Here is a 57,671-nt window from a genome sequence, read left to right on the forward strand (position 1 = left end):
ACATTTACAAAAAATTTTATTTATTCTATAATTTACTATTAATATATTTATATGTATAATAAGATTCTCCTGGCCAGGGGAATCTTATTTTTTTATGGGAGGATCATTTCATGAGGAAAAATGAGTCCAGCTTAACGTCTTTGATTTCAGCTTTTGCCCGTGCGTATCACAGCCGATATGACACGCCTCTCATTTTTGATGATTTTATTGCAAAAGAGCTTATTAACGAAAAAGAGTTTTCCGACATCAGCGAGAATATGATTCAAGGAATCACGTTTTTCAACAAAGAGATTGCTGAACGCCTGCAAAATGATCCCGAAGAAATATTAAAATGGGTTACGCAAGTCCAGCTGTCGCCCACGCCCTTAGCACGTGCTTCGTATTGCGAAAAAGTCTTACACAACGAATTGATGCTTGGAGCAAAACAGTATGTCATTCTTGGGGCCGGGCTCGATACTTTCTGTTTTCGGCATCCTGAATTGGAAAACAGCTTACAAGTTTTCGAGGTTGATCATCCGGCTACACAGCAATTCAAAAAAAATAAGCTAAAAGATGCAAATCTGACATTGCCTGAACATCTTCACTTTGTTCCTATGGATTTTACCAAAACGTTTTCGTATCAGCCTCTTATAGATAAAGGATTTGAAAACACAAAAACATTCTTTAGCCTTCTGGGAGTGTCTTATTATTTAACACGAGAAGAAAATGCAGGCTTGATCAGCAATTTATTTTCTCATGTCCCACCAGGGAGCTCTATCGTTTTTGATTATGCGGACGAAACACTCTTTACAGCAAAAGGAACATCAAATAGAGTTGAACATATGGTGAAGATGGCTGCTGCAAGCGGAGAACCGATGAAATCTTGTTTTACTTATGATGAAATTGAAAAAATGTTAGATTCATCAGGTTTGCTGATCTATGAACATCTATCACCAGCCGACATTAATGGCCTTTTCTTTGGCAATCGAACAGACTATTTGTCAGCGTTTGAAGCGATTCATTATATTCATGCCGTGAAAAAATAATTTTTTAACAGATGCCTCTCAATTTTTGGGAGGCTTTTTATGGTACTGGCATAAAAAAAGTAAGCTGCCGTCATCATACGGCAGCTTCCGCTAAAGGCTTTACCAGGATCAAAAATGATTTGCCTTTCTCATCATTTTCCGTTTTCAGCTGTTCGAAGCCGCATTGGCTCAAAAACAGTATCCATTCACTACGGTCAATGGGAACTGCCGCAAACATCGCTTTATGTTTGTCTCTAAGCGATTTGCTGATCCGTTCAATGATTATCCTCGCATGTCCCTTTTTTTCTTCAGCCGGGTCTACCAGCACTGTTCCAAGCCACGGCTTTCCGTTGGAAGGCGCCCACTCGAGATGATAGCTAACGGCAACAGGCTGACCGTCTTCTTCCCATACAAGCCATGACCCGTTGTACATGGAATAGGAGATTATATAGCTTTCTGCATCTTTCTCCCCAAACTCCTCCTCTTTCCATACAGGATGAGCCTCCGCGAGCTTCTCTAACAAGTTGAGGTCATCCTGTTCAAAAGGCCTACTTTCCAGCATGAAGATACTCTTCAAATATCGTTTTATGTATAGATGGGTTTCCGGCCAGCACACTGTGATTTTCTAAAAAGGTAAACGGCTCTCCCTCAATGGTCGTATAAATGCCTCCTACTTCATTTAACAGCACACAGCCGGCTGCATAATCCCATGGCGCAAGCCGCATCGTGATGTAAGCATCTATTCTTCCTGCCGCGACATTTGCCAGCTCTAAAGCGGCAGAACCGTAGGAGCGTGTGCCTCTGACTCTTTTCACAAGGGGCGCTAGCACACTTGAATCAATTCTTCTGTTTTCCGTTACCCATGTCGCATTAATGGCAAGAATCGCTTCTTCAATGACGGTTTCTTTTAAGGGAGCCAGCTTCGTTTCATTCATATAAGCTCCTCTGCCGCTAAATGCGTGATACAGCTCATCATGCACCACATCATAAATTAACCCGATTTTCCCTTCTCCGTTTTCAAAAATTCCGATTGAAATTGCGAAATTTCTCTGCTGGTGCACAAAATTCATCGTCCCGTCAATCGGGTCGATAATCCAGACGACTCCCTCAAGTGAGTGGAGTTTGTCCCCTTGCCCTTCTTCGCCGAGTATGCGGTGTCCCGGAAACGTTTCTTGAATGCGGTCAATGAAAAACTTTTCCGTTTCTTTGTCAATATTGGTGACTAAATCATTCGGATTTGATTTCGTTTCAATTGTCAGGCTTTCATGCATGGATTGTTTAATTCTCGCGCCTGCTTCTCTTACCCATTTCTTTGCAATTTCATCAATTTCCGTCCAATTTGTCATTCGTGCGTACCTCTCTTCTATGTAGACCTTTATTTTATAGGATACTGATAACGGCGGTGAAAAAGCAAGGAAAATGAAAAATATCCCTTCTCATGTAAAAACGAACCATTCACGCGGTTCGTTTTCACTATCGCTTTTTTACCCGTTAAGACGAATCCATTCTTTTCTGAGTCGCTCAAGTTTGTTTTTGCTTTGCTCAATCTGTTCTTCATTTTCTTTTTGCATTGCTTCATATAGGGTTGCCAATTCATAATCAACCTCTAGTCTCCAGACAGCTACACGATTGTTTTTCTCTTCCTTAAATCCCTCTTTCACAACTTGCCTCATTGTCTTTCGCCCCTTCCAGAGATCATTTGTTTGTAAAAAAGCATCCCATTTTGCCATTCAACAATGATTACTTCTTATATCGTATGATTGTTCTATTTACGCGTAACATGATTCTGAAAATTGTGTGTTTACCTACTCATTTATTACCACATTTCCCCTTTCTTCAAACGCGCTCAATCTTTTTGCCGCTCGTCCTAACTGTGATAAAATATGTATACTTAGCATGAAGGAGGAAAATCATGACACAAATGCGTTTTACGGAGGAAGACTTTAACACATTTACAATAGAAGGCTTAGACGCGCGCATGGAAGTATTAAAAGAGACGGTCCGTCCGAAGCTTACAGCTCTAGGCGAACATTTTGCCCCAACTTTATCAGCTCTAACCGGAGATGAAATGTTTCCGCATGTGGCAAAGCACGCAAGAAGATCCGTCAATCCCCCTGCTGACAGCTGGGTGGCGTTCGCAAACAGCAAAAGAGGCTATAAAAAACTGCCGCATTTTCAGATTGGTTTATGGGAAAGCCACGTATTTGTGTGGTTCGCGATTATTTATGAATCCCCTATCAAAGAAGAATACGGCAAATTGCTTGAAGCGAATCAGGAAACGATTACCAAGAATATTCCAGACAGCTTCGTTTGGTCCGCAGATCACACAAAACCGGGAGTACATAAGCAGTCTGAAATGGACAAGGAACAGCTAAAGACGTTGTTTGAGCGTTTGCAGACTATAAAGAAAGCCGAGCTGTTATGCGGCATCCAGCTTCAAAAAGAAGAAGTGCTGAATATGAATAACCAGGAATTCCTTCAGCGTATCGACGATGCCTTCCAGCAGCTTGCTTTTCTGTACCGTTTTACCCAAAAAGTATCACAAGCATAAAAAAGAGCCGGGATATCACCCGGCTCTTTTTCTTACATCTTAATCTTCGCCTGATCAGACTCTCTTGCTTGTTTGACCGTACGATAAGGAGAGTATGTACTTTGTTTTTCAAACTCGCTGCATAGCTTTTTCTCCTCGGCCTTCCCCGGGACAATCTCCTTGAAACGGCGGTAAGCTTTAAGCAGCTCTTCACGATCTGCGCCTTTTTCATATGCATGCTCAACCTGCTGGAAAAACGCAATCACATCTACTGCTTCTTCGGTTGTCCAATCTTCATTCATCGGATATTGGTATTCCATTTTCTTCACTCCTTATAGATTTGCTTCCCTTAAGAGAAAGCATCTTCATTTGATCATAAATTGTTCTTTACATTCTTTCAAGTTCATAATATAATTCATTTGTTTTACGTCTAAAAAACGGTTGAGAAACTGATTTTAATACACACTATTATGCATAGGTATGATTACAAAGGTGGGAAAACAATTGTCGCAACATGAAACACCCTTATACACAGGACTGAAAAAGCATGCAAGCAGACAGCCTGTTCAATTCCACATTCCCGGCCATAAAAAAGGGGCAGGAATGGACCCAGAATTCAGACAATTTATCGGTGAAAACGCGTTAAGCATAGATTTAATCAATATTGAACCATTAGATGACCTGCACGCGCCAAAAGGCATCATTAAACAAGCACAGGATCTGGCGGCTGAAGCATTTGGCGCGGACCACACATTTTTTTCTGTTCAAGGAACAAGCGGCGCCATTATGACAATGGTGATGGCTGTTTGCGGACCTGGAGATAAAATTATTATTCCAAGAAATGTGCACAAATCAATTATGACAGCTATTGTATTTTCCGGAGCGATCCCAATCTTTATTCATCCTGAAATTGACAATGAATTGGGCATCTCCCACGGCATTACACTCGAATCTGCTAAACGGGCACTTACCGAGCACCCAGATGCAAAAGGGCTTCTCGTCATCAACCCGACATATTTCGGTGTTGCAGCCGACTTAAAAAGCATCGTAGAACTCGCTCATTCGTTCGATGTGCCGGTGCTTGTTGATGAAGCACACGGCGTTCATATTCATTTTCACGATGAATTGCCGCTTTCAGCTATGCAGGCAGGAGCAGACATAGCAGCGACAAGTGTCCACAAACTGGGCGGATCACTGACACAAAGCTCTATTTTAAACATGAGAGAAGGCCTTGTATCTAAAGACAGAGTGCAATCCATCCTGAGCATGCTGACAACAACGTCAACATCTTACTTGCTTCTCGCCTCTCTGGATGTTGCCAGAAAACGCCTTGCAACAGAAGGCCATCAGCTTGCTGAGGAGACACTGAAGCTTGCCAACCAGACGAGAGATCGCCTCAATCAGATTGAAGGCATTTATTGTGTCGGTTCTGAGATGCTTGGTTCGAAAGCAGCTTACAGCTATGACCCGACAAAATTGATTATCTCTGTCAAAAATCTTGGGCTTACAGGTCATGACGTTGAAAAATGGCTTCGTGAATCCTTTAATATTGAAGTTGAGCTTTCTGATCTGTACAATATTTTGTGTATTTTCACCCCTGGTGACAGCCAAAATGATGCAGACCGGCTTGTAGAGGCTTTAACGGAGATCGCACATCAAATGTCAGAACAAGATGTAACACATCAGCAAACTGAGGTTTTGCTTCCGGAAATTCCTTTATTGGCAATGACACCGCGTGATGCTTTCTATGCAAATACGGAAGTCATCCCATTAAAAGAAGCATCCGGACGGATTATCGCTGAATTTGTCATGGTATATCCGCCTGGTATTCCAATCTTCATTCCAGGTGAGATTATTACAGAAGAAAACATCAGCTACATTTTCAAGAACCTCGACGCAGGTCTCCCTGTTCAAGGGCCTGAGGACTCGACGCTAAACATGATCCGGGTCATTAAAGAGCAAAAAGCGATTCAATAAATAAAAAGCATGCGGCTTGAGCCGCATGCTTTTTTTACTCTTCATCAACAGGACATTGACATTGTCCGCAGCATGTTCCGTATAATGTTGTCACTTTCTCATCTTCAAAGTAATGAATGGCTTCGTTGCAATCTTGGCAAACAATCGTACCCATCTCTCATTCCCCATTTCTTTGAAATTTGAAAACGCTTAATTTCTTTTGTTGCTATTATATTAATATGTCACATTTAAAATGTCAACAACAAATTGTATAACACATTTATTTCTATACCCTTATATATAGCATATTTTTTCGTCTTCCATCACACTATATCTTCTTCATTCAACAGCTTTAATCGATACATATGCCAAAACACATTTATAATTTCATGTTTTCTTGAACGTTTATTGAAGAACTACAGCGATAAATCCTATATACCCCCAGATCGCTATTTTAAACGATTGATATGATATGTAATGTCACTTTAAAAACGGTTTCAATTATATAACAATTAGGTAACAAGAAGCAGTTTAAGCCGCCTCTCATGATAAACTAAAACTAGTTTACTATTGTTTATACAGAGGAGAAGATAGATGCGATATCGCGCGGTATTCCCCATACTGATAATAGTATTTGCTTTATCGGGCTGTACGCTTTCCACCATCAATCCGATGAAAAAAAGCCGGATTGACAACATTCATCATACACAAATCCTGTTTTTTTCTGATGAAAACCAAATTGACCAGGAAGCGCCATATTATGATGCACTGCTTGATTTAGAAAAAGATTATCCTGAGCAAATAGATAAAATGAAGGTCTATGATAACAAAGAGGGCTGGGAAGATGAGATTGAAACCGTCCCTACCCTTATGGTTGTGGATCAGCGCCATGTCGTGGTGAAAATCGAGGGATGTGTGAAAAAGAAAGAAGACATCATTAAACCATTACAGCATGTGCTGTCAAAATAAAAAAACAGCCCCGCTTTGAGCGAGGGCTGTTTTTGATATGAGCATTATTTTACGATGTGAATCGGACTTCCGATTGCTACTTCAGCTGCTTCCATTGTGATTTCGCCCAATGTTGGGTGAGCGTGAATTGTCATCGCGATATCTTCAGCAGTCATGCCGCCTTCGATCGCTAAGCTTAATTCAGAAATCATGTCAGAAGCACTTGCGCCGGCGATTTGCGCACCGATCACAAGACCGTCCTCTTTACGAGTGATCAGCTTCATGAAGCCGTCTGTTTCGTTAAGAGAAAGCGCACGGCCGTTTGCTGCAAATGGGAATTTAGCAGCAACGATATCAAGACCTTCTTCTTTCGCCTGCGCTTCAGTGTAACCAACTGATGCAAGTTCAGGCTCAGAGAAGACAACCGCAGGAATACCAAGGTAATCGATTTCTGCAGGCTCTCCAGCGATAGCTTCTGCTGCGATTTTACCTTCGTAAGATGCTTTGTGAGCAAGCGGCGGTCCTTCGATGATATCACCGATTGCATAAATGTTAGGTACGTTTGTGCGGCACTGTTTGTCAGTTTTCACGACACCGCGGTCCGTCATTTCAATACCGACTTGCTCAAGACCAAGCTCGTCAGTGTTTGGACGGCGTCCTACTGTAATCAGTACGTAATCAGCATCAACAGTTTTTTCTTCGCCTTTTACTTCAAAAGTAACTGTTACGCCGTCTGGTCTTTCTTCAACGCCTTTAGCCATCGCATTTGTATGGATTTCAACGTTGCCTTTTTTCTTCAGTCTGCGTGTAACGAGAGAGCTCATTTGTTTTTCGAAGCCAGGAAGAATTTCATCTCCGCCTTCAAGAATAACAAGCTCAGTTCCGAAGTTAGCATACGCAGTTCCAAGCTCAGTTCCGATGTAGCCGCCGCCGATAACAACGAGCTTCTTAGGAATTTCTTTAAGAGCCAAAGCGCCTGTTGAATTTAGGACACGCTCAGTATATTTGAAGTTTGGCAATTCGATAGGACGAGAACCAGTTGCAATGATTGCGTTTTTGAACGTGTATGTTTGAGCAGAGTTCTCATCCATAACACGAACTGAATTGCTGTCTACAAAGTAAGCTTCACCTTTTACAACATCTACTTTGTTGCCTTTAAGAAGACCTGCTACACCGCCAGTAAGCTTGTTTACAACAGAAGCTTTCCATTCTTGAACTTTTGTGAAATCAACTGATACGTTTTCAGCAGTGATTCCCATGTCGTCAGAATGCTTTGCATTCTCATAACGGTGGCCTGCATTGATCAGCGCTTTTGAAGGGATACATCCAACGTTCAGACAAACGCCTCCAAGAGTTGCTTTTTCAACGACTGTTACTTTTTGTCCAAGCTGTGCAGCGCGGATGGCAGCTACATAGCCGCCAGGTCCCGCACCAATTACAAGAGTATCTGTTTCAATAGGGAAATCTCCTACTACCATAACATTACGCCTCCATTAAAATTAATTGTGGATCGTTCAGTAAACGCTTGATGTGATTTAATGCATTTTGCGCAGTTGCTCCGTCGATCATACGGTGGTCGAAGCTGAGAGAAAGAGCTAAGACTGGAGCTGCTACGATTTCGCCATCACGAACAATCGCTTTTTCTGCAATGCGTCCGATACCAAGAATCGCAACTTCTGGATGGTTGATAACCGGAGTGAACCATTGTCCGCCGGCAGAACCGATGTTTGTAATTGTGCAAGATGCGCCTTTCATTTCAGCTGGAGCAAGCTTGCCTTCACGAGCTTTTGTTGCAAGGCCATTGATCTCATCAGAAATTTCAAAGACAGATTTACGATCTGCATTTTTCACAACCGGTACAAGCAAACCTTTTTCAGTGTCTGCAGCGATACCGATGTTGAAGTAATGTTTTTGGATTACTTCATCTGTTTTATCGTCAATTGACGTGTTTAAAACAGGGAATTTTTTCAGTGCAGATGTAAGAGATTTTACAACGTAAGGCAAGTAAGTCAGCTTGATTCCTTGATCAGCAGCAACCTGTTTGAACTGTTTACGATGTGCAACAAGGTTTGTTACGTCCACTTCGTCCATTAACGTTACGTGAGGAGCAGTGTGTTTAGAGTTAACCATCGCTTTCGCAATTGCTTTACGGATACCGCTCATTTTTTCGCGTGTTTCTGGGAATTCGCCCTCTGGAGCTGGTGCAGCAGCCGGTTTAGCAGCTGTTTCTTGTGGTGCAGCTGTTTCTTGCGGCGCAGCTTCTTGCGCTCCTCCGTTTACAAAGCTGTCGATATCTTCTTTTACAACACGTCCATTGTTGCCTGAACCAGTTACTTTACGGATGTCTACGCCTTTTTCACGAGCATATTTACGTACAGAAGGCATAGCGATCACGCGTTTGTTCGGGTCAACTTCAGCTTGATCCTGCTGTCCTGCGCCAGTTGCTTTTGCAGGTTCTTTCGGACGCTCTTCTTTAGAGATATCTTGTCCCGCTTCGGCAGTTGATTGAACTTGTGCCTCAGTTTTTGCCTCCCCTGAATCATGGCTTCCTTTAAATTGAAGATCTTCGTACCCAGGTGCATCAAACGTAATAATCGTTTGTCCAACAGTTGCAACCGTTCCCTCTTCAACTTTTAATTCTAATACTTTTCCTTTAACAGGTGAAGGAATTTCTACTACTGCTTTATCATTTTGGACTTCCGCCAGTACATCATCTTCGTCTACCTCATCGTTAGGCTTGACAAACCATTTTACGATTTCGCCTTCGTGGATACCTTCCCCGATATCTGGAAGTTTAAATTCAAATGCCACAGTTTTCGACCTCCTAGTTTGATTAAGCAATTTTAAAGTTTACATCGTAAGCATTGAAAACAGATATATAATGGAGGGAAAACGTCCATCTTCCCTCTGAATTATGCAATTTGATTAAAATTCAAGTACTTTTCTTGCTGTTTCAAGAACGTCTTTATAGTTTGGAAGCCATACGCTCTCTGCTTGGGAGAAAGGAAATACTGTATCAGGCGCAGCCACTCGAAGTACAGGTGCTTCCAAGCTCAAGATCGCACGGTCATTAATTTCTGCTACCACATTAGCAGCAACACCGGCCTGTTTTTGCGCCTCTTGAACTACAATCGCGCGGCCTGTTTTTTCTACAGATGCGATGATTGTATCGATATCAAGTGGACTGACAGTACGAAGATCAATTACCTCAGCAGAAACGCCGTCTTTCTCAAGCTCCTCAGCAGCTTTTAATGATTCATGAACCATTGCGCCGTAAGTGATGATTGAAAGGTCAGTACCTTCACGTTTCACGTCAGCTTTGCCAAGCTCAATTGTGTATTCTTCTTCAGGAACTTCCTGACGGAAAGAACGGTAAAGCTTCATGTGCTCTAAGAAAACAACAGGATCATTGTCTCTGATTGCAGAAATTAAAAGTCCTTTGGCATCGTAAGGAGTTGACGGAATGACAACTTTGATACCAGGCTGCTGTGCAATAAGACCTTCTAAGCTATCAGCATGAAGCTCAGGAGTATGAACACCGCCGCCGAACGGAGAACGAATTGTTACAGGTGAAGTCCAGCGTCCGCCAGAACGGTAACGAAGACGGGCCATTTGTCCAGAAATAGAATCCATTACCTCATAAACGAATCCAAAGAATTGGATTTCCATAACAGGACGGTAATCCTGCAAACCTAAGCCGAGAGCAAGCCCGCCAATTCCAGACTCTGCAAGCGGCGTATCAAATACGCGATCCTCACCGAATTCTTTTTGAAGGCCTTCAGTTGCCCGGAAAACGCCCCCTGCAACGCCTACATCCTCTCCAAAAAGCAGAACGTTTTCATTGTTCTTCAGTTCTGTGCGTAACGCATCAGTGATCGCTTGAATCATTGTCATTTGCGCCATGGCTTATTTCGACTCCTTTTCTTTGTAAATTTCAAATTGTTCTTTTAAGTTAAATGTCGGCTCTTCGAACATATTCTCAATTAACTCTGTTACTTTTGGTTTTGGTTCGCTGTCAGCTTTTTTGATGGCCTGTTTGATTTCTTCTTTAGCCTGTTCGATGACTTTATTCTCTTCTTCTTCAGACCATAGCCCTTTATTCTCTAGGAACTTGCGGAAGCGTACGAGCGGGTCTTTAAGTTCCCATTCGTTTTCTATTTCTTTTGTACGGTACTTAGTCGGATCGTCTCCAGACATTGTATGTGGTCCGTAACGGAATGTAAGAGTTTCAATCAAGGTCGGACCTTCACCGTTAATTGCACGTTGGCGTGCTTCTGCTGTTGCAGCGTAAACAGCCAGGGCATCCATTCCATCAACTTGAACACCTGTAATACCGGCTGCAACTGCTTTTTGGGCAATTGTCTGTGCTGATGATTGCTTTTCTACAGGCGTTGAAATCGCATATCGGTTGTTTTGCACGACGAAAATCGCTGGCGCTTTAAATGCTCCGGCAAAGTTCATCCCTTCATAAAAGTCACCTTGTGAAGCTCCGCCGTCTCCTGTATAAGTGATCGCTACCGATTTTTTACCTCGCTTTTTAAGTCCTAAAGCTACACCTGCTGTTTGAATGATTTGTGCGCCGATGATAATTTGAGGTGATAACGCATTTACTCCCTCAGGCATTTGGTTGCCTTTAAAATGACCTCTTGAGAATAGGAACGCTTGGTATAAAGGAAGTCCGTGCCAAATCAGCTGAGGGACATCACGATAACCAGGAAGAATAAAGTCATCCTGCTCAAGGGCAAAGTGTGATGCAATTTGAGAAGCCTCTTGACCTGCTGTAGGCGCGTAGAAACCTAAACGTCCTTGACGTGATAGAGAAATCGAACGCTGGTCTAAAATGCGGATGTATACCATTCTTCTCATTAATTCTTTTAGTTGATCGTCTGAAAGATCGGGCATTGCCTCTTTATTTACGACTTCTCCTTCAGCATTTAAAATTCGAAACGTTTCAAACTGCTTATTAATAGCGTCAAATTGTTTTTTGCTATCAACAATTGAAGTTTTTGTCTTTGCAGCCATCTTTTAAACCACCTCTTCTTTTGTTTAAACGGGGTTTGATACCGTTCATAATCCGTATTAAAAACAGTCTTATCATGCTCTGCAATTCTAAAATTAATCATTCAGAAAATCACAAAAAATAAGCAAAGATAATGACGTTTAAACTGTACTAATAAAAATAACTTTTTTATTAGTACAATAATCAACAAACATAGTTTACAGCAATTCCACAGAGCCGTCAATTATTTATAAACTAAAATTGAAACCGCTTTGAAAATAGGGAGAGCACGAAAAAAACTGTACTATAAAAGATGCGAAACTGTATTATAAAAACGGAATGTTGTAATACAGTTAAAAAAGTGAAAAAAATAAAATAAGTTTTTTAATGAGCTGTTACGAACCGTAAAGTGTCGGGGAAGTAAACGCAGTGTGAATAAAGAGGAGGTATTTTTGGGTTCCGCCTGCTTGGCAGGCGGAACCCAAAAATACTTTTACTAATTTTAATCTGTTATCCGTTTATTCAATGCCAGCCCACACAATGTTCAGCGGAGTTAAAACAGCATGAGGATTAAACTCTGAAATCGGCGTGAAAAACACATACGTAAACTCTTCTGCCGGATCTGAAAAAAGACCGCACCACCCCATTCCGAGATGCGAAAAGGTTCCTTCACTCATAAAATAATGTTCCCCGGCAGGCCATAGATTGATTCCTAAACCAAAATCCCCTTTTTCTCTCGGAGCTCCGAAGAAGTAAAAGGGAAGTCCCTCCTTTATTTGATTTCGCAACATAGACTCGACTGTTTTTTTACCAAGTAGTTTCTTCTCTTCAAACCGGCCTTTATTTCTAAACATTTCTGCCAGCTTCCAAATGTCTTTCAATGTCGAATACAGCCCTGTAGTCGCTTTATTCGGAAAGTAGGGGTGTCGTTCTTCAACCAGCTGCTCACTCTCGTTATTATTGATAATACAAACTTCAGATTTTAAAGCATTAGGGACATAAAAAAATGTTCTATCCATACCAAGCGCTTTAATAATATGCTTTGTCACATACTCTTCGTAAGACATACCGGTTACTTTTGAAATGATTATTCCTAAAATAACAAATCCAGTTCTGGAATAATTCCAGGCCTCATCAACTTTGTACTCTAGAGGCGTATTGACCAGATAAGCGACCCATTCATCCTCATTTGTTAAGTCAATGCCATTTGCCTTTTGAAGATCCAGATCAAAAGCCAATCCTGCCGTATGAGTAAGCAGATGAAGTATTTTAATTTCGTTAAATCCAGGTTTATCAAATGCAGAGAGAAATAGTTTAATAGGCATTTTTAAGTCGAGCAGTCCCTTTTCCACCAGCTGCATAACAGCAATTGCGGTAAAGACTTTTGTTAGAGAACCAATTTCTCTGATTGAATCAAGTTTGAATTTTTTCGTCTCATTCTCTTTACCCAGAAACTCTCCAAGCGAATCGGCTGCAAAGATTTCTCCGCCCCTTGACATAATGTAACTTGCACATTGTAAGTCTCCATCATCTATCATAGTCTGATAGTGACGGCGAAGCGCGTCAATTTGCTTGGTATCAAAAGCTGGATTACTCAATGTATGTTTCACAGTTGTTTCTCCCCTTATAGAATTATCGTTTTAGACTTTCTAAATAAATATGTTCAATTCTTTATAAAATCAATGACAGTCTTATTAAATTCTCTTGGATGTGTAACATTAGGAAGATGTCCCGCTCCTTCGATTTCCTTTGAAACGGCATTTGTAAGATATTTCTGAAGCAAGTTTGTCTCCTCTATGTCAACAACAGCTTCATTCTCACCTGTAAGTATAAGTGTTCTTGTTTTAATCTCCTTTAAAAAACTTATAGTAGAATAACCTTCTCTATTATGAATCTCCATGAAGTGCTCAATAGATGCATTTAAAAATTGATTGCTATATAACATTTCATATTCATTCAATCTACCGATGTTTGCAAAATCCTCCTTAAGCTTTTCCTCCACACTATGGTCAGGATCTTCTTTATAGGTGGTGTAACCGCCTGATAGAGTCAGTGTTTTCACTTTTTCAGGATATTCATAGGCTATTCTTTGCCCTACCATTCCTCCCCAAGAAGCTGCTGCAATGTGAATTGGCCATGTTACTCCTATATCTTCTAACACCTCAATAAAAGCACTACTTAAACCACTCAATGTAAAATCATCACTTCCTTTACTCAATCCATAACCTGGGGTGTGTATGACGATTACATTAAAATGATTCGCCCACTCCTTTATTTGCTCTTTCCACATATAAGCCGTCGTTGCAAAACCGCAAATAAGTAAAATTGTTTCTCCTTTTCCGCTCATCACTATTTCCATATTACGCACATTTGCAGTGTTTATCAGAAAATGAACTGTCTCCATTTTCCTGTTCTGATAAAATGAGATCAGTTTTTTAGCGGCATCTATATGATGATTTTGCGAAGGAACACCTTTTTTTATTCTGCTCCAAAAGTTTAAATAATCATCAAGATCGCTGTTGTCTGCTGTGCCCAGTAACTGAACGGCAGAGCCTGTTTTTTCGGGAATGTACGATGAAGCATCTATATCTGCTGCTATCGATGAGTCTCTTACAAGCACTACCCCTGAACTGGAAGGTAACGGTTGAAAGTATGTTATTACTTTTTCTTTTTGTCCATATAACACAATCATTTGATGGCCGGTCTGAGCAAGCGACCTTTTTATAGCTTCTATTCCGTAAAAAGTTTCTAGCGGGTGCAGACCGAGATGGGTTTTCATAATTTTCTGTACTTCATTATCTATTGACATACCTCCGTTTTTCCAAAAAGGCCAATTTACAGAGATTGTTTTACCTTGTCTTCCTGCTGTCTTTCTTATACATTCTCTCCATTCTGCAAAATTGTCTAAAAAACTATTGGCATACGCGTAATCTGCTTGCCCCAAGCTTCCTATTTCCGCGGAAATAGAGGAAAATAAAACAAAAAAGTCTAAAGGCATATCGGCGAGTGCCTCGTCCAAATGAATGACTCCGCTTATTTTAGATTGAAGCACCGAATGTACATCATCGTCCGTTTTATTCATAATAAAAGAATCTCTGATTACACCGGCACTATAAAAAACGCCATTAATTTTCGCAAAGTCTGAATAGACTTTTTCGAGTAATTGGGTTACTTGTTTTTTAACTGTCATGTCAGCTTGAATATAGGTGATTTTTATACCGCGGGAACGAATCTTTTCTAATTTTTCTTCCATCTTTGGAGTCAGTTCTGACCGGCCAGCAATAACAACATTGGCGCGAATATCTGAATAAATAAATTTTGAAAATATCCAGCCAATGCCGCTTAATCCGCCAATTACAAGGTAGACCCCGTTTTTTATTAATGTTGCTTCTGTCTTATGCATTGTTACTGACGGGACTTCTCTATATTTTGAGACAAATCTTCTATTGTTTTCATACTTAACGGTTTGATTAAAATCTCCATTTATTTCATCGAGTAATACAGGTGCTATTTGGATGGTTTGATTTGTTGTAAACTCTATTGTTTTGCATTCAATATTCGGCTGCTCTGCTTGCAAAGTTTTAAAAAAGCCTGAGACAGCCGCATAAGACGGATTCGTATATTGATATTTGGTATACATGTACAGAAATTTTAATCTGCTGGTTAATTTTTGACTCAGTAAAGCTTTACTTACATAAAGAACAGAATAAAAACTGTGTGTTAAATCCGGATCTAATCTGTTATCCTGGGTTTCTTTTGACAAAAAGTGAATAATTGTCTCGGGAAATAGTCCTGATAACTTTACATCATTTAATATTCTCATGTAATGCTCAGGATTTTCAGGATGGAATTTGTAATGCCTATCACTTATTTTAAGATACTCGGAATCGGCTTGTGCATAAATAACAGTTTTACTGCCTGCATACTTTTGAATATCATCACTCATAGATCGTTCAAAATCTAAAATTAAGATATTACCTTTAGGAACACCTTCAGATAATAAAGGCGACTCGATCCACTCTTTTTGCATATATATATTTTCCAAATGCCCTGCATCAGGTGCTTCCTTGCTTTGTTTTTTATCTTCTTCTGATTCCGTTTGTGTTACCATCTCATATTTTTCTTCTAAATAACTTGCCAAATCATGAATATTGTTATAATCAAATAATAAAGTCGGGTATAACGAAGCACCAATTTTTTCTTCTATCATTTTAGATATCTGCAATAGCTGTCTTGAATCAAGACCCAATTCATAAAACGACCGATATTGGTTCACTTCATATGCTGAGGTCCTTGTTAAACCACCAATAATAAACGCCAACTCATTGGATAAAGTTTCTTTGAAATCTGTTTTCGTAACAGATGCTGCAGGCGGCATGATTTTGTCACCATATTTCCCACACAGGTATTCAGTTAATTCTCCAATTGTAGAGTAATCAAATAATAATGTTGGATACAGCTTGGTCTGCAAAAGTTGTTCTAATGTTTTAGACAAGTTTAATAACTGTTTAGAGTCTAATCCAAGTTCATAAAATGTGATATCAGTTTTGACAGATTCTTCGGGCTTTTGAATCATGGCCGCTACCTGTTTAATAAGACTCTTGTCGAGAGAATCATCCGCAATTTTAATGTCTCTATCCTCTGCATCTTTTATTCCCTTGTATTCCAGCCTTTGTATTGACTCCTCGTTCCTAACTCTTTTCACACCGAACCGTTCATAATAAAAAGAAAGTTCACCATCCGAGTTGTATACTTGTATATCCGCATATAAAATATCTTTAGAAGACGGCTGCGTGATATTATTTTTATCAATATAAACAAAACAAGTCTCACCCGTTTTATTCAGAGAACGAAAAGTTTCAATATAAATCGGAATAAACGCATCGTTTAATGCATCGGATTCAGCAGACGCAAGCACTCCCAGAAGGCTTAAAGAGCCATCCAGAAAAGCGGGATGCAAATAAAAATCATCAATATACTCTTTTGCAAGTCCGCTTAAACTGACCTCTCCCAGAATATAATCTTTCCCTTCATACACTGTCCCTTCTAGTTTCATAAACTCTTTATGGATTAAGCCGCCTTTCCGCAAATTACTATAAGCGGTTTCAGCATCTGTTGTTCGGAGTGCCCCTTTCTTTAAATCCTCAGGCCGGATTTTTTTTTCGCTTCCCTGTTGCCCTCCGCTGGTGATTTCCGCCTGCAAATTGACTGACACTTCATGATCTGCAACATTTCTATCGATCCATTTTCTGCTAACAGTTTCAACTAGCCATCCATTCTTTTGTTCCGTAAACTGAAAGGTAACTTTTTTATCAAATTGGGCAGAAGTTGCAACCGGTTCCTGAAATAATACATGTTTGATTTCAAAGCTTCTAGTGTTAATCCCTTTTGCAGATAAAAATCTTGTAATTAAATCTAAATATGTAACGCCGGGAACGGTGTGCACTTGATGAAGGACATGGTCTGTGACTATATAATCGTCATTTTTGACTAACACGCTGAACCTCATGTAATTCGACAACCTTTCTTCTTTTGCAATTTAAAGAAACAGAGTGAGTGTCACTCTGTTTCATCAATAATCTCAAGAAACTGCTTTTTATAATGTGTCTTTTGTTTATGCGAATAAGCTTTAGGCCAAAACTCTCTTTTATTGAATACGGCCGGTGTCAGCGGTTTTCGAACAATATTGTGCAATTCATCATACCCACTGACCAAAATGTGGGCGTTTGTTCCGCCAAAACCGAAAGCACTGATGCCTGCTCTCCTTTTTTCTTCTTTCCATTCTTTCAGCCTTGTATTTGGATAAAAAGGCGACTGCCCGAATTCAAAGCGAGGGTTTGGCGTTTCGCAATTCAATGTAGGCGGGATTTTTTTATGCCATAGTGACAAAATCACTTTAATAAAACTAGCCGCTCCGGCTGCGCTTAATAAGTGTCCCACATTTGTTTTCACACTGCCGACTCCGCAATATTGAGTTCGCCTTGTATTTTTTTGAAATACTTTTGTTAACGCCTGAAGTTCAATCGGGTCTCCAATCATAGTACCGGTTCCATGTGTCTCAATGTAGCTGACTGAGTCAGGCTCTATTTTTGCTTTTTCAAAGGCATCCTGAATCACTTGCTCCTGCAGTTTTGGGTTAGGAGTTGTAATGCCCATCGTTGCACCGTCATTATTAATAGCGGATGCATCAATTATACCGTATATCTGATCACCGTCAGATTTCGCTTTTTCCAGCGACTTTAATAATACAGCTCCAAAACCCTCACCTGGTACAAAACCGTTTGCCCTTTCGTCAAAGGTAAAACACTGACCGTCCGGAGAAAGGGCCCCGCCTTCGCTTAGCATCAAGTAAGGAACTTCATCCAGCAGCAGGTCTGCCCCGCCTGCAATTGCCATCTCTGAATCACCTTCTTTTAAACTTTGGCAAGCCAAATGAATACTCACTAACGAAGAAGAGCAAGCTGTATCCGATACGATGCTTGGGCCGTGAAAATTAAAGAAATGCGATACATGTGCGGCAATAAAGTTCTGGCTGAGACCAACTATATTATGAGTGTTTTCTTCTCGTAATTTATGGCCGTACCCCCCCATTCTTGAACCGACAAACACACCGATTTTCTTTCCGGATAATTCTGTTTCTTCATAACCCGCATCCCTGACAGCTTGTACACTAGTTTCTAAAAAGTGTCTGATTAATGGGTCAGTTTGGACGGCTGTTTCCTCATGCATCCGGAAAAAAACTGGATCAAAACTTCCAATCCCATCAATAAAGCCTCCCCATTTACTAATGCTTTTTCCCTTTGTCTTTACAGGGGAATAGTATTTTTCAATGCTCCAGCGGGATTCTGGAACTTCCTTTATATGCTTTCTTCCTTTTTTTAAGTTACGCCAAAACTCTTCTTTATTCGCTGCGCCTGGAAATTTGCATCCGATTCCAATAACGGCTATTTTCGCAGATGACGTTTGCAGTTTTTCATGTTTTTCCATGTGTTTTCTTGATTCGGGTACTTTTTCAAAGACATTATGAACAGAAAAAGAGTCAAGTTGTGCCGTTTGTTCCTTCAATTGAAACCCTGTTCCCTTTACATATTCTGCAAGTTTATGAATAGTGTTGTGTTCGAAAAGTATAGTAGGATCTAAGTTCTTCTGAATAATAGCTTCTATACGATGGATAATACTTACAAGAAGTATAGAATCTACGCCATATTCTTGAAAGGCAACAAACGGGTCTAGCTTTTCAACCGGGATGCTTAATTCTTCGGCAAAAATGCCTGACAGCTCTCCAACAAGAGCATCAGTACGGTTGTTAGAAATATCTGAAATCTCTGCTTTGCTGCTTGAAACCGCACTCAGATCACTCTTATAAACTTTCAGAAGCGTGTCTGCCTTAAAGACTGCACTATTTTTCACAATAGGCATCATAGCAGCTGTTTTTTTGCTTAGTGCATTGCGCAAAGTTGCCATTCCTTCTTGCGTCGATAGTGAACCCAATCCTAAATCATTATATGAAGGACTCGTTACCCTTCCCATCCCCACCTCTTTCCAGCTTGGCCAATTGATAGATGTAAAATAGGATTTTCCCATTTGAAAATGATAAGCCGCAAAATAGTCCATATACGCATTGGCTGATGCATAATCAGACATCCCTTTAGATAGTTGCGGGACTTGAGCTGCAATTGATGAAAATAGAATAAAGAAATCCAACGGATCATCTTCAAAAATCTGATGCAGATTTTGCAGACCGACGATCTTTGGTCCGTAAACTGTTTTGAAATCTTCAATGCCTTTATGAATAAATGCTGGATTTCCGTTGCTGTGCTGGCCGGCACAATGAATCACTCCGCATATATCTCCAAGGTCTTTTCTGGCTTCAAGAAAAAACGAACGCAGTTTCTCTTTATCTGTAAGAGAGCCGCTGTAATACCGATAGCTAATGCCTCTCTCTTCAAGATTCATAAATAGTTTAATATTGTCGATGATCTTCTGATCTATACTTGCATCCTCCAACAAACCCGCCCATTCACTTCGCAAAGGTAATGGGCGCGTGCCCGTAAGCACTAGTTTTGTTACTCCCCGTTTTACCAGTTCATCTATTATTTCCCTGCCAATGCCACCTGTTCCGCCAGTTATTACTATGGTTTTATCTAAACGAAATGAAAAAGACTCACTCGGTTGAACCCTATCTTCTTCAAAAAACGGAATATACCTGATACCGTGGCGATAGCATACTTCAACCTCTCCAGCATGATTTTCTTGTTCATTTTCTATCATTTGCTTCAGCTCATACGGATTCTGCACACTGTCTGTATCAATTGTTTTACCATTAACATAAGTGTATTCTGAAGAAACAGCTTTTAAAAGACCGGCTAATTCTGCTCCTCTCATTTTCGGCTTCTCTGTTTTAAAAATTTGAAGGCCATTTGTCAATTGAAGAACCGATAACGGAGATTCCTTTTTGCTCCGTTTAATAAGCTCTTGAATAATAACAATTTTCCCATACGGTATAAGATTTTGACTATCGTTGAGATTGCTGATGTCAGAAAAATCGAATAGGTTCTCGATCTGCTGCTTCCGGCTCATCAAAATTTCATTGACAGCGGTGTATGCTTGTTTTTCATCTAAAAAAGAACATTCATACAAATAATCTGATTGTCTTATAAAAGAAGAATTATGTCTTATAATAATAAGATTTTTCTCCTCTATCTCTGAGCATACAGAACGAGCAATTAATTCGGTATCATGATGCACCAATGCTATTGTTAGCCCCAAAACCGGTTTTTCTGAGTTTTTTGCAATATTAAACTCTCTCCATTTTTTTTGCAAATGGATTTTCGGAGCTGAAGCTTTCACCTCTGAGTTCTTCTCAATTAGACCAGGAACCCAATAGGATTCTTTTGCAAACGGATATGTAGGGATGGAAATACGTTTGCCTGTTTGCTGCGAATACTTTTGGACTATTTTCCAGTCGATATCCGCGCCCCATGCCCACAATTGAGCGAGCTTTTCCATTTCACCGTACTCAATCACACTTTTTACAAACTGCTCACCTGCTTTACCTTCTATCAATGCCTTCATTTGTTCAACTTGCTGTAGAGCATGCTGATTTAAATATACGCCAGGAATACGTTGAACTTCTAGACAAACATCGTTTAATTTATCCTGTATCTCTTTCAGTGTTGAACCGACAATTGCTAATCTGGATTCCATGGCTTCCCTGCCGACTTGTGTTGTGTAAGCCAGATCTCGTAAAACTATTTCGTCCGTTTGTTCTTCTCCATAGCCTTCCTTCGGAAAGAGTCTGCTAACCTGCCCAGTATACTCTTTCAATAAGTATTCCGTTATAGATTGTATTGAACGAAAATCTGTTAAATGATGCATGGAAAGCTCTATTTGAAACGTTTCGTTAATAAAACCTGTGATACTGCTTAACTCTACAGGCCCAAATCCAAATTCTGCCATATTCTCTATCGGATCAATTTCTTTCGGATTGACATGAATCAATTTTGAAACAAATGGTTTCAGTATTTCATTCACTTTTTCAACCATATCCGGCTGTCCGCTTTGCTTTGTGGGTTTTAGAGAGTTTTTGATATACTCTTTCATTTTATCTACATACTCGAGAAGCCTTTCGTTATTTTTTGCCGATAACAGAACGACGTGCGGCTCTTTTTCAAATTGTTCTGCCGATTTGTTGGCTTCTTCATATTCTTCAAGAATCACATGAACGTTTGTTCCTCCCGCCCCAAATGAACTGATCCCCGCTCTTCTCGGAACCGAAACCTCTTTTCCGCTTTCTTTCAGATTTGGTTTCTCCCAATCTTGCAGTGACCGTTGTACATAAAAAGGCGATGCTCCAAAATCGATATTCGGATTTAATGTCTCTGCATGAATAGAGGGGAAAAGCTTTTTAAGCTTCATTTGTATTAGAACCTTTGTCAGACCTGCAATACCTGCAGCAGCCTCAAGATGTCCGATATTCGATTTAACAGAACCGATCGAACAATATTGAGTCTGGTCCGTATATTGGCGGAACGCTTTCGTCAATCCGGTTATTTCAATTGGATCTCCAAGAGAAGTACCTGTTCCGTGTGCTTCAATATAGCTGATCGTTCGAGGATCAATATCAGCTTTTTTCAGTGCCGCTCCTATCAGTTCAGATTGAGCATTAGGATTAGGAACAGTAAATCCGTTTGTTTTGCCTCCATGGTTTACTGCCGTTGCTTTTATCACCGCATAAATATGATCTCCGTCATTTATTGCATCTGCGACCGGCTTTAATAGAACAGAGCCTACTCCTTCGCCCGGTACATAACCGTCGCCGCCTGCACCAAATGTACGGCACCGCCCATCACTCGCAAAAAAGCGACTTTGTTTCAATAAAGTATACTTATTTGGATGAAGCGTAAGATTGACACCGCCTGCAACAGCAATGCTGCTTTCTCCCCGCAAAATACTTTCACAGGCTAAATGAATAGCATTGAGAGAGGATGAACACATTGTATCAACCGCCATACTAGGTCCCGTAAAATTGAAATAGTACGAGACTCTGTTTGCAATTGCAGAAAAAGGAGAACCCACGGCTAATTCATTTCCATTCATAGATTCTTCAACGCCGAAAAATTGATAACTCCCGTATGTGACTCCTGCAAATACCCCGACTTTTTTCTGAGCCAAATCTGACTTTGTATACCCCGCATCCTCTATAGTGTTCCATACTGTTTCTAAGAAAAGCCGTTCCTGGGGATCAAGATAAGCTGCTTCTTTCGGTGATATCCGAAAAAACAAAGGATCAAATCGATCTACATTTTTAAGAAATCCCCCCCAGTTATAACAGCTCCCTTCCAACATTTCCTTTCGATCATCGGGAATTTTACTAATGCAATCCCGTCCATTCAGCAGCACATTTTGAAAATCCCTAATACTTTCTGCGCCAGGATATCTGCCGCTTACTCCAATAATGGCAATATCAGCAGAAATTGAGCGCCTCGGAACTTTCTTTTGTACGTTCTCTTTTATAGAGTTTGGAGCATCGGTTTTTACTGATGTTATTCTTTTCTGACGCAATTCATGTTGGGGTTTTGCAGCAATAGGATTCAACAGTTTCAGCATACGCTCACTATGATGGTTCAGAAAATAATCCGCCAATTCAGTAATCGAGTGATATTCGAAAAATAAGGTTTTTGATAGTTTGCCGATATTTTGCTCTAACTTTTTGGTTAGACGCATAATCATAATTGAATCAATACCGTATTTCTCAAGATATTGTTTTTCATCAATGAATGAAGCCGATAATTTTAATTCTTCAGACAGCAGTTTTTTCAAATAATGAATAATTTCTTGTTTTAATTCATCGTTGCGTTCATTTTTTTCATCTCGCTGTTCAAGAAGGCTATTGATTGTATCAGCACGGTTCAACGCGTTTTCAATTTTTTCTTTTTGACCTTTTACTGCAATCAGCTGCTCAGATGTCTGGCACAAGCTATCTTCTAAGGCGCGCAGCCCAGTACTTTCATCTAAAGGTTCAAGGCCGAGTTCCCTTCTCATTAATTGTATTCCTTCATAGTCAATATTCATCCCGCCGGCTGCCCACAGCGGCCAATTGACGGAAACTGTTTTTTGGGCGTATCCTTTTGCAGAAATAACTGCTGCATACTGATCTAGAAAAGCATTGGCAAAGGCATAATCACCTTGGCCGATTGAACCGAAAATAGATGATGTTGAAGAAAACAATACAAACAAATCAAGATTTAATTTTTTTATTTCATTCGCCAGCCATACCGTTCCGTAAACTTTCGCTGCTGTTACCTGATCGATTTCTTCTTTTGTTTTTCTTAAAATAAACGAATCGCGGAGCACTCCGGCAATGTGAAAAACACCGTTTAAATGACCAAATTGATCTTTTACAAAAGTAAATACCCGCTCTGTCTCATCTTTTTTTGAAATATCTGATTGTATATAATCGATGTGAGAACCTGAGCTTCTCAAATCATTAATCTTCCGAGACTGCTCAGCAGTTAAAGAAGAACGTCCGGTCAAAATGAGGTTAGCCTTCCATTTTTCCGTCAAATATTTCGCAATAATATAGCCGAGCCCGCCTAATCCGCCTGTAATCAGATAACATCCCTTACGTTTAAGCGGCTGAGATAACCCGTCAATGTTTGCGCTTTTATAACGTTTCGTGAATCGGCTACCATTTTCGTAGCGCACTTCGAATTGCAAAGTTTGATCGCCTTCACATTCTTTTCGGTAAATATCCGCAATCTCTGAATAATTGTCGACACCCATATCCTGTGCATGATTGACATTGATGATCTGATAGTGAAAATTTGGATACTCCTGATGAACCGTTTTAACAAAGGCGCCTAAAGCGTGATGTAATGGCAGTTGAGCCTTATGTTCAGTTTGAAATATATGTTTCAGCTTTACAGTATTCTTGCATTTCATCTCAATCAATGCCTGTGTAATGTATAGAAGAGAAAATATACCGCTTTCCAGTTGTTTTTCTATTCCTTCTTGGCTTATATTATCCTGACTGTCAGACCATAAATGAAGGATGTTCTCAGGCAGCATGAATTGATCTTGGATATACTTAAAAAGTTTTATATAGTCTGCTTTTTTCGCTGGATTAATAGTAAGCACATTGCGATTGTTGATAGAAAATTTTTCTCCTCGACAAACAAACAAAAGGTTGCAATCCACTAATGAATCGCTTAGTTCTTTTATTTGCCAGTCATTTTCAGCAAAAATAAGAACTAAGCCAGGCAAGTCTGCATTTTTCGTATTCGGAATATTTGATTCTATCCATTCAGTCTTATAATATAAAGGCGGATTATCAGTTGCTAGTTCGCCATTGTCTTGAATTGATTTTACATGGGCATATCCTTCGTCAGCCGTTATATTTCCTGTTTCGATCAGCTCAAGAATTTCACTGATTTGTTCACGTTTTCCCCTCATGATTCTTCCCCCATTAGTTGCTTCAATACAGCCGTTTGATCAATGTCATTTGCCTCCAATTTGCGAAGCAAACAAATTAATTCATCATCGGATTGATCAGCTTTTTCAGAATAGCTATTGCTAAACACTAGCCCTCTGCATTCAGCCAGGATGCTGCCATTTGTGTCTGCAAATGTAATATGGCACGTCAAATCAATATTGTTAGATTGTTTTTCAATTTGAGTATAAATATAAAAATCTTGAGTAAAAGCTTGATAGATGGTCACTTCATTCATTCCAATCAGTTCAGCAGGGGTCCCGCCGTTTACAAATAGCCCGGATGTCTGAATCGCAGACTCAAATGCAAATGGAAGAAAAGTGAAATCTCCACTGTTTTCATAAAAGTGATCCGGAATGAAAAATAATGACAGCATTTCACTGTTGTTTTTTACTGTTTCAGACGCATAAGGTATTGCGAAACCATGTTCAAGCATATCCGATTTTACTTTCGAGATATCTAATAAAAAAGGGAGTAAATCGTTTTCTTTTGGCTCGACAATGTGCGCCTTTCCGTGAACAAGCCTTATTTTGTTCTCACTTGAGATTTTTGCGTATATTTCGAATTGCGCAAAACCTTCTTGAGGCGTTAACTCTATGATTAGCTCTTGTATGTCAGCGGGGTCGCACCTGCCTTGATTCCAAGATATTTCAGTTATTTTATTGACGCTATGCCCAAATGCCTCGGACGCATTTGCTGCAGCCATTTCGATTAAAGACACAACAGAGAAAAAGGACTTTCCGTATTCTGTAAGACTCATTACAAATGGATTGTCCCTGTCGATTGTTTTCGTAAAACTGTACTGATTAAAAGTAGACGTATTAACTCCTAAGAAAGGGTGCCTTGGTTTAAGCTCCCTATTTAAAACATATTCTCTCGTCTGTTCTTTGATCCAGTACCGCTTCTTAATCAACGGCTGCCCCGGGATAGAGACTCGAAAAGAATACCGGTTTTCCTCAAAAGCCTCCCAATCTATTGGCTCACCTTTTACCCATCTCCGTGCAACTTCTTCATAATCTTTATGAATGCGGGGAGCTTCAGCTTTAACCTCACATTTTAAAATATTACCTGTATAGCTTGATTCACTGGTTTCCCCTCTGGTATAGCCTAAAAGTTCTTCGGCGATCGACAAGCTTGAATCTGCTACTATTGCAAGCCTTTCCTCCATATGCTCACGTCCCGTTTGCAGGGTATAGGCAATATCTTGAAGTTTCACACGATCATTCTCGTTTTGCATTTCATTTTCAGATAAAAAGCGGGCCATAACCTCCGCATACTTTTTCAAACGGTTTTTATTTTGTGCAGACAAAATAAAAATAACTCTGCTGCTTTGAGGTTGATTAGTATTCAAGGATTCATATGCTTCCAGAATGAGGTGTGCATTGGCCCCCCCTGCCCCAAAGGCACTTACACCTGCTCTCAGTGGATAAACGGTTTCACTGATTTCAGGACTTTTCCATTCAGCTGCGTTCTGCTGCACCTGAAAAGGAACTTGATCAAAATCTATATATGGATTGACAGTATCGGAATGTAACGAAGGAACAAGCAGCTTATGCTTCATCTGAAGAAGCACTTTCGTTACTGCAGCTATACCGGCTGCCGATTCTAAATGACCGATGTTTGATTTAACAGATCCAATGGCGCAAGGATGGTCCAATTGATAAGAGTCTCGAAGGCCTTGAATTTCAATAGGATCGCCTAATGATGTACCTGTGCCATGCGCTTCAATATAACTGATGGAATTTGGATCAATATCAGCTTTACGAAGCGCTTCTGAAATGACTGTTGTCTGCGCATCTGGATTCGGAATAGAATATCCGCTTGTTTTTCCGCCATGGTTAACAGAGCTGCCCTTAATCACACCATATATTTGATCTTGATCTTCAATGGCTTTTTTCAACGGTTTTAACAAAACAGCTCCTATTCCTTCGCCCGGCACATAACCATTCCCATCCTTCCCGAAGCTTCTGCATCTGCCATCACTCGATAAAAACTGTCCCATACTGAGAAATTTATATTTATTAGGGTGTAATGACAGATTCACTCCTCCGGCTAACGCCATATCGCTCTCTCCGCAATGTATGCTTTGGCATGCATAATGAATAGAAGTCAAAGAGGAAGAGCACATCGTATCAAGAGCTAAACTAGGACCTTTTAAATTAAAGTAATAAGAAACCCGATTAGCAATTGAAGAGTAGACAGAAGCAGGTGTGAAAGACAGTCCGTTTTCTTCTCCTTCAAATAATTGATACTGCCCCCACATTGCACCTACAAATACACCGACTTTCATTTTTTCCAGCTTGTTTTTTTGGTATCCTGAATCTTCAAAACATTCTTTAGCTGATTCTAAAAAGAGCCTTTCTTGCGGGTCCATTAGTTCTGCTTCACGAGGTGATATATTAAAGAAGAGCGGATCAAATTGATCAGTTCCGTTGACGAAGCCGCCCCACTTGCTGTATGACTTGCCTATCACGTCTCTTTCTTCGCTGAAGAATCCATTCAGCTCCCAACGATCAGATGGAACTTCAGTGATACAATCTTTCCCCTCTTTTAAATTCTCCCAAAATTGATTAAGATTATCAGCCATTGGATACTTTCCGCTTAAGCCGATAATGGCTATATCTTGGTCTCTCACAACCGCAGGTTCAACTTTTTGTGTATCACCTGCTTTATCCTTTACAAATTTCTCATGAAGGGCCGCCTTCAATTTTTCTTTGTCACCTTCAAATACAATTAGCTGAGGCAGACGCAGATAAATAGAGTCATAAAAGGCTTTAATCCCGCTGTTTTTCCTAAGGGGAATCATACCGATTTTTTCCTTCATCCAGTCTTCGGTTTGTTTATCCACTTTCATGCCCCCGTCTTCCCATAGCGGCCAGCTAATGGCTACTGAGATACCAGACCGTTCTTTATTTTGTCTCAGTCCTTCCCGCCAGTCAGCAAAAAGATCAACGAAACGATTGGCTAACGCATAATCTGTCTGACCAATGTTACCGAAGATTGAGCTGCTTGATGAAAACATTATAAAGAAATCAAGTGGTTCATCTTGCAACAGGCTATCCAGTAAAACGGTTCCATATATTTTCGGTTTAAGCACTTTTTGAATTTCACTTTTTGTTTTCTGTATTAAAAATGCATCATTAATTATCCCTGCACTGTGTATAACACCGTCAATTTTCCCGAACTGCCGTTTAATTTTCTTTATCATTCGTTCAGCGTCGCGGCTATCTGAAATATCGCCTCTAATATATTGAACTGACGACCCGCAGGCTTCTATTTGTCTGATTCTGTTTTTTTTGCTTTCCGATAGCTCCGAACGGCCCGCTAAAATAATACAGGCCGTTGTTTGTGAGGCAATATGCTCTGCAAATAAAAGTCCGAGGCCTCCAACGCCTCCAGTGATGAGATACACTCCATTTTCTTTAAATGCGGAGTAGGATTTATCTATGGGTTCAGCCTCTCGGAGGACACGGACAAAGCGTTCTCCCGCTTCATAATAAATGTCAGTTTCCTCTGAAAGCACTTCAACGGATTCATTAACGATTATTCCAGCTTTTTCTTGAACTGAAATCGGTTTACCTGATAAGGAAATGCCTATTGTTTTAAAAACCATTTTCGGGTTCTCCAATGATATTGACTGTCCGGCGCCATGTACTGAAGCGTATAACGGCTGAGCGCTTTTATTATCCGCCAGATAAAGATAAAGGGACACAATCTCCTTTGATGCCTTACTTCGCATTAAAGCCTTGCTGAAAAATAAAAGCGGGTAGACACCTTTAGAAAGCTGTTCATTTATTATGCCGGCACCGGGCGCAAACGATCCATCCGGCCATCCGTAGATCACGACGTCAGGTATTTGCTGTTTTTGCTTTAGTTCAGATGCTAATCTTTCAAAATGAGCTTCCTCATTGTGATCTATTTCATATACACCACCGCCATAATAGTGAAAAGTGTCTCCTGACAAAACTAATATAATTTGTTCGGTATCGTTATTAAAATCACTTTGCATGTTATCGAACAGCGCCCTGTCATGCTGAAACAGCAAATACGTTTTTTTAGCTGTTTTAACGTTATAACCTTTTATAGGAATATCTTTTCGTCTCCATTGCGGCGTTAAATAAGTTGTAGCTGTAATATGGTGGTCTTTCTCAGGGTTTTTGATCGCCGAAAGCTTCTCATTATTTGCAGCAAAGTAATTTGCCAGCTCTCGAATTGTTGTATATTCAAACAGCAGAGTAGGGTATAACTCCCTGCCCGACTTTTTCTCTAACGCCTTAACAACCTCCAGAAGCGTTACAGAATCTAAACCCTGCTCATAAAATCCCTTTTCAATAGAAAGGTTATCAGGGGTTATTCCTTGAACATCTGCAATCAGCAGCTGAATCTCTCTCTCTGTCATATGCGGTGAACATAAAGCTTCTCCGGATGATGCTAAATTTTCTTGTGCATCAGGAATTTCAGCCAATATCTCAGGAGTTGAGAAATGGCTATTCATTTTTTTATTTTCTTCAATATAAGCGGCCAGTTCCCGGATTGTTTTATACTCAAACAGGAGTGTCGGATACAGCTGTTCCCCGGTTTTACGCTCCAGTTCTTTGACGATACTCAACAAAGATGCAGAGTCCAACCCCTGTTCATAAAAACCGATGTCAGCCTTAATGTCATGGCTGCTGATATTCGCTGTCCCAGCTATTAGTTCCTTCAGCTCTGATTCAATATCATTAATCCGCTTTTTGTTCGTTTCTTTTATTGTTTGATTGTCTTTCAGTTTAAGGATTGAATTATTCTGGAAGTTGCCTGATGTCTTTTTAAGATTTTCAATTAATTCTTTAGATCGGATATGCTTAACAGATAACCGGGTAAATTGTGCGATCTTATTTCCCGATACATCGTATAAGCCATAGCTTACTCTGATAACATCTCCGGTATCATGATTTTGGTCTTGTTTCTCGATGTACACATAGCATGTATCCGACAGACGTTTTACCATTTGAAATGATTCAATATGAATAGGAATATACGTTTTGAAACGGCTGGCAGCCACTCCTTTAGTGAAATATTCCGGACATGTCTGATATAGAACTGTGATAATGGTGGATGCATCAAGAAAAGTAGGATGCATCTGAAAGTAACCGACATATTGTTTCGCTATCTTGCTGAGTTTTAACTCGGCAAGTACATAATCTTCCGTTGCATAGACTGTTCCGAGACTTTTCATAAATTCAAAATGCTCAATGTCGACTTTTCTTAAATAGGCATAGCATGTATCCATATCAGAAACACGCTCAGCTGTATTTTTTATCCTGTCAATATCTATTGAAATCAAGTCGCCGCCTGTTTTCGGCATTAGGCGGCATTGCATATTTTTATCCCAATTTTCGTTTAAAACATGTCCGTCTTTCACTTTTCTGCTTTTCGCTTGAATCTCCCATCCCTGGTGTGAACCTTGAAAGGAAATAAGAATTTCTCTGTCAAAGGTATTAGATGTTGCTACGGGCTCTAAATAGAGAATATTTTGACATTCCAGTTCTTCAATAGGCAAATCTTTGCTGAGTGCCATTCGATAAATAATATCTAAAAACGTAACACCAGGTATGATCCGGGTGCCATGCACCCGGTGATCTCTAACAATATAGTCTGTGTGTTTTATTGTTAATGTGAACTGATAGTTTTGATTACTAGCCACCTGTCTCATCCCTCTTTGGTCTATTTCATCATAGTTCTTTAAACTCTAGTAAAGGTAAAAGCATGTCTGCTTCTTCCTCTTTATGAGAATGCCTCTTTTTATCAATCCAACACCGTTTTTTATTGAAGACAGCCGGCGGGAGCGACTGTCTTTTCGGCTCTGTATATCCCATTGTAAAATGCATGTTGCTCAATAACATGTGAGCATTTGTTCCGCCAAATCCAAAAGAACTGATTCCAGCCCTCAACACTCCTTTTCTAGGATTCCAATCTTTTAAAGCAGTGTTCGGGAAAAAAGGAGATTGATCAAATTTAAATCTAGGATTCGGCGTTTGGCAATGCAATGTTGGAGGCAGCTTCTGACTCCAAATGGATAATGCCACTTTAATAACGCTTGCTATTCCAGCCGCACTCATTAAATGTCCAAAATTCGTTTTTACGCTACCTACACCGCAAAATTGCTTCTCTTCCGTTACTTCCCGGAACACTTCAGTCAGTGCTTTTAATTCAATCGGATCGCCTATCATCGTACCAGTGCCATGTGTCTCGACATAACTGAGTGAAGAAGCGTCGATCCCTCCGTTTTTCAACGCTTTTTTGATTACTTCACTTTGCGCTTTCGGATTCGGTGTTGTCATTCCCATCGTCTGTCCATCGTTATTTACTGCAGAGCCATCAATTACCGCATAAATTCGGTCCCCATCAGTGAGAGCTTCATCAAGCCTCTTCAGCAGAACGGTGCCGCATCCTTCTCCCGGTACAAATCCATCCGCCTTTTCATCAAATGTACGGCATTTTCCCTCAGGTGAAAGCGCTCTGGCTTCACTTAACATTAAGTAAGGCTTTTGGTCAAGTAAAATATCAACCCCTCCTGCTATGGCCATGTCCGATTCTTTTGATATCAGGCTTTGACAAGCAAGGTGAACACTGACTAATGAGGAAGAACAAGCCGTATCCACAACCAAATTCGGCCCTTTTAAATTTAGAAAATGCGAGATATGAGCTCCGATGAAATTTTGCCCAATGCCCACTATCGTATTTTTTGAAGGTGAACTTATTCTAGACATGAACGTCCCTGCCCGTGAACCGATAAAGACACCAACCTCTTTGTTTGACACCTCTTCTTTTCGGTACCCGCCATCTCTCAGTGTCTGTACGCTGACCTCCAAACATTTTTTAATTAATGGATCAAGCTGAGATGCTTCACTTTCACTCATATTGAAAAACACTGGATCAAAATGTTCAATATCCTCGAGAAATCCGCCCCACTTACTAATACTTTTTCCTTTCTTGTGAGTATCTGAGTAATATTGAGAAATATCCCATCGTGATGTTGGAACTTCGCGGACACTATCTTTCCCTTTTTTGAGATTTTGCCAAAACATCTCTTTATTTTCGGCATCCGGGAAATCACAGCCTATCCCGATAATTGCGATTTGATTCGATTTTTTTTGCTTCTCTTGAAACTCGTTTTGTTTCGGAATTGTTTTCTTATTCATGCGTGTTTTAAAGCCTAGTAAGCCATTGCTTTTTAATGAGCGGTCCTCCAGTTTTACTTCTCTTTCATTTCCCAAAGCGTCAGAAATATGCTGAATGGATACATCTTCATCTTCAAATAATTGATTTAAATAGTACGCAAGCTGTTTGAAGTTGGGGTATTCCAGGAAGGCTGACGGTTCAATTTTTATTTGGAAAGCAGCTTCTGCTTTTTTTACAAGCTGAACCAGCAAAATAGAATCTACCCCGTATTCCGAAAAAGAAGTATCTTGATCTAATTTCTCGCAAGGTATTTTAAGCTCTGTTGAGAAAATATCTTTTAAAATACTAATAATCGCTTCGTTATCAGTATCATCAGAGAACTGTTCGTTTACAGCCGATGACTCATGAACACTGGTTTGAATTTTTGTGAGAGGCAGCTGCTGTAATGAGAATTTCTCATGGTTTGCCTTAACCGGAATAAGGCATGGATATCCAGTCACTTTCATTATTTGGTCAAGCATGACTATGCCTGTTTCAGTCCGATGTGACAATAGCCCTAACACCTGATATGCAGGACTTTTCACCTCACCCATTCCAATTTCCTTCCAACTAGGCCAGTTTATGGATTTATAATAAGTTCGGCCACACGCATGCTGATAAGCCGCAAAATAATCCATAAAAGCGTTTGCCGCAGCATATTCACTCGTTCCCGCTCCTAACAACGGAAATGCGCTTGCGACCGAAGAAAATAAAATGAAGAAATTGAGGTTGTCCTCCAGAAAAATGTCATGCAACACTTGGAGTCCCTGTATCTTAGGCTCAAATACCTCCTTTATTTCTTGACTGGTCTTATGAATGAAAGCCGGATTCACATGATTGGCTACCCCCGCACAATGGATGACTCCTCCAATTGGCCCGAGCTTCTTTCTCACTTTTGAAAAGAACTGCTGTAATTTTTCTTTCTCAGTAAGTGAACCTCCATATATTTCTATCTGAACCCCTTTTTGCTCTAACTCTTTGAGCAGCTTCAATTTTGAAAATAGGGTGGATTTTTCATCTGTCTGTTTTAACAGGTACTCTCTTTCATCAGACTGAGGCAATTCAGTTAGCCCCATTAGTACAAATTTTTTTACTCCCTTGTCAGAATAGTGTCTGGCAAGCTCTGCACCGATTCCCCTCGTTCCGCCAGTAATAACAAGTGTTTGATCCGGTTGGCATACAGGCAGGCGGATTTCCCTGCTAAACTCGGATGGATGTAATTTCTTCACATACTGCGTATACCGAACTCCGTTACGATAACAAATTTCACTGTAAAGATCGTCAGCTGCTGCTTCGTTTTTGATCAATTGTTGTAGTTCGTCCAGACTTTTTGAATGCTGATCTACATCTATTGTTTTCGCATTAATTTTTTTATACTCGGCGCTTAACATCTTAATTAATCCTGCTGTTTCCGCCCCAGCTAAGGTCGGCTGTTTATTCTTAAACGTTTGCAGTCCTTCTGTAATGTGTAACACAAATAGATGCTTTTGAGCTTTTAATATTTCCTGCAACAGCGTCAGTTTCCCAACAGAGTCGGCTGCAGCCTTTACCGGCTCTCTCCATAAATCAGACAAGTCAACAATACCGGTGATGTCCGGGTTCTCTTTAAGGATCGCCAAAGCCGTCTCCTTTGCACGCAGAGGATTGTCAAAACTAAAGCATTCGCCGCTCAGATGTAATTGACTATCAGCTTTCCCGCTAATGACAGTGCATCCCATGAGAGGATCTGAAGCAAACAGCTCAGAAGCAAACTGTTCATTTTCAATGTTAGCCAAAATAATGACCTGGCCTTTTGAAAGAAAAGACGATGAGACTTGGCTTTCTTCCCAAGATTTACATAGTAAATCAAACGGTATATCATCAGGCTTATCCACTACTGTCTCCCATCCAGAGAAAAACATATTCCGGAAGACCGCCATACATTCTCCTTCGTGTGAAAGCAAATAAACTGTAAACTGCCTCTCTTCAACGTTTGATTCGTTCAGATCCACAAACACGCAACATTCATTTGGAACAGATTGATAAAAACAAATCTCTTCAATCTCCTGTAAGTAAAACCCTTGATCACCAGTGTGCCTTGCTGCTAAAACAGCTGCTGCTTGAATGGCTCCTTCAACTGCAGCAGGATTTACAATACATTCTGTATACAAGTCTTTTTCCGGTATAGCGACATCGGCAAGCAAGAACTCATTATGCAAAAATAAATCTGTGAGAACGCGCAAATCCGGATCATAATTTATCAAATTGGTTTCCAGAAGATCATAGCATTCGGGCCCGGTCATAGACTCTTTACAATTCGCTTTATAGTCAGCTGCACATTTAAAACGAGCACCTGTTTCACGATTCGCTTCCTTGTATTCCAGTTCTCCGTTTAAAATGATCTGTTCAGCGTCATTACCTGAACATTCAGCCAATTCAAAAGATACCGCATCTTGTTGATCAAATAGTTTAAGCTCAGTTCGCACGGGTTGTTCTGTTAATTCAAATAAGGCATGTAAACATATATTTTTCATTCTCCACACATTCTGTTCGGCAGACATTGCTCCACCGGCAGCTGCCATTTCAATTAGTGCGCTGAAAGGCAGATTTTTTTGCTGATTGATACATAAGGCAGGCCATGCAAAAGATGCTTCTGAAAAATCAGTAATAAATTTTTGCATCTTCAAGGTCGAGACATTTTGATCTAGTAAAGGATGCAATCCCGATTGTACTCTTCTCAATCTATTTGTTTGTGTGATTTTTGAGCTTGGCACCCAATATCTATTCCTTTCAAACGGATATGCTGGGAGAGAAATTATTTTCGGTGTTTCTGTTCTGTACTTGTCTTCCCAATCAATTTCACCGCCATTTACCCAATGAAGCGCTATATCATATAAGTTCTGGAATTGTGATGATGCTAATAAGGTCTTATGATTATTGGAACTAATACGGGCATTTCCTCTATATAATCCGTGTACTTCCTGGTCTGATTGTAAATACTTGGTGAGCTTATCGACAAGCTCACCAACGTCCCGTGCCTCTACAGCCAGCCGTTCTTCCATGGCTTCTCGTCCCGTTTGTAATGTATATGCCACATCAGTAAGCGATGTATTCGAATCAAGTTCATTTATGAGTGAATCAATTAAGATACGGAGCCGCTCTTTGTTTTTAGCGGACAGAAGAATGATTTGTATTTCTTCGCTCTTTGCGGGATTGGTATTTATTTCGTCTATATACTCTTCAATAATGATATGAGCATTAGATCCCCCAGCACCAAATGAACTGATGCCTGACCTCCTAACATGACTTTCAGGAACCTCCCAGTCTTTTAGTTCAGTCTGGACATAAAACGGTGTTTCATCGAAATCAATATTAGGATTTAACTCATCAGAATGAATGGAAGGTGCCAGCTGTTTGTATTTCATTTGCATCAACACTTTAGTGATTGAAGCTATCCCAGCAGCAGCCTCTAAATGTCCGATATTTGACTTTACGGAACCGATTGCACAGCGAAAGCTGCTTTTGGGATTGCTGAAAGCCTTAGACAGTCCGGAAATTTCAATGGGGTCTCCCAGCGATGTACCTGTTCCGTGCGCTTCTATATAACTGATGCTGTCTACACCAATTCCAGCTTTATCAAGCGTTTCGCTGATAACATTTGCTTGTTCATTTGGATTCGGGACAGTGTAGCCGTTTGTTTTTCCTCCGTGATTAACTGAAGTACTCTTAATAACGCCGTAAATAGTGTCTCCTTCAGCAACTGCCTTCGAAAGCGATTTTAATAAAATAGCTCCTACTCCTTCACCTGGTACATAACCGTCACCTCCAGCCCCGAAGCTTCTGCAGCGTCCATCGCTCGAAACAAAATGATTTTGAGAAAGCAATGTATATTTATCGGGATGTAAAGATAAATTTACTCCTCCGGCAATTGCAAGGCTGGATTCTCCCCTTTTGATGCTTTCACATGCGAAATGAACAGCAGATAGTGAAGATGAGCACATTGTATCAATAGCAAGACTTGGACCGTGAAGGTCGAAGAAATATGATACCCGGTTAGCGATTGACGAATAAGAAGACAAAAGTGCCTTACGGTCATCATCAGATGCTCCTGCTGCAAAAAGCTGATAGTGACTGTATGTCACTCCTACAAATACACCTGTCTTATACCGTTTTAATTTTTCCCTTGTATAACCGGCATTCTCAAATGTGTGCCATGCAGTTTCTAAAAACAACCGTTCTTGCGGATCTATTAACTCGGCATCACGAGGAGAAATTGAGAAAAACAGCGGATCGAACTTATCAGCGTCTTTAATAAAACCTCCCCATTTACTTTTATGCCGAGCTTTTTCACCTGTATTAAAGTATCTTCGATGATCCCAGCGTTCGCTTGGGATTTCCGTTATACAATCTTTCCCCGAGGCAATATTATCCCAAAACTTTTCTACATTCTCAGCCATCGGATAACGTCCGGCTATGCCGATAATTGCAATATCTTCTTCGGTAACCGCTGTGGATCTGCAGCGTCCTCGTTGCTGCAGTTGTTTTCTTTCGGCCGTTATTTTTCTTTTCTGTTCTGACTGCGGCGAAAATGCTTTAACTAACTTGTCATAATGATGTTCTAAAAAATACTCCGCTAACTGATCGATGCTGCTGTATTCAAAAAATAAAGTCTTAGATACACTGCCAAAGTGTTTTTCTAGCCTGGAAGTTAATCCTAAGATCGTTAAGGAATCTATACCATAGCGGTCGAACGTATCCCCGGACAAAATACTGTCAGTTGGTCTCCCAGTCTCAGCTCCGATGATTTCTTTCAATAGACAGACCGTTTGCTTTTTTAATTGATTTTCACTAATTTGAGGAAGTTCGTGATCAGATTCGGATGTTACATCTGTCTCTGTATTATCAACCGAAAGCAATTGGCAGATCTTTTCTTCACTTCCGTTAATAACTGCCAGCTGAGAAGCATTGCTGCTCATGCAATTCTGAAAGGAGGCAAGACCGGATTCCGCTGATAAAAGATCCAAACCGGTTTCCCTTAAAACTTGCAGCTCTCTCGGACCGACTGACATATTCCCTGCGCTCCATAACGGCCAGTTAATAGAGAGTGTTTTTCCCGGACGATTCTTTATGATCCTGTAATCGGTATAACTGTCCATACAGCCATTTGCAAATGCATAATCGCTTTGGCCCGCATTAGGCAGGATGGAGGACAGGGACGAAAACATGACGAAGAAATCAAGAGTTTCCCCTTTCGCAGCTTTGTCAAGCCAAACGGTTCCAAATACTTTGGGTGCGATGACCTTTTCTATTCTGTCTCTCCTCTTTTTAATAACAAATGCATCATCTACAAGTCCGGCACTGTGTAAAATGCCGTTTAATCTTCCAAATGTCCGCCGAATCTGATCAATTAATATGTCGGTCTCTTTTTCCTTCGATATATCTGCTGGGATATAAACAGCTTCAGCCCCGATCTTTTTCAGCGTGTTAACTTTTTGCTCTATTTCCATAGAGCTCGGTGAACGGCCAGTCAATATAAGATTAACTTTTGCCCGTTTCGCCAAATATTCCGCGAATAGAAATCCAAGACCGCCGGCACCTCCCGTAATCAAATACACACCGTTCTCTTTGACGTTAAAGTTATTTTCCCGGGATCCAGCTTTATTCACTTTTTTAACTTGCTGTATATAATAATGTCTCGGGTCGTAACATGTAAAACTGCTCGATACACATTGATTATTCCATTCATAAAAAATGACATCAGCGATAAGCTCCTTTGTAAACGGCTCATTACTCATCGACTTCAATTCTGCTGTCTTACACCCAAAATTTGGGTTTTCGGCTTGAACGGTCTTGAGAAAACTCTCAACCGCTCTGTAAATAGGCTGAGCCTCTTCTTGGACATTTTCATATAAATATAAGAACTCTGCTTTCGGACAGAGTTTATTCTCCATTATGGCTTGCAGCAAATAAAATACAGAATACAGGCTTTTATCAAGCTGCTCTCTCATTGTCTTGTCAGTGTCACGAAATGCCCCGACCGAGAGAAAATGAACAATATGCCGGGGCTTTATATTCTGAGAGACAAGCGCACGGCACAAAGCTTCATAATCTTCTTTTTGTGTAAAATTCATTTTAAAACAGCCATTTCGACCAGCTTCGAATCGGTCTCCGGGAGAAACATAAATAAAAGGCGCCGCGGCGCCTTCTAATTGTCTCTTCATTACGCTGTACAAACTCTCGTCACTGGCCAAAAATAAAATTGGCTCTGTCATCTGACGAGGCTGCTCAGTACGTTGAAATATATATTTTACCCATTCCTTTTCATAAATATGCGTTTTACCCAAACCTTTAATTAATCCCAATCCCTCTTCAGGAGTCAGCTCTCGTTCTTTCACCTTCCTAACTATTTGTTCAATTTGTATAGTTTGTTCATTCATGTAAAAGCAACTCCTCTATCAGCTCTGTTGTATCCTTCGTATTAACCTCACCTGATTGTGCTTTTTCAAGAAGCGATATAATTTTAACATCCGAGCTTTCTTCATTTGATTTGTGAACCGCCGGCATTATTGAAGGTCTTTCAGCCTGAGGCGTAAATTCTTGTTTAATCCAATGTCTGTTTTTTCTGAAAGGATAGACTGGAAGGGAAAGTCTCATAGGTTTATTTTCTCCCTCATACAGATCTCCCCAACTGATTTCATAACCGATCGTCCACATTTGAGCCAGTTTTGTCAATTTTCTTTTTTGAATTAGCGATTGAATATATGAGTGACCCTCGGGTCCATCAAAAAGCGGGAAATACACTTTATGAAATTGTCTAGCATTTCCTTCAAAAACCTCTTGTAGATCTTCCCCCTGAAGGTAGCCGTTTATCTTTTCAGAAAGCTCCTCTAAGCTTGAGCAAATAATAGCAAGACGCGATTCGAACGATTCACGGCCGGTTTGAAGCGTGTAAGCTATTTGTTCAAGGCTGTACCCAGCTTGCTCTCCATGCTGAGATGTAACCTGATTGTCAACAGGTATATTCGATTCATGACAGATATAATGGAACAAATCGTTGAGTGTTGGTTGCTCTGTAAATATGCCAATCGGGACCTTTTTCCCAGATATTGTGCTGATGAAAGAGCTTAATGCAGTTAAGGTCATCGGATCAAATCCCAAGTCTGTTAAATGTGTCTCCATGTCTATTTCATCTGCATCTAAACTTAGGATTTTTGCTGCCTCTATTCTGATTTCTTCTCTTAGATTATGCTCTCTCACCTTAGGCTCTCCGTACCGGCCAGTTGTCTGCTTCTCTTTTAAAAAGCTTGCAAAATCTTTGGCGTAAGCAATTAATCTTTCTTTTGATCTAGCTGAGAGTACAATTACATGTTCTTGTTCCCTATTTACTTGATTTTCCTGGCTATACTCAAATTCCTCTACAATGACATGGGCATTAGTTCCTCCAAATCCAAATGAGCTGACTCCCGCGCGATGGGGAATTTCGTTTCCTTCCCAATCTATCAATCTATTCCACTTTATTGTTTTATTCACAATATAAAATGGCGTTCCAGTTAACTGAATGTAAGGGTTCAACTCCTTAACATGCAGGGTAGCCGGCAGGATTTTATGCTTCATGGCGAGCAATACTTTTATCAGACCAGGCATCCCTGAAGCAGGCTCTAAATGTCCGATATTGGTTTTCACAGAACCGATTCCGCAATATTGGTGCGTATTTCTTGTGCTGTCCGACTTAAGGGAGACAAAAGCTTTTTTTAAGCCCTCGATTTCAATTGGATCTCCAAGTTCCGTGCCGGTTCCATGTGCTTCTATATAGGATACTGTTTCAGCAGGAATACCGGCATTTTGGTAAACTGATGTTAACAGCGCTGCTTGAGCTTCCGGATTTGGGGCGGTCAGCGAAGCAGCTCTTCCCCCGTGATTTTCACCGGTTCCTTTCAATACTCCGTAAATATTGTCCTTGTCATCAATAGCTTTTTGCAGAGGCTTTAGCAGCAGCACAGCTGCACCTTCACCTCGAACATAACCATTGGCAAGCTTATCAAACGTTTTGCATCTGCCATCTGCGGACAAAATTCCAAGTTTATCTGTATATAAGTGGGTAACGGGATCTAATAGCAATGACACGCCTCCTGCTACTGCCAGCTCGCTTTCACCAGCTTGAATCGAACTCACTGCTCTATGGATGGCAACAAGACTGCTTGAGCAGGCTGTATCAATAGATTCACTTGGACCTCTGAAATTAAAATAATGAGATACCCGATTACTGATGAGCGCCTGGCTGTTTCCAGTTCCAACTAATGCATGTGCCTTGTCTAAATGCTTCATTAACAGTTGGCGATAATCATTAAACTGAATGCCGGTGAACACTCCGATGTTTTTGCCTGACAGTTCTGATGCCTTGTAACCCGCATCTTCTATCGCTTTCCAAGTTTCTTCTAAATATATTCTGTGCTGTGGGTCCATAAGTTCAGCTTCTCGAGGATTCACGTTGAAAAAAGATTCATCAAATTTATCAACATCCGTGATAAAACCGCCCCATTTAGAATTTATACGGCTGTTTGCTCCGTTATCTTCATAGTTTTTCCAATCCCACCGCTCGAGCGGAATTTCCTGAATCATATCTTTTTCATTGATCAAGTTTGACCAGAATTCACCCGAATTTTTTGCTCCGGGAAAAACGCAGCTCATTCCGATAATTGCAATCGGTTCTTTCTGCAGAGGCTTTTTTAACTGACCTGTTTGCTTTTTTGCAGGCGGAAAGCGGATTGCAGACTTTTTCAACTTCTCAGTGTGCCGTGATTCTCTTTTTTCTTGAATATCTATATCAGATTTCACATTTTCTTTAGCTTCCACAGGCAGTTCACCAATTATAAAGTCAGAAAGCGATTCGATATTACTATAAGTAAAGAAAATCGCCGGTGTTAATTCCAGCTTATATCTTTTGTTTATTTGGACGGAGAGAGTTTTCAAACTGATGGAATCGAAGCCAAGATTGCCGAAATTCTCTGATATGTCCAAGCGATCGATATTAATTTTCAGTAATTCAGACACAATCCGTTTCAACTCATCTAATACATGAGCCTGTCTAAATAATTGTGTATAATCACCTTTTTCTTGATCCAACTCAGCTGTTAATTCTTGAACTGACTTATCTTCAGCTGCTGTAAACCTGCCGTTGTTACCAGTAAGTACAGCAATTTGCAGATCTTCATTTGATAAGATTGCCTCAAATGCTGTTATTCCGTCTTCTGTTTCTAAATAGCGGAACCCCGAAGTTAAAAGGTATGCAGATTCAGCTTCTTTACTTAAATGCATGCCGCCTTCTCGCCATAATGGCCAATTAATTGAAATGCTTCTACCTTGTCTTTCATGCTTTAGGCTCTTTTCATTTCGCAAGTGGATATATCGATCTTGAAAATAATTACCTAACGAATAATTAACCTGTCCAAAGTCACCAAATATCGAAGAGATGGAAGAAAACACCACAAAGAAGTCGAGCGGTTCTTCTTTCGTTATTTGATCTAAGCATATCGTTCCTTCAATTTTAGCAGCCAGCCCCTTCGAAAAATCAGCGAGACTCATTTCCGTAAATAGACGATCATCAGCATGACCAGCTGCGTGAATAACACCTTGAAGGGGTCCCCAGTTCCGTTTCGTTTCATCTAATACCTGTTTCATCGCATCTTTATCTGTTACATCAGCTTGAAAATACAGCACGGCAGCACCATGTGCCTTTAATTTTTCAATTTCATGCTGTTTTTCAGCTGTTAACGCTGACCTTCCCGTTAACACTAATCTCGCCTTATATTCAGACGCCAAATATTTAGCAAATGTCATTCCAAGACCGCCTAAACCGCCTGTTAACATATAAACCCCTTTATTTTTAAGCATTATGCCGCCTGCATTCGTTAGCTCTCTATCTTCCAGGGTTTTGACATACCTTATATCCTTTACATACTTGACTTCTTCAGCTGTAATAAGGCCTTTTGCAGATACAATTTCTTGAAGGCAGTGTTCAGCCTGCTTGTCGGCTGAAATATGTTCAGAAAAGCTGATTGATGCGGCATGCTCTACAGAAGGCAGCACCATGTTTATCGTTTTCAAATAACCTGGTAAAGTCTCACCAAAAGGATCACTCATATCTTCTCTATAAGACTGAGTAATCAGTAAATGTTTAAGAGATAAATTTTTTCGGTCACTCAGCGCCTTTAATAAATGAAAGACCGAATACAGTCCTCTAACCGGATGTTCACCCGCATCAAAATCTCCCCCTGTATGCAGAACAATGTCTGGGAGCATCTTGTTTTTTTCTAATTTTTCAAACAAATGATTATAATCTGACGGTATTTTAGGGTCTATGCTGAATGTCAGAGCATTCTTTATAAGCTGTCGTTGATACGGTGTTACAAGAAGTATCCGGTAGGCAGATTGGTCTATTAACGCCTCAGCAATTTCTTTATCATCTGCAAACAACAAGATCGTACCTGCATTTTTATTTCCAACTTTCACAGGGGAAAGGTTCTTTTGCACCCACTTCTGCAAACAATAATTCACCTCAGTATGCGGCTGTGGATTTACAGTCAGTCCCTTAACCTCTACAAGCACCCGTCCGTTACCGTCTAACAGAAATACGTGATAAGACGATTTGCCATATTCACTTGGTACTGCGTATGCATATACAGCTTTGGCCTCTTCATCAAAAATGGTACACGCTTCTACTGTTTTAGGCACTGTCCCCGTATTTTTCTCTAAGAGACATAATATCGTCTGATAAGCACTTTCAAGGACAGCGGGATCGAGCGTATAACCCTCTGCCTTGTCGCTTGCCTTTAAGATTGTAAGCGCCTTTCCGTCCCGTATCACGCAACGGTCTATGCCTCTAAGTTTACTGCTGCAATCATAGCCGTTTTCAGCAAGCCGATGATAAAACGCTTCTCCTGATATCCAGTCAGTATACTCTGACATAAACGGTTTAATATTGATATATTGTCCCTTTTCCTTAAGTCCCTCTAATACAAGATTGCCGGAGAAATAAAATGATGATTCATTCTGATCTTTTATAAAAAATGAAGCAGTATCGTCTTCCGGTGCCAGCGCAATTTGAATTTGGTCTTTTAGACCGCTTTGTAAGATCGGTTTTGAAAAAGAAAGATTTGTCAATCGAGTAATCGGATGCCCTGAAGCTATTTCTCCTGCCGCCCTCGCGATTTCTATTTGTAAAAGATACGGAAACATCCTTTCATTGTGTTTTGCTTTTACGTATAAATTATCACCTTTGACATTTATATTGAACTTTTGTTCATTAAAATCTGAAACATTGCAGTTAATATGCGGATGCAGAACATCAATTGCATCTGCCTTTTGGCGGCTTCCAGGTTTAGAGGCGCTTATTCTGCATAATTCTTTGGCAAATGGATATGTCGGTGCAGAAATCCGTCTAGGTTTGTCATTTCCATAGAGGAACGACCAGTTAATCGCGTATCCGCTGATCCAAAACTCAGCAATCCTGGAAAGATCCCTCTCTGCAATTGCTTTTTCAATTTCTTTTTTTGTCTCATGACTTTCAAATTCAATGGTGTTTGATACGGATGTAAGTTCAGATGTAAATAGCTGCTCTGATAATGTTTTTCCCTTTGAATAATCTAAAAGCTTCTTAATCAATTCCTCTTTTGAAGATGCAACGACGGCCAATCGGTATGCCATTTCTTCTCTGCCTGTCTGTAAAGTATATGCTGTATTCCTAAGTGCATCTGAAGTATAATCTTTTGTCTGTATGTACTCCGCTGCACCCTTTGCATAGTCAACCAGTCTTTCAGCATTTTTGGCGGAAAAAACAAATAAAAGCGGCTCTAGCTCGGTTGTTTCAAATACGGCCTTCTCACTATTTACGTACTCTTCCAAGATGATATGGGCATTTGCCCCTCCGGCTCCAAATGAACTTATACCTGCACGCCTTGGAATTGATATTTTTTTTCCGTCACTCTCTGCAACGGAAGGCACCCATTTTTCAGGACTTTCCGGTACATAGAAAGGCGTTTCTTGAAACTGAATATGCTCATTCAATTTAGAAGAATGAGTCAGCGATGGAACGATTGTTTTATGTTTCATTTGTAATATTACTTTTGTAATTCCAGCTATGCCTGCAGCTGCCTCCAAATGTCCGATATTAGATTTAATAGACCCGACTGCGCATGTCTTTCTGACTGTCATTCGATCGGCAAATACTTTGCGCAATCCGGCAATTTCAATCGGATCTCCTAATGCAGTGCCTGTGCCGTGAGCTTCTATATAACTGATACTTTCCGGGTCAACCTTTCCTTTTTTCAGGGCTCTGCTAATCACCTTACTTTGAGCGGTCGGGTTAGGCACAGTATATCCATTCGTCTTTGCCCCATGGTTGACAGCTGTTGCCTTAATGATGGAATAAATTTGATCACCGTCAGCAATTGCTTTTTTTACAGGCTTCAGTAAAACAGCACCGGCTCCCTCCCCGGGAACATAGCCGTCTCCCCCAGATCCAAAGCTTCTGCAGCGACCATCGCTGGACAAAAAACCGCCTTGAGTGAGGAGTTTATATTTATCAGGATGAATGGAAAGATTAACTCCTCCGGCAATTGCAAGCTCACATTCATTCGTTATTAAACTCTCACATGCCAAATGAACAGCAGTCAAAGACGAGGAACACATTGTATCCAAAGCAATACTAGGTCCGCTGAAATTAAAAAAGTAAGATACTCTGTTCGCGATGGATGCATATGAAGAAGAAACGGCCTGCTCATGATTTCCAGCACTGTACAGCTGATATTGCCCGTACATGACACCTGCAAACACGCCGACATTTTTCCTTTCAAGCATTTTCTTCGCATACCCCGCATCTTCTATGGTATGCCACACTGTTTCCAGAAAAATTCTTTCTTGAGGATCTGTTAACTCCGCTTCAGCCGGAGAAATATTGAAGAACAACGGATCGAAATGATACACGTCATCAATAAATCCTCCCCATTTGCTTTGATTTTTTATGTCATGATCAGCTTCCGGCTGATAATGCAGGCTAAAATCCCAGCGGTCTTTAGGAATTTCAGTTATACAATCTTTCCCTTCCATTAAATTTCTCCAGAGAGTGTCAAGATCGTTTGCCATCGGATAGCGGCCACTGATTCCAATGACGGCAATATCAGTGTCCTGATATTTTTCTGCTATTTTCAGGTTTGACTGATGAGCCAGCCCTTTTGATTTATGTTGAAAGCTCGGTACTACTGGATCAGCAGCTTCCGCCGCCTGTTGAACATTACCGCTGTCGTTTACTCCTAATTTCAGCATATGAACCAGAGCATCATGGTGCTTTTCAATGAAATAAGCTGATAATTCGGCTGCAGTTTGAAACTCAAATAACAGGGTTTTTGAAAGCGTACCAAAATGCTTCTCCAGCTCATTGGTTATATTGATGATCATGACTGAGTCAAGTCCGTATTTATCCAGCGCTGCCTCTGCGTCTATTTTGTCTGCCGGCATTCTGAATTCTACTGAAATAATTTCTTTTATAAATGTCAAAGTGTCAGCTTTCAGCTTTTTATCAGGCTTTACCGTCTCACTGACGGTTGTTTCTTCTTGAAGCAGACTGCTATCACGTTCGTACAATTTATGTACATGTCTGTCTATATGATCATCTCCGCAAAATACCGTGAATTGGGAAAGCCCGGATGACAAACCTGCTGAAAACGCTCTGATTCCCTCCTCTTTCTCCAAGGGATAAAAGCCCGATTTTTTCATCGTCTCCAACGTGCGCTCATCTACTTGCATGCCGACTTCTTTCCAAAGTGGCCAATTCAGAGATAGGAACATTTTGCCCGGATTCTGAGCGGCACGCATGTTCATCAAATGATCCATATAACTATTTCCGAATGCATAATCAGCCTGTCCAATATTTCCTAAAACGGCTGAAGTAGAGGAAAAACAAATAAAAAAGTCGAGACGCTCCTGCTTTGTGGCTTCATCCAGCCAAAGTGTGCCCAATACTTTCGGCTTAATCACCTGATTGAATTCTTCTATTGTTTTTTTATGAAGAAATGAGTCACGGATGATACCCGCGCTTTGAATGATTCCGTTTATCTTTCCATATGCTCTTTTTGTTTCATTGATTATATATTCTGCCTCTTCTTTTATTGAAATGTCAGCCTGTAAATAAATAGAAGGCGATCCTAAGGCTTCTAATTGTGCTATCTTGTTTTGTATTTTGTCTGAAAAAGGTGATCTCCCCGTTAAGACAATCTGGCATTTGGTTTGTCGAGCCAAATATTCAGCAAAGGTGAATCCTAATCCGCCCGCCCCTCCTGTGATAATATAAACACCATTGTCCCGCAGTATATATTCCTTACTTGCATGTTTGTTTGCAGGTTTATATGTTATCAGGCGTTTAACAAATCTCTCCATTCCTTGGTAACGGATTTCGATCTCAGGAGAGCTGAAGTCTCTCAGTTCATTGATCAAAATATCGCCTAAGCTGTCGTTTGCGAAAGCCGACCGCTCTAATTCAATGATTTTTGGCGAAATTAGCGGGTTCTCCTGCTGCCAAGTCCGCAAAAAGCCGCTTGCCGATGCATAAAGGGGCTGTTCTCCTAAACGCTCGGAAAAATACGCATACAATACGTTTACTTTTTTGCGCTGTTTACTCTTGAAGAGAGCCCGGTTTAATAAAAATAAAGAGTAAACCCCGCTGTCACATTGTCTTCCGATCGCTTTCTCATTACTGCTAAACGGTTGGTCAGACCATAGATGGACGGCTTCTCTTATGTCTGCTTTCTCTTCTTTCAGTAACGCAAACAAGCTTGTATAATCTTTTTCAGACCGAGGGTTGATTTCAAACACACCATTCCGAACACGTCGAAATTCTTTCCCAGGCATGACTAAAATAATACTTTTATCATGCCGTACAGTCAGTTCCTTAAGCAAATCCTCATTTGTATCAAATAATAAAAGACTGCCCTCTCTTCGGCTGTCTTTTGGATCTAAATCGAGACCAGCTGGCTGCCAATCCGTCTTATAATAAACAGTCTGTTCCCTTCGCTGAGCCATACCAGAATCAAGTTGCTTAATCCGTCTTACTCCTTCTTCCAAGGAAATCAGGCCGCTTTTAATGTCAGAAAGTATTTTTTTTCTTACATCACGAGTTACGCTCATAAAACATATCATCCCCTTTACAAATTACATTGTTGAACATCCAGTGTTAATCCAGCATTTGAGCAAGCAAATGATCAGCTTCCTCTGTCGTCAACTCGCCAGCCTGCAATTGACCGAGCAGCTCGGTCAATTTTTCTTGTGTCACAGATGAAACCTGTTTCTTTTGATACGGATCTCGATCTGAAAATACCTCGCCTTTTCGGAGTGTTACGTTTTGCAGTTGCACAAGCAGGTCTCCTTGATGATTCACCAGCATAATATCGTAAGTAAACTCGAATTGATCTTTTTGGCTTGTTTTGCGTGCATACACCCAGCATTCTTCCGGTACTTTCTGGTGGATATAAATCTCACCTATTGAATAAGGTACATATACAAAAGCACGTTCTCGTCCTTCGGTGATGCCAAACAATGATTGCAAAGCCCCATCAAGCAGAGACGGCGGCAGTATACTGTTATTAAAGGTATGTGCTGCTTCTTGAGGTAGTATTAAATGCGCCAGAGCTTCTGTGTCTCCGCCCCATAATCGTTGAATTGACTGAAAGCTGCGGCCATAGTCAAAACCGTTTTCCCGGAAGTGTCGGTAACATTCATCATGTTCATGGATAAAAGCGCTTCTCTTGATGATCTCGTGTCTGTCAATACTCTCTATGTGCTTGGCATTTTGATGAGCATCATAGCTTAATTCTCCTGATGCAAATATGGCTTTTGTACCTGCATCTTCGTCAGCCGCCATTTTAAAAAGGATGCGTCCGTCTTCGACAGAAATGAAGGAGTAAACAATTATGCTCTCTTGATATAACATTGCCGGTCTAATAAATGTAATGTTTTTCAAACCAGAGACCTTTTTCCTGCGATACGATAAATTTCCTGCGGCACATGCCATTTCAAGAAAAACCGCCGCAGGCAAAATACGCTTATCTTTCACCACATGATCCTTTAACCAGATCTCTTTTTCCATTACTGTTTTTTTAAAATATTGCTGCTCAAGGGTAGATTCGTTAGAATCAAGCAACGGATGCAAGACGGTTTTATTTTGCAATGCTGAAAGCTTTTCATCAGAAACACGGGGCACCCAATAAGATTCCTCAGCAAACGGATACAAAGGAAGATCCACCCGCCGTGCTTTAGGTCTATCTTCATATAAATTTCTCCACTGAATATCAACACCGTAAGACCATAACTGAGCAAGGTCATTGACGTCCCTTTTTTCCATAACAGCTTTAAGGAATTGTTCTTTCATTTTCCGATCATGGAAAACAAAGACTTTATCATAATCTTTAGTCACATTGCCCTTGTATACATTGTCTCCAATTATTCCTTCATCACAGAAAAGCTTCAAATTTCCCCTAAGTTCATGCAGATCCGATGCGACAAAAGCAATTCTCTCTTCCATCGGCTCCCTACACGTTTGCAGTGTATAAGCAATATCAGCGACCGATACGGCTGTCTCCTGGTCTGTATATTGAAGAAGACGACGGGCGTATTCCCTTAGCCTGTCTTCGTTTCTTGCGGAGAGAACTGCGGCATAAGGACCGCTACATGTATTTTTAACAGAAGCAATATGATTTTCATATTCTTCAAGAATAATATGGGCATTCGCTCCCCCTGCTCCAAATGAACTAACCGCTGCCCTTCTACGAGTTATACCGGCTTCTTTACGCCACTCCTCTTCTTTTTGCTGAACATAAAAAGGCGTATTTTCGAAATTTATATTAGTATTTAATCGCTCAGAATGAATGGAAGGCGCCAATTTTCGGTGCTTAAACTGAAGCAGTACCTTTGTAAGCGCCGCTATGCCTGCAGCGGATTCTAAATGTCCGATATTTGATTTAACTGAACCAATTGCACAAAATTGTTTATCATCGGTAAATTGTTCAAAAGCTTTTGTCAGCCCCGCAATTTCAATCGGATCTCCAAGTGAAGTACCCGTTCCATGTGCTTCCAAGTAACTGATGGATCTTGGACTAATGCCTGACTTTTTAAAGTTTTCGGCGATCAGCTCAGCTTGCGCATTTGGATTTGGAACAGTAAAACCATTTGTTTTCCCACCATGATTTACAGCTGTTCCTTTAATCACACCATAAATACAGTCTTGATCATTGATTGCTTTATGTAACGGTTTTAATAGTACGGCTCCCGCCCCTTCTCCTGGAACGTAGCCGTTTCCACCTTCCCCGAAGCTTCTGCATAGACCTTCTGTAGAAACAAAATTCCCTTGGCTCAGCCAAAGATATTTGTTAGGGTGTATGGACACATTTACGCCCCCAGCTAACGCAATCTCACTTTCTCCCCTTTTTATACTTTCACATGCCAAATGAATGGCTGTCAAAGATGACGAGCACATCGTATCTAAAGCAATACTTGGTCCAGAGAAATTAAAAAAGTATGAAACTCTATTAGCTATAGAAGAAAAAAAAGAACTGAGCGCAACAGCATTTCCTTTTGCTGTCTCCTCTGCACCAAATAATTGATATTGCCCGTACATTGCTCCTACAAACACCCCTGCTTTCATACCGTCAAGCCGATCCCTCGTATACCCGGAGTCTTCAAACGTATGCCAAGCGGTTTCAAGAAAAATACGTTCCTGAGGGTCCATCATCTCAGCTTCTTTATGGGAAATGTGAAAAAACAGCGGGTCGAATTGATCAACACGATTAATAAACCCTCCCCATTTACTGTTGATTTTCCCTCTGTCCATTCTGTCAGGACTGTAGTCCGATCTGAAATCCCACCGTTCATTAGGGATCTCGGTAATACAATTCTTTCCACCAATGATGCAATCCCAGAATTCCATAACATTATCTGCCATTGGATATCTGCCGCTTACTCCAATAATTGCAATATCTTCATTAATTGGTGTATTTACACTCACTGCATGTGCAGGCTGTCTTTCCTGCTGCATTTTTGTATGTTTTTTCAGCTTTGGTGCGGCTTCTATTTGAGCTATCCCAGCTTCCTTCAATACTGTCTCTTTAAACGATTTCAGAAAGAAATCAGCAAGCTCATCGACGTTCCGGTATTCGAAAAAGATCGTTTTAGGCAAATCCCCGAACGTATCTTCAAGCTTTGATATAAGCGACATGATTATAAGTGAATTAATCCCGAACTTTTCAAAAGAATCATAAGCATTTATTTTATGATTAGGGATTTTCAATTCACTGCAAATGGTTTTGATAAAATAATCATTAACTTTATCCTTAATTACAATTTCATTATCTTCAGTGTTTTTCTCTATTTCCGTTTGATTGTCTGAAGGAGTCAGTTTGCGGAAAGGGATTGTTTTTAAGAGCTTGTCCCGGTCTCCTTCCACAGGCATTATGTTACTAAATGAAGATTGCATCATTTTATCAAAAGCTTTAAAAGCCGCTGTTGAATGTATCGGAATCATTCCGAATTTCTCTTTCAAATGGACTACAGCACTGTCATCAAGATTCATTCCGCCCTCTTTCCATAGCGGCCAATTTATTGAAAGTGTCTTTCCATTTCTGTTCAGCTGATTTCGGAACATCGCATAACTGTCCATAAAACTGTTGGCGTACGCATAATCACTCTGACCGGCATTTCCGTTCGCAGCAACAGAAGAAAACAGAATAAAGAAATCAAGATTTTCATCTTTTGTCAGCTCATCCACCCAAATCGTTCCGAATACTTTCGGCTTTAATACTTCAACAAACTCACTCAGATTTTTTTTAGCAATAAAAGAATCTTGAATGAGACCTGCTGCATGGATAATGCCGCTTATTTGGCCATGCTGCTGTTTCACGTCACGGATGAATTGCTCAGCCTTTATTCGTTCCGATATGTCCGTCTGTATATACTCAACAAAAGACCCTTTTGCGTTTAGTTTTCTGAGCTGTTCCTTCTGAACTTCGCTTAAAGCTGAACGGCCTGTCAATATGATAACCGCCTCAACTTCGTTCGCGATATGTTCCGCAAACATAAGACCGAGTTTTCCTGCACCGCCGGTAATGATATACACGCCGCCTTTATGATATGATACATGCTTCGGAGCTAATGACTTTGCATTTTCTAAATCAATATGCTGCATTCCTTTAATATACCTGCTGTGAGAGTCAATTAAAATTTCGCATTCATTTGATTGAAAGCTTTGTAATTCATTACATGCCATCTCCCACAATTGCGAAGCGGTAGGATCTGAATCAGGCTCTTCTCTATGAATTTGAAGCGTTTTCGCCTTCAATTTGGAGCTTTCCATATTTACCGTTTTTATAAAACCCCCGACCGCTTCATTAAACGGCTGATTCTGACCGTTTGTCCAATACATATGCAATAATTTCGTATTATCATATTTTGCTTTTATTAAAGCCTTTGTTAAAACAAATAATGGCAAAATCCCGTTGAGAAGTGCCTTATGAATCAACTCTTCACTTAATTCCGGAACAGCGCTGTTCCATAGGTATAGAACACATCCAGGTGTAAATTTGCTTTTTTCCAAGTCTGCAAACAGGTTTTCATAATGAGCCTCATTTGACGGGTCTATTGTGTATACATTTTGCTCCGGACAGCTGAAATAAACATTAGGAGTTACGAGAATAACATGCACTTGATCTTTGTAAAGCATACTAATATATTCTGTAAGTCGTTTATCTCGATCAAAAATTAATATGCTTCTTGGCGCCTGTTGTTTCTGTACATCATCATTTTTTGACGATATCCAATCTCTTTTAAAAAAGACAGTTTGGGACGCAGCTTGCGATTGCTGCTCCGTCCCATTTTTTATTTGTTCTTTTCTGTAAGTGCGAATTAGTTCTAATCCTGTATCAGGAGACATCTGCTGTTCTTCAATCAAGGAAAGTATTTGTTTAATATGCACTATTTTACCTCCAGCAGTTGATAGACTTGGTCAGCGGAAAGCTCACCGTTTTTCAATTGTTTTAATAGTAAAAGAATTGTCTGATCTTCACTGTCTTCCGGCAGTAATCCTCCCGCGTTCACTTTTCTGACAGAAAAGTTATTCATGCTTGCAGCAATTTCTCCGTCCTCATTAATAAATTGGATGCTATACGTGCAAAATCCAGTCTCTTTTACACGTGCAAAACATTTTTCCTCAAGCGGGCCACAAATAACAAGCTCCTCAAGTGAATAAGGAATATATAAGCTTCCTTTATCATTATCATTTAACAAAAATGCGACCGATTGAAATCCTCCGTCAATCAATGACGGGTGAAGTTTAAAATGCTTAAAATCGTTTTTCAGCTGCTCTGGCAGCACAAGTTCTGCCAGTACCTCCTGACCGCTGCAGTAAACGGCGGTCAGGCTTTGAAACCCAGAGCGATAATCCAGCCCCATTCTGCTGAAATACTGATAACATTCTTTACGGCTAATTTTTGTATCACTGCTGTGTTTAAACAATTCAATATCAAAGTATTCAAGCGGTCTGTCAATATTTGATTCCTCGAATTCTGCAATACTTTGTGAGCAGATTTGCAATTCACCCTCCGGCTCTTCTGTGCAGATTGTTATATTCAGTTTATCTTTTTGCATTTGAAGACTTGAATAGATGTGAAACGGTGTTCCTTCGTAGGTAATTGGTTTGTTCCATACGACATCTTTAATCTTACATATAGTGTTCTCAGCAGCTATTTCCGCGGAGACAAGAGCCATTTCAAGATATGCTGCTCCAGGTAAAACAGGACGCCCAGAAACAAGGTGATCGGTGATAAAAAATTCAGAGCCGGTGATATTTGTTTTAAACTTCAAGCTCTTTAAAGTTGACAAATTTTCGCTTAACAAAGGATGAATCCGCTTTTCCAGTTCAACGTTTTTGATTTTCTGTCTGAACCAATAACTCTCCCTTGCAAAGGGGTAGGATGGCAACGGTATTTTGTTATATGTCTTATTGAATATTTGCCGCCAATCCACTTTTGCTCCCTCGGCCCACCATTGAGCCACCAATTCCTCTTTACCGCTTTGAATAGCTTCTAGAAGAAGCTCTTCAGTTATAACTGTGTATTTCTTTTTATTTTCACTAATAAATACGCCTTCTTGTTTCTTGTTAAACTCAAGGAAGCTGATGTATTTGTCTCTTAACTCTCTTATATCAGAAGCACATATAGCGATTCTTTCTTCCATTTCTTCGCGCCCGTTTTGCAGCGTACTTGCCATATCAGTCAGATTAACCGAAACTTCTTTTCTGATTGCATGATCCAAATACTGAATCATCAGCTTAATATAGTCGAGCAATTGATCATTGGTTTTCGCTGACAACACGAAAATGTGGTTTCTTCCACTTTCCGATATTCCCCTGTTCTTTTCTCTGTATTCTTCTAATACAATATGTGCATTTACACCTCCAAATCCAAAAGAGCTGACACCTGCTCGCATTGGTATGTCAACGTACAGTTCATCTCTCATTCTTTTCCATTTTTCATTTGTATCTGTTATATAAAACGGTGTGCCATCTAATTTGATATATGGATTAAGTTCAGAAAAATTAACAAGTCCAGGAAGTTTTTGATATTTAAACGCCAATAATACTTTGATCACCCCAGCTATTCCAGCAGCCGTTTCTAGATGACCTATATTTGTTTTAACTGAGCCTATCCCGCAAGACTTTTGTTCAGTAAAAGGAATGCCCCATTCTTCATATAATGTTTTGAATGCTTTTACAATGCTGTTTACCTCAATTGGATCGCCAAGGCTTGTCCCTGTCCCGTGAGCTTCAATATATCCGACCGTTGCAGGACTGACACCGGCTTTCCTCCAAGCTTCAGTTAATAAATCTACCTGCGCCTTCGGATTTGGTGCAGTCAAAGAATTGGCGTGTCCCCCATGGTTTATCGCTGTTCCTTTAATCAGGCCATATATGTGATCCCCATCCGCTTGTGCTTTACTGAGCGGTTTAAGCAATACCGCCGCTGCTCCTTCACTTCTCACATAGCCGTCCGCTCTTCTATCAAACGTTTTACACTTTCCGTCTTTTGCCAGCATACCTGCTTTGTCGAAAGCTATAAACAGGGTCGGGCTTGTCATAATATGAACTCCCCCTGCAATGGCCATGTCAAATTCTCCCCTCTGAATACCCTCTGCCGCACGATGCAACGCAACCAATGAACTGGAGCAAGCCGTGTCAACCGGTTCGCTTGGACCCGTAATATTCAGCAGATAAGAGATTCGATTCGCCAGTATACAATGATTTAGGCCAGTAGCTGTCTGTGCCTGAATCGGGGTAAGATTTTCACTGAGTCGTTCAGCATAGTCTGTTGTAGCAACACCAGCAAATACAGCGGTTTTAGTCCCTGCCAAATCAGAAGGTTTATAACCTGCATCTTCTATTGCCTTCCAAACTGTCTCTATAAAAATCCTTTGCTGTGGATCCATTAATTCTGCTTCCGCAGGAGAAATTCCGAAAAACAAGGGATCAAATTTATCTGCGTCGTTTATAAATCCCCCTCTTTTTATATTCGTTTTATTTCTCTCTTTAATCGGATCACCATCAAATTCCCTCCAGTCCCAGCGGTCTTCAGGAATATCTGTAATCAAATCACGGCCCTTTTCGATTTGTTCCCAAAGTTCCTCTATTGTGTCTGATTGAGGGAATCGTCCGCTTATCCCCACTATTGCAACAGGCTCATTTAACGTGCCTTCTGCTTCACTGTTTTCTTCCGAAGAGGTAAGAGCAAGATCAGCATATGCGTCATCATAATCCAAAGACGGTTCCACTTCGTCTATTTTTTCAGCGTCTGTTTTGGAAGAAGAATCGGTTGAAAAACTGTAACTGTCCCCATACTGATCTATTAAATAACCTGCAACTTCATCTAACGAATTGTATTCAAAGAAAATGGAAGGCAGCAGGTCTGTTCCATACCTTTGATTAATTTCATTTCCAAGCCTTGTAAAAGTAATAGAATCAAACCCGTATTCACCAAATGAAGTTTCTCCTTCTATTTCTTGCCTTTCTATCTTCAAAAGAGCTGAAATGATATGTGCAATTTTCTCTTTCAGATATTCTCTGGTGTTCTTATTCTCATGATCTAAAAGATTATTCTGCACCTGTTCTTGTGAACATTCATCATGTATATAATCAAGCAATTCATAAAAATCATAAAAATCAAAAAACTGGGATGGCATTATTGAAATTCCTAATGATTCGTTTAATTCATTACCCAGCATTGTAAACATAATTGAATCAAATCCATATTCACTTATAGGCAGCTCAAAATCAAATTCACTGTCATTAATCTTCAATACGGTGCAGATAATGCGTGCCAAAGTGTTTTTCAGTGAAGATAGAGTTCTGTCTGGCTCATTATTTTCTTCAATTGCTTCTCTATTACCTTTTTCTTCGGCGATACCTATGATTCGCTCCAATTTTAATTCATTGCCGCTAAATACCATGATTTGATGTTCACACCCTGTCATTACTTTATCAAATGCTGATAGACCCTCTTGTTCACCTAAGGACAGCATCCCAAAATGTTCATATAGAAATCTCTCTGAGTGTCTGTCAACTTGCATGCCGCCTTCTTTCCATAACGGCCAATTAATAGAGAGTGTCTTTCCAGGTTTGTCTTCAGCTGCTCTCAGCTCCGCAAAATAATCCATGAAACGATTAGCATAAGCATAATCCGTCTGTCCCGCATTCCCTATTTTTGCACTAATTGATGAAAACAGGACAAAAAAGTCCAGTGGCTCTTTTGCTGTGTACTGATCAAGCCAAATCGTACCATGTACTTTGCTTGCTAAGACAGCTCTCACATCCTCTTCACTTTTGTTAATGAGTAATGAATCTCTTATAACGCCCGCGCTGTGTATAATGCCCTTTAAAGAGCCTAGTTTGCTTTTTATAAGATTTATCAGATCGGCGGTATTTTTTTCCTCAGAAATATCAGTCTTAACATAAAAAATTTCCGATCCGGAGGCTTCCAGTTCTTTTATACGCCTGACAGATTCCTCAGAAAGTTCTGACCTCCCTATCAACACTATCTTTATTCTGCCTTTTTGTATAAGGTGCTTGGCAAATATCAGTCCTAGTCCGCCTGCTCCTCCTGTAATGAGATAAACTCCATTTTCTTCCACTTCAACTTTTGAAATGCCGTTCGTATATTTAATACCGACGGACTTCTTCACGTATCTGATTCCATCCACATATCTGATTTCTGTGGAACCGCTGTCGCTAGCAACACTTTCTTTTACGATGCAGTCCAACTCCGGGAGAAGGCCATTCGGCAGCAACTTCTGCCCGCTGCATATTTCAATATTTCTACCTGTAAACATAGGCTGTTCTAGATGAAGCGCCTGAAAAAGACCGCTTAACGCCATTTGATAAGGTAAAACTTGATTTTTTTCTGTAAAAAACACATGAGATATTTTTATTTTATTTTTGGGCTTCACTGACATAAGTGCTTTCGTTATATAGAAAACCGGAAAAACAGCCTCATCAAGTTTACTTTTAATATCATGCGAAATTTTCGTTTCGGGACTCTTTCCAAACAAAACCACATGTCCGATTGTTACTTGCCTTCGCGTAAGAATCCCCAGCAGTGTCTTGTAATCGTCAAGTTTATGACTATTCAGCTCATATGAATAGATTCCCTTTTCTTTAAATTGGTTCCCTGCTCGGACAAAGATTAGCTTCAGGCCAATGCTTTCATACGCATTGCGAATGTGCTGCTCTGTTATATCGTCATGGAGCACAATAGCCAAACAGGTGTTTGAAAGGCAGATTTCATCTGAATGGTGATTAAATTCCTGAACCCATTTGTCCTTATAATAACTGATTGAATTCTCCGTTTTTACAATTTGATTGGCCTGTGGGCTCTTTAGTGCTTTGAGAGCTAAGTTTCTCAGTTTCAAACTTACTTGGCCTTTATCATCCATATACGTAATATTGAATCTTTTTACAGATGAAGCATTCTTTTCATCAGCTGGTATGACATAAGCATAACCGCTATCCGAGGGAGCACTCAAAATCTCCAGCTCTCCTAATTCAAAAGGCAAATATGGCACTTGACCGCCATCATGCTCAAGCGTAAATCCGATAGTTGACTGGAAAATACCGTCTAACAAACATGGATTCAGCATTCCTCTGGCTCCATTTAACTGAAGATTGTCAGCAAGAGATATGCGTGAAAGAACCGCGTTTGGAAGGATAAACAGCTGCTTAATCACTTGGTAACTGCTGCCATAGTCCAAGCCTGCCTGCTTAAAGCTCTTATAGCACTCATCACCATTGATTGTGCTTTTTTGCTCCTTTAGCAAATTATTCAATTCAAATCGTTCTATTTCACGTGCTGCTTCTGCCTCGTAGAACTTAAGTTTACCTTGTGAATGAACAGCGGTTTCAGAATACAAATTACTTTTTACTATAAACCTGCTGCTGCCTTCTTGATTGGGAAACAGATCAATAGCAATTGTCTTTTCTTCCTGAACGGTAATTGGAAGTGACCATACGACTTGACTCAACTTTACAACTTGTTTTCTATTTAATCTCTCTGCTGCTTCTCTTGCGGCTTCAATGACCGCAGCTCCCGGTAAAACAAACTCGCCATTTATGATATGGTCTTTCAGATAATAATCAGAACTGGACAGCTTTTTGTTAAGCTGGCTTTCTCCCGCTGAAAAATTAAACAAAGGGTCTGGATCGACCAATTCTTTTTTCTGCATATGAACAGACTTCGAAACCCAAAGTTTATTCTTTAAAAAAGGATATGTGGGAAGCGCAATTTTGCTTGCAGCTCGCTCAATATGGATATCTTCCCATGTCAAATCTCCCCCTGAGACCCAATATTCAGCCATCTCTGCCATTGTTCGTTTATCTGCCTTCATTTGTATACCGGTTTGTTTTTGTCTTCGCTTCTGCTTGATCTTTTTTCCTCTGAATATACTTTGATCTGTATCCCCATTAATGTACTTATTCAGTTT

Annotated in this window: 21 protein-coding genes (1 of these 21 running past the window's edge); 4 read left to right on the plus strand and 17 right to left on the minus strand. The window is 40.3% G+C overall.

Features of this window, described 5'->3' with window-relative positions:
* The first annotated feature begins 110 nt into the window (after nucleotides 1-110).
* Nucleotides 111-1,025: a class I SAM-dependent methyltransferase gene (locus LWH95_RS17820; RefSeq protein ID WP_232920095.1), complete on the plus strand. Its 915-nt coding sequence runs from the start codon at nucleotides 111-113 to the stop codon at nucleotides 1,023-1,025.
* 73 nt (nucleotides 1,026-1,098) lie between these two features.
* Here the strand turns inward: LWH95_RS17820 and LWH95_RS17825 are convergent, their stop codons facing one another.
* From LWH95_RS17825 to LWH95_RS17835, 3 genes are all read right to left on the minus strand, one after another.
* Nucleotides 1,099-1,527 carry a GNAT family N-acetyltransferase gene (locus LWH95_RS17825; protein WP_133487584.1) on the minus strand — a complete coding sequence of 143 codons (429 nt, stop codon included), beginning with the start codon at nucleotides 1,525-1,527 and terminating at the stop codon, nucleotides 1,099-1,101.
* 25 nt (nucleotides 1,528-1,552) lie between these two features.
* A complete protein-coding gene (gene suhB / locus LWH95_RS17830; RefSeq protein WP_019258302.1) occupies nucleotides 1,553-2,350 on the minus strand; it encodes an inositol-1-monophosphatase in 798 nt (265 codons plus the stop codon).
* 138 nt (nucleotides 2,351-2,488) lie between these two features.
* The gene (locus LWH95_RS17835; RefSeq protein WP_009967148.1) at nucleotides 2,489-2,677 is read right to left on the minus strand and encodes a hypothetical protein; all 189 of its coding nucleotides are present in this window, start codon (nucleotides 2,675-2,677) and stop codon (nucleotides 2,489-2,491) included.
* Nucleotides 2,678-2,916: 239 nt separating this feature from the next.
* Between LWH95_RS17835 and LWH95_RS17840 the strand changes: the two genes are divergently transcribed.
* Complete coding sequence (locus LWH95_RS17840; RefSeq protein WP_003238795.1) at nucleotides 2,917-3,555, plus strand: YktB family protein; 639 nt, start codon at nucleotides 2,917-2,919, stop codon at nucleotides 3,553-3,555.
* A gap of 32 nt (nucleotides 3,556-3,587) precedes the next feature.
* Here LWH95_RS17840 and LWH95_RS17845 read toward each other — a convergent pair whose 3' ends face one another.
* A complete protein-coding gene (locus tag LWH95_RS17845) occupies nucleotides 3,588-3,854 on the minus strand; it encodes a UPF0223 family protein (protein ID WP_232920096.1) in 267 nt (88 codons plus the stop codon).
* Nucleotides 3,855-4,038: 184 nt separating this feature from the next.
* Between LWH95_RS17845 and speA the strand changes: the two genes are divergently transcribed.
* Nucleotides 4,039-5,511 carry an arginine decarboxylase gene (gene speA, locus LWH95_RS17850; RefSeq protein WP_232920097.1) on the plus strand — a complete coding sequence of 491 codons (1,473 nt, stop codon included), beginning with the start codon at nucleotides 4,039-4,041 and terminating at the stop codon, nucleotides 5,509-5,511.
* Between the two features lie 34 nt (nucleotides 5,512-5,545).
* Here the strand turns inward: speA and LWH95_RS17855 are convergent, their stop codons facing one another.
* Nucleotides 5,546-5,665: a GapA-binding peptide SR1P gene (locus LWH95_RS17855; protein ID WP_003232305.1), complete on the minus strand. Its 120-nt coding sequence runs from the start codon at nucleotides 5,663-5,665 to the stop codon at nucleotides 5,546-5,548.
* Nucleotides 5,666-6,084: 419 nt separating this feature from the next.
* Between LWH95_RS17855 and slp the strand changes: the two genes are divergently transcribed.
* Nucleotides 6,085-6,459 carry a peptidoglycan-associated lipoprotein Slp gene (slp, locus tag LWH95_RS17860; RefSeq protein ID WP_003238801.1) on the plus strand — a complete coding sequence of 125 codons (375 nt, stop codon included), beginning with the start codon at nucleotides 6,085-6,087 and terminating at the stop codon, nucleotides 6,457-6,459.
* A 44-nt stretch (nucleotides 6,460-6,503) separates the two neighbouring features.
* Here the strand turns inward: slp and lpdA are convergent, their stop codons facing one another.
* The 12 genes from lpdA to LWH95_RS17920 form a co-directional block, all read right to left on the minus strand.
* Complete coding sequence (gene lpdA / locus LWH95_RS17865) at nucleotides 6,504-7,916, minus strand: dihydrolipoyl dehydrogenase (RefSeq protein ID WP_003222288.1); 1,413 nt, start codon at nucleotides 7,914-7,916, stop codon at nucleotides 6,504-6,506.
* 4 nt (nucleotides 7,917-7,920) lie between these two features.
* Nucleotides 7,921-9,249 (minus strand): pyruvate dehydrogenase complex dihydrolipoyllysine-residue acetyltransferase, encoded by a 1,329-nt coding sequence (gene pdhC, locus LWH95_RS17870; protein WP_232920098.1) that lies wholly within the window; start codon nucleotides 9,247-9,249, stop codon nucleotides 7,921-7,923.
* 114 nt (nucleotides 9,250-9,363) lie between these two features.
* The gene (gene pdhB / locus LWH95_RS17875; protein WP_003238805.1) at nucleotides 9,364-10,341 is read right to left on the minus strand and encodes a pyruvate dehydrogenase complex E1 component subunit beta; all 978 of its coding nucleotides are present in this window, start codon (nucleotides 10,339-10,341) and stop codon (nucleotides 9,364-9,366) included.
* Nucleotides 10,342-10,344: 3 nt separating this feature from the next.
* Nucleotides 10,345-11,460: a pyruvate dehydrogenase (acetyl-transferring) E1 component subunit alpha gene (gene pdhA / locus LWH95_RS17880; protein WP_003238806.1), complete on the minus strand. Its 1,116-nt coding sequence runs from the start codon at nucleotides 11,458-11,460 to the stop codon at nucleotides 10,345-10,347.
* Between the two features lie 495 nt (nucleotides 11,461-11,955).
* Nucleotides 11,956-13,047, minus strand: a complete 1,092-nt coding sequence (locus tag LWH95_RS17885; RefSeq protein ID WP_032732067.1) for a serine hydrolase domain-containing protein — start codon at nucleotides 13,045-13,047, stop codon at nucleotides 11,956-11,958.
* A gap of 53 nt (nucleotides 13,048-13,100) precedes the next feature.
* On the minus strand, nucleotides 13,101-16,946 hold the full coding sequence (locus LWH95_RS17890) for an alpha/beta fold hydrolase (protein ID WP_269802392.1): 3,846 nt from the start codon (nucleotides 16,944-16,946) through the stop codon (nucleotides 13,101-13,103).
* A 50-nt stretch (nucleotides 16,947-16,996) separates the two neighbouring features.
* Nucleotides 16,997-24,391: an SDR family NAD(P)-dependent oxidoreductase gene (locus LWH95_RS17895; RefSeq protein WP_232920100.1), complete on the minus strand. Its 7,395-nt coding sequence runs from the start codon at nucleotides 24,389-24,391 to the stop codon at nucleotides 16,997-16,999.
* A complete protein-coding gene (locus LWH95_RS17900; protein WP_442860847.1) occupies nucleotides 24,388-30,114 on the minus strand; it encodes an SDR family NAD(P)-dependent oxidoreductase in 5,727 nt (1,908 codons plus the stop codon). Before LWH95_RS17900 ends, LWH95_RS17895 begins: the two co-directional genes overlap by 4 nt.
* Before the next feature lie 28 nt (nucleotides 30,115-30,142).
* Nucleotides 30,143-38,047, minus strand: a complete 7,905-nt coding sequence (locus LWH95_RS17905) for an SDR family NAD(P)-dependent oxidoreductase (RefSeq protein WP_232920102.1) — start codon at nucleotides 38,045-38,047, stop codon at nucleotides 30,143-30,145.
* Nucleotides 38,040-46,787: an SDR family NAD(P)-dependent oxidoreductase gene (locus LWH95_RS17910; protein ID WP_232920103.1), complete on the minus strand. Its 8,748-nt coding sequence runs from the start codon at nucleotides 46,785-46,787 to the stop codon at nucleotides 38,040-38,042. Before LWH95_RS17910 ends, LWH95_RS17905 begins: the two co-directional genes overlap by 8 nt.
* Nucleotides 46,788-46,833: 46 nt before the next feature.
* Nucleotides 46,834-51,621, minus strand: coding sequence for a type I polyketide synthase (locus LWH95_RS17915; protein ID WP_232920104.1), 4,788 nt, complete (start codon nucleotides 51,619-51,621; stop codon nucleotides 46,834-46,836).
* Nucleotides 51,621-57,671, minus strand: partial view of an SDR family NAD(P)-dependent oxidoreductase gene (locus LWH95_RS17920; protein WP_232920105.1) — the end only. It continues 6,477 nt past the right edge of the window; only the last 6,051 of its 12,528 coding nucleotides appear in the window; its start codon lies off the right edge, out of view; the stop codon is at nucleotides 51,621-51,623. Before LWH95_RS17920 ends, LWH95_RS17915 begins: the two co-directional genes overlap by 1 nt.

Source organism: Bacillus sp. G16, assembly GCF_021282335.1.
In the GTDB taxonomy this organism is placed as follows: Bacteria; Bacillota; Bacilli; order Bacillales; family Bacillaceae; genus Bacillus; species Bacillus inaquosorum.

What these genes read in the sequence shown, in the direction of transcription:
- LWH95_RS17910 (WP_232920103.1), bottom strand. Translation starts at nt 46,787, where the DNA reads ATGAGCGTAACTCGTGATGTAAGAAAAAAAATACTTTCTGACATTAAA.
- LWH95_RS17855 (WP_003232305.1), bottom strand. Translation starts at nt 5,665, where the DNA reads ATGGGTACGATTGTTTGCCAAGATTGCAACGAAGCCATTCATTACTTT.
- LWH95_RS17895 (WP_232920100.1), bottom strand. Translation starts at nt 24,391, where the DNA reads ATGAGGGGAAAACGTGAACAAATCAGTGAAATTCTTGAGCTGATCGAA.
- LWH95_RS17820 (WP_232920095.1), top strand. Translation starts at nt 111, where the DNA reads ATGAGGAAAAATGAGTCCAGCTTAACGTCTTTGATTTCAGCTTTTGCC.
- LWH95_RS17845 (WP_232920096.1), bottom strand. Translation starts at nt 3,854, where the DNA reads ATGGAATACCAATATCCGATGAATGAAGATTGGACAACCGAAGAAGCA.
- LWH95_RS17905 (WP_232920102.1), bottom strand. Translation starts at nt 38,047, where the DNA reads ATGAATGAACAAACTATACAAATTGAACAAATAGTTAGGAAGGTGAAA.
- suhB (WP_019258302.1), bottom strand. Translation starts at nt 2,350, where the DNA reads ATGACAAATTGGACGGAAATTGATGAAATTGCAAAGAAATGGGTAAGA.
- slp (WP_003238801.1), top strand. Translation starts at nt 6,085, where the DNA reads ATGCGATATCGCGCGGTATTCCCCATACTGATAATAGTATTTGCTTTA.
- pdhA (WP_003238806.1), bottom strand. Translation starts at nt 11,460, where the DNA reads ATGGCTGCAAAGACAAAAACTTCAATTGTTGATAGCAAAAAACAATTT.
- LWH95_RS17890 (WP_269802392.1), bottom strand. Translation starts at nt 16,946, where the DNA reads ATGAGGTTCAGCGTGTTAGTCAAAAATGACGATTATATAGTCACAGAC.
- LWH95_RS17840 (WP_003238795.1), top strand. Translation starts at nt 2,917, where the DNA reads ATGACACAAATGCGTTTTACGGAGGAAGACTTTAACACATTTACAATA.
- LWH95_RS17835 (WP_009967148.1), bottom strand. Translation starts at nt 2,677, where the DNA reads ATGAGGCAAGTTGTGAAAGAGGGATTTAAGGAAGAGAAAAACAATCGT.
- lpdA (WP_003222288.1), bottom strand. Translation starts at nt 7,916, where the DNA reads ATGGTAGTAGGAGATTTCCCTATTGAAACAGATACTCTTGTAATTGGT.
- pdhB (WP_003238805.1), bottom strand. Translation starts at nt 10,341, where the DNA reads ATGGCGCAAATGACAATGATTCAAGCGATCACTGATGCGTTACGCACA.